Origin of the sequence: Collinsella aerofaciens (assembly GCF_039836695.1) — a bacterium.
Classification (GTDB): domain Bacteria; phylum Actinomycetota; class Coriobacteriia; order Coriobacteriales; family Coriobacteriaceae; genus Collinsella; species Collinsella aerofaciens_BD.
This window is the reverse complement of the sequence record NZ_JBDPAC010000002.1, coordinates 57,672-115,342: the sequence shown is the minus strand read 5'-3', so window position 1 is coordinate 115,342 and position 57,671 is coordinate 57,672. Positions and strand designations below refer to the sequence as shown.

Below are 57,671 nucleotides of genomic sequence, written 5' to 3'. Positions count from 1 at the left end.
CGGTCTTATAGACAGCGCGCAGGCTCTCCTGCTGGCCGTCGCAGCGATCGAGCGTGACCTCAGAGAACGTCTGGATCGGCGCCGGAATGGTCTGGCGTGCGACCTGGCCCTCCCCCTCAAGCGCCTTGACGAACTTAAAATGCTCGACGAACGGGTGGTTCTCGCCGCTAATGAGACCGGTTACCACGGCGGTGTCGGCCGTCGTCTCCTCGTCATGGAACATATAACCCGTGCGTGAGGTGCGGCGCTCAATGCCGTTAAGGCCCCACATAAAATCGAGGTGCCAGTAGCTGCGGCGGAACTCGCCATCGGTGATCACCTGCAGGCCGGCGGCCTTCTGCTTGGCCACCAAATCGCGAATGGCATCGTCCTCGACGGCCTTAAGACCGGCGGCGTCGAGTTTGCCCGCAGCGTAGTCGGTACGGGCGTCCTTCACGGCCTGCGGACGAAGAAAGCTGCCAACGATATCGGCGCGAAACGGCGCGTTTGGTTGAATCGAAGTGCTCATAGATATCTCCCTTTGCATTGGTTGCTTTACTGGGACAGAGTATGAGCGCTCATATGACCATCGTAAAATATACGTTTATAACAGTTTGATATAGATGCTTCCTATATCAGTCTGGACTGCCATAAAGAGAATTGAACCGTGCGGAGCACAGCAGTCTAGATGTGCTGACGAATTGCGTCGATATAGGCCTGCCCATAGCGCGTGAGCGTCGTATTTTTGCGCGTGATAATGCCAATCTCCATGTACTCGTCCACGTCGAGCGGAATCGAGATAATGCCGGGGCCGTTGAGCTCGTGGCTGATCACGCCCGAGCATACCGTGTAGCCGTTGAGGCCCATGACCAAATTGAACAACGTCGCACGGTCGCGCACGCGGATATTCTTGCGACGCTCGAACGTCGAGGTCAGCTCCTCGGAATAGTAAAACGAGTTGTAGCTGCCCTGCTCGTAGGACAGGAACGGGTAGTCTTCCAGATCCTCGAGCGTCACGCTGGAGCGGTCCGCCAGCGGATGGTCGGCGCAGACGAAGACATGCGGCGTGGCGCAGAAGAGCCCTTCGAACACAAGCTCGTTGGCCACCAGCATGCGCTCGATGACCTCGCGGTTGTGCTCGGACAGATATAGGATGCCCAGCTCGCTTTTCATGTGCGCGACATCCTCGATAATCTCGTGGGTCTGTTCCTCGCGTAGGGTAAAGTCGTAACGCGCGGCATCGAACTCGCGGATCACGTCGACAAACGCGTTAACGGCAAAGGAATAATGCTGGCAGCTCACACTAAAGTGCGGCACCTGCTCGGATGCGCCCTTGTACTTGCCCTCGAGTAGGTCGGCCTGGTCGAGCACCTGACGCGCGTAGCCCAAGAAGGTCTCGCCTTCCTCGGACACAATGACGCCCTTGTTGGTGCGCTCAAAGATGTGCACACCCATCTCGTTTTCGAGATCGCGGATCGACGCGGTAATCGAAGGCTGCGACACAAAGAGTCGGCGCGAGGCCTCGGTAATGCTGCCGCATTCGGCAACTTTGACGACATACCTGAGCTGCTGAAGCTTCATGGCTTTCTCCCTAGACGTTCGTGATGCCAAGACCCGCCGTGTCCATCTGACGCATAAACGGCGGCATTTCCCCCGTCGCGGCGCAGAAGGCAATCTGATGCAGAGCCCCGGCGACCGCATCGTCTGCCGCAGCGCCGATATGCCAGCGCGCGGCAGCCGTGACAGCCTCGTTGGCATTGGCGACTGCAACGGAGTTGGGAACGGCATCGATCATGGGCAGATCGTTATCGGAATCGCCAAATACGGCCACCTCGTCGGGCGTCAGGCCCAAAGCGCGCGCCAGCTCCAGCGCAGCGCAACCCTTGTCCCAACCTGCTGGAAGGATGTCAAACAGGCGCACTCGGTTGTTGGGAAACACAAGCGAGAGTTCCGGCACCTCAGCGGCAACGCGCTCGCGTAGCTCCGCGAGTCCCTCACGTGAGCGGGCACTCCAGATATTCGCCTTAAAGACCGGCGCGTCATCGACGACGGGACGGCACGGGGCCTCTTCGCCTTTGAGCCACGCGTTGCCGCCCGACCCCATGGCGCGACGAACGCGCTCGGGATCGCTCGTCACACAATAGGCATCGTTGCCCCAAAAGTCATCGCCCAGGCTATAGACTTTTAGAAATGTATCGTCGGTCTCTTGCTCCAGATAGTCGGCCAAACGCATCAGAGCATCGTTGTCGATTGCACGCGAAGCGACTACTTCGCCGTCGACAAACATCACCTGGCCGTTACAGAACGCACCGGTCGAAAAACACTCGGAACGGTTTTTGAACATCCAGCCCATCGCGGACGGCTGACGGCCCGAAACCGGGCCAAAGTGCAGACCCGCCGCCTGCATGGCATGAATGCCCTCGATGGCGTAGTCGCTAGCGCCGTCATGCCCGGCTGGAATCAGCGTATCGTCCATATCGGTCAGCACAAGTTTAATCATAAGGCCCCCATTCGTATCGGTCCTACCTATTGTAACGACCTGCCAAAATAAACCTGTCCCTTTTTGGCAGGTGCGCTAGTATAGGGAACAACAGATTCGATGCGGGAGTGCCGGCGGTGCAAACCACAAGGCTGAGAGGGCGTGGGGCCCAATCCTTTGAACCTGTCAGTTAATGCTGGCGTAGGGAGCATGCCGCCTTTACAGGGGCGCTGTCTATGCACAGCGCCCCTTTTCTATGCCAAGGAGGCATGTGCAGTGATTGATTCGGAACTGCTTAAGCAACATATGGTCAAGGCCGTAGAGGAAATTCGCGCCACCAATCCGATGGCCGGCTCCATCACCAACACGGTGACGATCGACTTTGTCGCCAACGCGCAGCTCGCCGTGGGCGGTTCGGCCGCCATGGTCTATCTGCCCGACGAGGGCGAGGCACTCGTTGCCGGCGGCGGCGCCATCTATCTCAACATGGGCACGCTCTTCCCCATCTACGAGCAGACGATTCCCCGCGCGGCGAAGGCGGCACACGACGCCGGCAAGCCCTGGGTGCTCGATCCGGTGGGTCTGGGCATCGGTAGCCTGCGCACCAAGCTGGTAAACGAGCTCAAGCAGTACAAGCCCGCCATCGTGCGCGGCAACGCCTCCGAGATTATCGCACTCGCCGGCCTGTGGGGTCTTGAGGGCGAGGCGGCTGATCTGAGCCGCGTGCGTGGTGTCGATACCACCGACACGGTCGACGCCGCCCGCGATGCCGCCGTGGCGCTCGCTCGCCACACCGGTGGCGCCGTTGTGGTCTCGGGCGAAGTCGACCTGATCACCGACGGCACGACGGTGGCCAAGTCCCACGGTGGCAGCCCGCTCATGTCCAAGATCACCGGTTGCGGCTGCTCGCAAGGCGGCGTGCTGGCTGTGTACGCCTGCGCTGCCGACCCGTTTACGGCCGCCGTCTGCGGCACCGCCGTCTACAACGTTGCCGGCTCGCGTGCCGCCGCTGTCGCCGACGCCCCGGCAAGCTTTAAGGTCGCCTTTATCGACGAGCTCTACCGTGCGAGCGCCCGGGACATCGCCAACAACCAGCTCGACCTCGAGGAGGCATAGGCCATGTCCGAGCCCGCAACCAATGCCGGCATGAACACGCTCATCGCTGTGGCCATCGCCCCGTGCGGCACCGGCGATGAGCTGTCCGCCGAGGTCGCCGAGGTCGTGCGCGTCATTCGCGAGAGCGGCCTTCCCAACCGCACCACCTCGATGTTCACCGAGATCGAGGGCGACTGGGACGAGGTCATGCAGGTCGTGCGCGACGCAACCTTTGTGTTGGCGAGCAAGGGCATCCGCACCGAAGTCGTGCTCAAAGCCGATATTCGGCCCGGATTTACCGACACCATGACCGGCAAGCTCGAGCGCATGGAAGCGCAGATCAAAAAGCAGGAGGAAGCACGATGAGCATCCGCGACAACCTTGATATCTCGGCCTATCTGGTACTCGGCCCCGAAAATACGCTGGGACGCCCCGTGGGCGATGTGGTGGCCCAGGCGCTCGACGCCGGCTTTACCTGCATCCAGGTGCGCTCCAAGGTGGCAAGCGCCCGCGAGATCATCGCGCTGACCGGCGACGCCGCGCAGGCAATCGCACAGGCTGGCAAGACCGGTCAGGTCGCCCTGTTAATCGACGACCGTCTGGACTGTGTACTCGCCGCGCGCGAGCAGGGTATTGCCGTCGACGGCGTGCACGTGGGCCAAAGCGATATTCCCGTCGAGGTCTGTCGCAAGCTGCTGGGCCCCGACGCCATCGTGGGCCTTTCGGCCCGTTGTGAGGAGATGCTCGAGTACGTCAAGACCGCCGACATGAGCCTGGTCGACTACCTGGGCATCGGCCCGCTCCACGAGACCGAGACCAAGCGCGACTGCGGACGCGCGGCCGACGGCTCTATCATCACCAAGAGCTTTGAGGACCTGGCCGCACTCCACGCGGCAAGCCCCGTGCCCATCGTGGTGGGCGGCGGCGTTAAGACAGCCGACCTGCCGCAGCTTAAGGCCACCGGCGTCAACGGCTTCTTTGTGGTGAGCGCCGTCTGCAGCGCCGATGACCCCTACGCCGCGGCCAAGGAGCTTGTCGACACCTGGCAGCAGGCATAGCCATAAGCCGAGCAGCCGATTCGCAGCCTCACATCTTCAGCAATGGAAAGCGCATCCCAGTTTGGACCTCCATTCCGGGATGCGCTTTCCACATGCGACCCTTACCCCGCCAGATACGCTTCCAACGCCGGCAAAGTCGCCTCCGCATCGCGGCGACCAATCTGGTAGATGCGCTCAAGTTCATCGGGCTCACGACACAGCGACGGCACCTTCACCGATTCGCTCGGACGCACCACAAAGATATCGCCGGCGGCCTCACGACGCGCCAAATCATCGAGCGTGGCATTGTAGACCTCATGCCGATGCTCAAGCGCTGCGACAAACTCCGGATAGTGACGGAACACGCGACGCAGCATGGGCATCACGCTGTTGGGCTGCTTCACAAAGCCCGCCGGCTGCGTGAGCACCACGATATTGCGATCATACCCCTGCGCAAACAACCATGCGCTGGGAATAGAATCGGCCACGCCGCCATCCAGGTACTTGCGGCCCTCAATGGCGACAGGACGCGTCGCCACAGGAATCGCCGACGACGCCCGGATCCACTCGATATCGCGCTCATCGCCATAGGGCAGGTCGTGGTAGACGGCCTTGCCCGTCTCGATATCGGTACACACGCACGTAAACCGCATGGGGCAGGCGCGATATATCTCCAAATCGATGGGATCGCGCTCGATGGGCACCTCGTGATAGGCAAAATCGGCATTGAACATATCGCCGGTCCGCAGCCAGCTTGCTACACCCGCATAGCGCTTATCGGCACAATAGGCCTTGTTATAGCGAATGGCGCGGCCGATCTGGCGCGATTTAAAGTTGTAGCCAAACGCCGCGCCCGCCGAGACACCCACCATATGGTCGCAAGTTAAGCCGTGCTCCATCCAAACGTCGAGCACGCCCGCCGTATACATACCGCGGTAGCCGCCTCCCTCGAGTGCCAGCCCCACCGTGCGCGTCGTATTTGACTGTGCCATGCGACCATCTCCGTCCCCACAAATTCAAACGGGACAAGTATACCCGTCAACATATATCGTCCCAGTCGCATTTTTATCGAACATCGCATCGTCGCGCTACCGCTTGTCGAACAATAGCCGCCCACAGCATGTGCACCCATATATAATTGTGCACTATTGTTTACACTACTCAGCTGTTATCAACAGCGAACATTAGCCGGCAAATTAACTCAACAACGCGGCAAGGCGGGGGCCTGGATACATGCAAAGCGCTGAGCAACGACGCGTGTACACAACGAGCTCGCCCGACGCAATCCGCCCCGACCTCAGAAAGCCACTTAGAACATGGAAACTGTCAGCAATTACACCGAAACGCTCGAAAAGACCGTCCGCGACCTTCTCGAGCGGCAGGAGGATCTGATCAGGACCGCCTTTACCGACCAGCTTACCGGGCTTGGCAACCGTGGCGGCTTTGCCCGTTCCCTCGAGGAGCTCTGGGAGCAGGACGCCCCCGTTACCATGGCGTTCATCGATATCGACAATCTCAAGCACTGCAACGACGTCTTTGGACATGACGAGGGCAACCGCTATATCTTGCAGGTAAGTCTCTATCTTAATCTGTATATGAAGGTGGGCGAAGCGGCGTTTCGCATAGGCGGCGACGAGTTTGCCATCCTATCTACGATTGCAACCGAGGACGACCTCGCCGAACGTCTGAAACACTGCCGAACGGTTCTGCTCAAAAACAACGATTCCGAGATGCCCCACTCGTTTAGCTACGGAGTGTCACATGCCGACCCCGCCCTGGGCGAAGCTTCCAATCGCATGACGCTCGATGCCGACCATCGCATGTACGACTACAAGCTACGTCATGCCATGCACCTCGATCGACGCAATATCACGCAAGTTCACGCCGACGACTTCGAAATAAGCGATCGAATTTTTGACGCCTTTTCGATGCTCAATGAGGGCCGATATTTCTTTATCGAGAACTTGGACAAACATCGCACCCTTTGGTCACAAGGTGCCTTGCGCGATCTTGGCCTTCCCTCGGAGCACATAGACAACTGTCGCGATTACTGGAAAACGCGCGTCCATCCCGACGACCTTGAGGCCTGCATCAACGACATCGACCAAGTCTACAACGGCACCAAGCACCGTCGCGTCATGCAGTATCGTGTGCGCAACGCCGTCGGCGACTGCGTCCTTTGCCGTGCTCGCGGGTTTCGTATCGACGGCGACGGAAATGTCCCCTCGCTCTATGTCGGCGAGCTCGTCAACCACTCACTTGCCGAAACCGTCGACGCCGCCACAGGCCTCGGAACGCAGCGCATGCTGGCCAACGCCATCGACGCCTGCCGCCGCGATCGTTGCGAGACAGGGCTTATAGCGGTGCGCGTTCGTGGCACGACAAAGCTCAACGAGCTCTACGGGGCCGAGGCCGTCGACAACATGCTTGCCGAATACGCAGGCCGTATGCTGTCGATCACTCGCGGCAGGAGCCGGGTCTACCGTTCACGAAGCGTTCAGTTCGTCGTGCTCAGCAACGACCTAGACCACGAGGCATTCGAGCAACTGACCCGCCACCTTAAAGAGGCCGTTTTCGCTCCTGTTCGAATCGCAGGCGACACCATTACTCCCGTCTGCCTTGTCGTCCCGGCCTTTTACGAGCACTTAACCCATCAAGCGACCGCCGTTTTAGGCGAACTCAACCGTCGCCTTCGCACGGCCGGCGGGCTTGTTCCCAACGACAGCCTCCCCATACCCGAGGCTGAGCGCAAAAGCGCCATCGCCGAACGTATCGACTCGCTCACGGGTCTCTATCGACCCAGCGAGTTTATGCGGCGCGCCAACGCTTTTCTCGAGGCAAGACGCGACGGCGCCTGGTGCATCGCCACGGTCGACATGGGCCACATGCGCCTGTTTAACGAATGGTATGGACAGGCCGAAGGCGACCGCCTGCTTGCCGATGTGGGCACGGTCCTCAAGGACATCGAGAATGCCGACATGGGCGTCGCAGGGTACTGGGGCCAAGATGACTTTTGCGTACTCATCCCCTTTAAGCACATCGCCGTCCATCAAATCTACAACCGCGTTCGCGAGGCAGTAGCCAGGTATGATGGCGGCGTAGGTTTTTGGCCGTCCATGGGCGTTTACCCCATCGACTCCAATGAGGAGATCACCATCGATGCGCAGGCAAAGGCCATGTTTACCAATCGGCGCGCAAAAAACGACTTTAAGGAGCGCATTGCCATTTTCTGCCCCGCGGAGTACGAGCGCGAAGTCGCGTTCCACCACACGCTGACCGAATTCCAGTACGCGCTCTCAGATGGTCGTATTACCTACCACTTGCAGCCCCAGGTCGATATGGAAACCGGTGAGATTATTGGCGCCGAAGCACTCACCCGCTGGATTGACAAGGACGGCTCTCTCATTTCGCCCGCAACGTTTATCCCCGCACTCGAGGAAAGCGGCTTTGTGGTGACGCTCGACAAGTACATTTGGCAGGGTGTCGCCTCGTGGCTGCGCGAGCGCATCGATCGAGGGCTTCGTGTGGTTCCGGTTTCGCTTAATGTGTCGCGCGTGGATATCCTTGCCTGCGACGTTGCCGAGCATATGGGGGCGCTCGCCGCCCAATACAACCTACCGCCCGAGCTCATGCGTATCGAGATCACTGAGACGGCTTATACGGGAGAGTCCGAGGCCGTGGACAAACTGACGGCCGACCTGCACACCCGCGGCTTCTCGACCTATATGGACGATTTTGGCACCGGTCAGTCCACGCTCGCGATGCTCAAGAACGTCAACGTCGACGTCATCAAGCTCGACCGCGCCTTTGTACCCACCGATCGCGATCAAGGCCGCAGCACGCAAATCATTTCATCGATGCTCGAAATGGCGCAGTCGCTCCATCTGCCCGTCGAGGTCGAAGGCGTCGAGACAAATGAGCAGGCGAACATGCTACGACAAATGGGCGCCCGCTACGCTCAGGGCTTCCTCTACTACCGCCCCATGCCGGCGAAGGATTTTGAGGCATTGCTCGATGGTGGCAATAACAACTGATACGCTCGCGCGCAAAACGCCACCGCCGAAGGGGGAATTTGCCTCCATTAGCTGACTTATATCCCCAATTCAAACCGAATTGGGGATATGATACAAACCATTGTTCCGCCCAAGGAGGTTATCCATCATGAACGAGTCATATCGCCTGGGTGAGCAATTGATTATTGCCTATCTCCAACGACTTGCGAATGGCATCTCGACCGCCGAACTCGATGTTGCCGCGCTGCCTGCTGAGCTACGCGCCGTTGGTGAGCAACTGCAAAAGACACATGCCATCCTGCAACAAGAGCGCCAGCTGCTTGAGCGCAACGCCTATATCGATCCGCTCACCAACTTGGGCAACCGCAGCGGACTCGACCGTCACGTCGAGCAACTCTGGCGCAAAGGCGACCCCTTCACCTGCGCCTATATTGACATCGACCATCTCAAGCATTGCAATGATAGGTTTGGCCACGCCGAAGGCAATCGCTATATTCTGAGCATCTGCCGCACGCTCTCCGAAACCATGGAGCACGATGAGATGCTGTTCCGTATCGGTGGAGACGAGTTTGTGCTTATCTCGCTCTCCGCAAACGAGACTGAACTCGAGCAGCGCTTGGAGCAGGTACGTGCCGGGCTGATCGAGGCGAACTCAGATGGCAAGGCGCCCATGATCGCCAGCTTTAGCTTTGGCTGCTCGCGCGTCGATCCACTTGCCGGCGACACGCGTCGCCAGATGACGATGGATGCCGATCGCAAGATGTATCGCTATAAGCTTATGCATCGTGTACAGCAACCGGAAAACAATGACGCGCCGCAACGCCCAATCGTCGATCAGCTTCCCTGCAACGACCGGGTGTTCCAAGCGATCTCCATGAGCTCCGAGACGCGCTATCCGTTCATCCTTAACCTCGATACTGGAGAATCGCAATGGTCGGTTAACGCCGTGCGCGATTTTGACCTGCCTTCCCAGCACCCTTTTAACTCACTCGACATGTGGCTCGCCCGCGTTCATCCCGAGGACCGCGACAACGTACGCGCCGAGCTCGACATGGTGATAAACGGCACGTGGCACTTCCACTACATGCAGTATCGCGTAATGGATGCCACCGGAAAATACGCGCTTTGCGACTGCACGGGCTACCGCTTGGACGGCACCGATACCGAGCCCAGCATGTATGTGGGCATTATCGTCAACCGAAGCCTAGCGGATACGACCGACTCGGTAACGGGCCTGGGCGATGTCCACGCGCTGGTCAACGCTATTGGAGAGATGCGCCGCGTGCCGCACGAGGCAGGCTTTATTGCCATTAAGGTCGACGATATCGCCGAGGTCAATGCCCGCTTTGGATTCGATGCAGGCGACCGCGTGCTCGCCGAAAGCGCCGCCTGCCTCATGGATTGTTCGCGCGGCAAGGGCCGCCTGTTCCGCTCGACGGGGCCGACATTCGTGGCACTCTTCGATGAGCTCGGCCCCGAGGCGATCGACGAGATCGCAAGCGACATCGAACGGTTCCTGGGTTCCCCCGTACTCATCGGCTCGCTTGAATATCAGCCGCCCATTCGCGTGGCCACGCTTCATCTGGACGCTGTCGATCGACAGCCCGTTTCCATTTTGAACGAGCTCAAAGCGTTGCTTAAAGAGGCACCGCAAGTACCAGGCACCAAGCTGGACTAGCGTCATGGGGCGCGATGTGAAACACAAGCCGTTTCGCATCGCGCCCCATGCCATCTACCCTCTCGTGCGATAATCCTCCGCAGAAGTCACCGACAGCAGAGGGAGTTTGTGATGAAGGTTCTTTTGGTCAATGGCAGCCCCAAGGCAAACGGCAACACCGCCCGCGCACTCGCCGAGGTCGCCGAGCAGCTCAATGCCGAAGGCATTGATACCGAGGTGTTTCAGCTGGGCGCCAAGCCCATTCGCGATTGCATCGGTTGCGGCCAGTGCGGCAAACTTGGCGGTCGCTGCACCTTTGACGATGACGTGGTGAACGAGCTCATCGCTGCCGCCGAGCAAGCAGATGGTTTTGTCTTTGGCTCACCCGTCTACTATGCGCACCCCAGCGGACGCATCCTTTCGGCCCTCGATCGCGCCTTCTATGCCGGAGGCAAAGCCTTTGAGCACAAACCCGGCGCCGCGGTCGCCGTCGCCCGTCGCGGCGGCACGTCAACCACGTTCGATGTGCTCAACAAGTACTTCACCATTAAGCAAATGCCCGTAGTTGCTTCCACCTACTGGAACAACGTGTTTGGCCGCGTGCCCGGCGACGCCGATGGGGACGCCGAAGGCCTTGCCACCATGCGAAATATCGGCAAAAACATGGCGTGGCTCCTGCGCTGCATCGAGGCAGGACAGGCCGCCGGCATCAACGCACCCGAGGCAGATCACGCAACGACCAACTTCATTCGATAGAGCGGCGGAACCATGAATATTCAAATCTTCGGGACTAAGAAGTCCTTCGACACCAAGAAGGCACAGCGTTATTTTAAGGAGCGCCGCATTAAGGTGCAGTTTATTGACCTTAAGGAAAAGGAGATGAGCAAGGGCGAGCTCACGAGCGTGATGCAGGCGGTCGGCGGTATCGACAAGCTGCTCAACCCCAAGGCCAAGGACGAGGAGACGCTCGCGCTCATCCAGCACCTCACCCCTAGCCAGCGCTTCGACAAGCTGCTCGAGAACCAGCAGGTCTTGGCCGAGCCCATCGTGCGCAACGGCAAAAAGGCCACCGTCGGTTATTGCCCCGATGTATGGGGAGCCTGGGAGTAGCCTGTGTTATTTGCCGGCGCGTGGGTATAAGAGCAGGCGTTTGGCATATGATTCAACTGTAAGCCATGTCTAACAAAGGAGGGCACATGCCCAACAAACCCGTGAAAATCATCATGCTTACCGGATACCTCGGTGCCGGCAAGACCACGCTGCTCAACCACATCCTCGCTAACGACGGCGGTATCCGCGCCGCCGTGATCGTCAACGATATTGGCGAGATCAATGTGGACGCCAGCCTCATCGCCGACGGCGGCCTTTCCGAGACCGACGACCTCATCCCGCTCACCAACGGCTGCATTTGCTGCACGCTTTCGGACGACCTTGCTAACCAGCTGCAGGGCATCGCCGATTCGGGCAACTTCGATTACATCATCATCGAGGCCTCGGGCATTTGCGAGCCCATCCCCATCGCCTACACCATCTCGAGCTTCTGCGACGAGGCCAAGGTGGGCGGCGAGCCTAAGCTCGCGCTCGACAACATCGTGGCCGTGGTCGACTGTGCCCGCATGTACGACGAGTTCAACGGCGGTCGCGACCTGCTGGCTGAGGATATCGACGAGGACGACATCGAGAGCCTGCTCATCCAGCAGATCGAATTCTGCTCCACGCTGATCCTCAACAAGACCGATACCGTGACGCCCGAGCAGATCGCCGAGCTCAAGGCCATCGTGCGCAGCCTGCAGAAGGACGCCGTGATTGTCGAGGCCCAAAACGGCGAGGTCCCCATGGAGGAGCTGCTCGACACCGACCGCTTCGACTTTATGCGCGCCTACAACTCCGCCGCCTGGATCGAGGCCATGGAGCATCCCGAGGAGCACGACGACCCCGAGGTGCTCGAGTACGACATCGAGACCTTTGTGTACTCGCGCCGCAAGCCGTTTGACCTGCAGAAGTTCACCAATTTTGTTGAGCAGGAGTGGCCCGACGAGGTCATCCGCGTCAAGGGTCCGCTGTGGCAGACCGGCGATCCGGACATGTGCTACATGTTTGAGCAGGCCGGCCACCAGATGCGCCTGATGGAGAACGGCCTGTTTGTCGATTCGGCGCCCGAGGGCGAGAAGCAGAAGATCATCGACGAGAACCCCGAGATCATGCAGATTTGGGACGACGAGACGGGCGACCGCATGACGAGCCTGTGCATCATCGGCCGTCACATGGACAAGGATGCGCTCATCGCCTCCCTCGATGCCTGCCTGACCGACTGGCACCGCGCCTAGGTTTATCCAAGCGGGCATTTTTCCGCCTATGTAACCGCCAAACCACCACGAAGGTGCTCTTCGTGGTGGTTTTTCGTTCTGAGCCAAGGAGATTCATGTTCAACATTGTGCTGTATGCGCCCGAGATTCCGGCCAATACGGGCAATATCGGCCGTACCTGCGTGGTCACCGGCGCCCGCCTGCATCTGGTGGAGCCGCTGGGCTTCTCGCTCGACGACAAAACGGTACGTCGCGCCGGCCTGGGCTACTGGCAAAACTTGGACGTGACGACCTATGCCGGCTGGGAGGATTTCCTTGCACGCAACGGTCTCTCCCCTGCCGACGAGCGCCTACATCTGCTGACCAAAAAGGCACGCCGCACCTATGCGCAGAGTACCTACCGCGACGGCGACTACTTGGTCTTTGGCAGCGAGAGCTCGGGCATTCCCGAGCCACTGCTTGCCGCGGCGCCCGAGCGCTGCGAGCGCATCCCGATGCTGCGCGATTGCGACTCGCTCGATAACGCCGAGGCTTGGGAAGCCCACGAGGAATCGCTCGGGCATACCGAGAACGGCCATGAGGCCATCCTTCAGCAGGATATCTGCGGCAACTTCGTCAACCCGGACGACTACCGCATCAGCGCACTCAACCTCTCCAACAGCGCCGCCATCGTCCTCTACGAAGCCCTGCGCCAAACAGCCTTTCCAGGAATGTGACAAAGGAACTGTCCCTTTGTCACATTCAAGCGCCACGCCGATAGCACACACGCCTAATTGATGCTCAAGATAAAGAGCCCTCACTTTTAATCAGAATTAACTAAAGTAAAATGAATTTAAACGGCGGTGTGAAAGGAGAGCCTTGTGGAATATCTCGAGAACCCGTTTACCCCCAGTTTTGGTGAGGTTCCTGCCCATCTCGCTGGCAGACAACAGATTATTCGGGATTTGGACCGTGCCTTCTTGAGCCAGCGCAGGCGCCCAGAATTGACATCGATCTTCTCAGGCGCACGTGGAACCGGTAAAACCGCTCTCATGTCGTCGCTCGCGACAAGGGCGGAATCCCACGGCTGGATAGCCGTAAAGACGACCGCGCTCCCGGGAATGCTTGAGGAAATCGAGTTCGGGGCGAAACGTGCCGCAGCCCATCTCATCGACCCGTCCAGCCACTTCGAAGTCACCGGTCTCGGAATTGCACCGCTCGGCAGCATCGAGGTCAATCGCGTTCACGATGCCTCAACCTGGCGTTATCGCATGAGCGACATCATCGACCAGCTGAACGAGGCTGGCACCGGTCTGCTCGTTACGGTTGACGAGGTGGACCCGACACTCGACGAGATGATTCAGCTCGCAGCGTCGTATCAGCACTTTGTGACCGATGGGAAACGCGTCGCCCTGCTCATGGCGGGACTTCCCAACAACGTATCGACGCTACTGAACCACAAGACGGTCTCGTTCCTTCGCCGCGCCCAACAATATCATCTGGGTCGCATTGCCGACTATGACGTGCGCGAGGCCTTGATTCGCACAATTCAGGAAAACGATCGCCTGGCAGATGCTGAGGGAATCGATAGAGCCGTTCGCTCGATCTCTGGTTTTCCCTTCCTATTGCAACTCGTAGGCTACCGCGCCTGGGATCTCACAAGCGATTCGAAGGAAATCTCGTCACGCGACTTTGACCTGGGAATCAAAATCGCGCGCGACGAGATGGACGACCGAATCCTCGCGGCAACCTATCGGGAACTCACTGCAGAGGACAAGCGATTCCTCATCGCTATGCTCGATGACGAGGAAGAGACCACCACTGCTGACCTTGTCGAGCGCCTTAAGCGTTCGCCGCAGCAGGTCTCCCGCTACCGACGCCGCATGATAGATGCCGGCATCATTGGAGAACGCGGGCGCGGAATCGTCGCTTTTGAATTGCCATTCTTCCGCGACTATCTCGCCGCTCAATGCGTGAAATAGGCATCAATGAGGCAAAGGGGCTGTCCCTTTGCCTCATTGTCTATAGGTAGCGGCCGGTAATGCTTGCGGGGCAGGCCGCGATGTCGCCCGGCGTACCGGAGCAGACGATTTGCCCGCCCGCATCGCCACCGCCCGGGCCCATGTCGACCACGTAATCGGCATTGCGGATAAGGTCGAGATCGTGTTCGATCACGATAACCGTGGCGCCCTTGGCAACGAGGCCGTCAAACACACTCAGCAACACCTGAACATCGAGCGGATGCAGGCCAATCGTAGGCTCGTCGAATACGAATACGGCATCGTCCTGCACGCGGCCCATCTCGCTCGCAAGCTTAAGACGCTGCGCCTCGCCGCCCGAGAGCGCCGGGGTGGGCTCACCGAGTGTGAGATAGCCCAGGCCCAGGTCGTGCAAGGTCTGCAAGCACGCCTGAACCTTCTTGAGTCCCACCGTGGCGTCGAGGGCCTCGTCCACACTCATGTCCATGAGCTGCGGCAACGTAAGCAGACTCCCGTCCTTGCCCTCGCGATGGATATGCGAAGCCGCGTCTGCATAACGCGAACCGCGACATGCCGGGCAGACGATCTCGACATCGGGCAAAAACTGCACGTCGAGCGATATCGAGCCCGTGCCGTCGCACGTAGGGCAGCGCAACGCGCCGGTGTTATAGCTAAAGGCACCCGCCTTGTAGCCAGCTGCCTTGGCCTCGGGCGTACGGGCAAAGGCACGACGCAGCTCGTCATGGATGTCGGCATAAGTCGCCACCGTCGAGCGCACGTTGGCGCCGATGGGCGTGGCGTCAATCAGGTTGGCGCGGGCAATGCCTTCGGCGTCGACCCAGCGCACATGGCTTGGCAGGCGCTCGCCAGCTGCCTGGGCCCTAAGCGCCGGAATGAGCGTCTCGAGCACCAACGTCGTCTTACCCGAACCCGAAACGCCCGTAACCGCAACAAGGCGGCCGCGCGGGATATCGACTTCAAGCGGCTTGACGGTATGGATGGCCTCGGTTGCCATGCGGATATGTCCCTGATTGAACATTTCGTCGTCAGTCACCTGCGGACGCAAGCGCTTGGACTCTGCGCGCAAAAACGGGGCGATGCGGCTGCCCCGCGATTGCTCGACCTCGTCTACCGTACCGGCAGCGATCACGTTACCGCCGCCTGCTCCGGCAACGGGGCCCATCTCGACCAGATAGTCGGCTTCCGCCAGTACGCGCGTATCGTGGTCGACAACAACCACGGTGTTGCCGTCATCCACCAGATCGCGCATCACGCCTACCAAGCCGTCGACATTGGCAGGATGCAAGCCGATCGAGGGCTCATCTAACACATAAAGCACGCCCGTCGATCGGTTGCGCACCACGCGAGCGAGCTGAACGCGCTGACGCTCGCCCGTGGAAAGCGTGGCACCGGCGCGATCGAGCGAAAGGTAATCGAGACCCAGATCGACCAGACGACGGGCCGCGCCCAAAAATGAATCGCAGATATCCGCTGCCATGGGCTGCATCTCGGCCGGCAAGGATGCGGGCACCCCGCGCACCCACTCAATCGCCTCGCCTAACGTCATGGCCGCCGCCTGTGCCAGATTGATACCGCGCACCTGGGGCTGGCGCGCAGCCTCGGAAAGACGCGTGCCGGCGCAGTCACGGCATGGTCCCTCGCGCAAAAAGCGAGCCACACGCTTAAGCCCCTTATCGTCCTTAACCTTGGCGAGCGCATTCTCAACGGTATAGACGGCGTTGTAATAGGTAAAGTCGAGCGGCGTGGCGCCCTCGCCGTTTTTGGGAACGTAGAGAATGTGCTTCTTAACCGCCGGGCCGTGGAACACGATATCGCGCTCTTGAGGCGTGAGCTGGTTAAACGGCACATCGGTGCGCACGCCCATCTCGCCTGCCACCTGCTTCATCAGATCCCACATGAGCGTGCCCCAAGGAAGCACTGCGCCTTCATTGATGGTCTTTGACTCGTCGGGCACCAGGCTCGCTTCGTCCACCTCGCGCATGACACCGGTGCCGCCGCAGGTAGGGCACGCACCGCCGCTATTGAAAGCCAAATCCTCGGCACTCGGCGCGTAGAACTCGCGGCCGCATGTCAGACACGCGAGCGACAGGCCCGCAGCCACGTTAAGGCTCGGCTCCACACGCGCCCCGCAGTGCGGACACACGTGATGGGCGCAACGGCTAAAGAGCAGACGTAGGCTATTGTTGAGCTCGGTCATGGTGCCAAAAGTCGAGCGCACGCCCGGTACGCTCGGACGCTGGTGTAGTGCGAGCGCCGCCGGTACGTGCAATACCTCATCCACCTGAGCGTGCTCGGCCTGCGTCAGGCGACGGCGAGTATAGGTGCTGAGCGCTTCCAAGTAGCGGCGCGAGCCCTCGGCATAAAGAACCCCCAGTGCAAGCGAGCTCTTGCCCGAGCCCGACACGCCGGCAATACCCACGAGCCTTCCCAGCAGGATATCGATATCGATGTCCTTGAGGTTATGGACACGTGCGCCACGCACCTCGATAGCACTTGGTTGTTGCGACACCGCCATCGCTCCCCTTCCTGTTAGCCGAACGTGGCAAAGGAACTGTCCCTTTGTCACATTACTTGCACTGTGCCTGCCTGCGCCAGTCTTCGCGGGTCAAATACGTAAAGTACTCGGTACGCACATCGCCCATAAGCTCGCAGGGCACGTCGCGTTCAACGTGATGAGGCATGAAGCCGCATTTTTGCTGAACGCGTAGCGACTTGTTATTGCCCTCGTAGTATCCGCACCAAAATGCCTTGCAGCCAAGTGTTTCGAACGCATAGCGCTGCATGGCTTGCACCGCCTCGGGAGCAAAGCCTCGGCGCCAGAACGGCTTGGCGATCCAATAGCCCACCTCGAACTCGAGTCCGCCTCTTTGGCTGTTCGACTCACAGCGAGGCGGCATGAGCCCGATGCTGCCCACGGGCTCGTCTGTCTCAGGCAGGCAAATGGCAAAGGTATGGGGCGCCGCAAAGACTGTCCGAATGATCTCCCTGCTTTCCTCAATGCTTCGATGGGGTGGCCAGCCCGCAGCCGGCCCCACGTCCGGATCGCTCGCATATGTAAACAAGCTCGCCGCATCCGCCTCGCGCCACGGACGAAGCGTCAAGCGCTCAGTATGAATCGCCATTATTTAGCCTCTCAACTATCGACGTGACAAAGGGGCTGTCCCTTTGTCACGTCACTCATGCCATAAAACGCGGTCGCGGATGTACTCGCCCAGCATGGGCACGGTAAACCGGACGAGACCGTATCCGGCAGCCTCGATGACGCGCTCGCGAATCAGGCTTGCGCGATATTTACTCGCCCAGCTCTGGGTACGATCGCAGCGCTCAATGATATCCGCCATGCGCGTCGGCTTGTCCTCGTCAACCGCCATGGCCTCGATAAAAAGGCGCTGTGGACTGCGCAGCCCGTAATACAGGGGCGCGTCAACCGCTTCATAGAACTCGAAGACGGCATCCGCATGGCCATCCTCGACATCGCGCCTTTCGATGACCTGTGAGCCACGTCGGACAGCAGAGCGCCACATGTAATAGCCCACCAGCTGAACCATATAGGGATGCCCCATGCTCTTGCGTGCCGCAAGGTCCGCCGTCTCCGCGTCAACGTAAAGACCAGCGTCTTTGACCGTCTGGATATATGAATCGCGCACTTTGGGCAAAGAAATCGTCCCCAGCGTACGCTGCTGGGCGCGGCGCAAAAACGTTACGCTCGGCTCTTCGAGCAAGTCATCAACCATACTGGGCAAGCCGGCGAACACCAGCGCAAGACCACGCTGGTCGTTATCGGACAAGCCCGTGGCATCCTGATCTCCGAGCACTTGCTGATAGAGGACGGCAAGAGCCGCCAGCTCCTCGATAGACGCAGACTGCGCCTCATCAATCGCAAACAGTATGCCCTTGCCTGGACCGAGCTTCTTGAGGCGCTCGTTGACCAGCCCTCGTAGCGTCTCGCCCTTTGCCCGCGCCGCCTCGACCGACATCCGGCCAAACGACGGCCCGAACTCCATTGACGTCACAACGGGTTTATTCGAGCGAAGTGCGTCGGCCAGGCGGTCGCACAAGCCAAGCGAAGCGGAATCGGAGACAACCGCCCATCCGCGCTCGCTGGCTAGACGTTGCAGCTCCCGCAGGAGAACCGTTTTGCCGCAGCCGCGGTTTCCCGTAATGAGCATGAGCCTACCCGGCGCTCCGGCACCGTTATCGAGCCCTTCCTCGAAATCTTCGATGACCGACTCGCGGCCGATGAGTATCGGAGGCCGCTTACCAGCCGTGGGCTTAAAGGGATTTGGATTCATATCGGCCTCCTCGGATTGGCAAACCCTGGTAATAGTTATACCAACTTATACCGAGTTATACCAATAGGATGTGACAAAGGAACTGGCCCTTTGTCACATGTGGCCGAAAAACTCGGCGTCTGCTGCTCGCCAGGGGCGGAAGGTGGCGGGATCGACCTTTACGTGCGCCGCGGCAGGTACGTCGTACCATTTGACGGTGTAACCGGCGCCGTGAGAGCAAAAGACCGAGTCAGGCGTGTTGGGCAGATCGGCCTCGGGCTCATAGGCCGCCGTCTCGATTACGCACTCGGCGTCGTGGGAGGGCGCATAACCAGCAAACTCTAGGTACAGATGTCCGCGTCCGCTCGTGTAGGCAGCCACCTCCAGCGCGTAATCCTGCACCTCGGATGCCGGTACGCGACCCACAAGCTTCGCCCGGTCGCCCGCCATTGCCGGAGGCTCGTACTCGGCACCCATGCGCGTGACGTCTGACAACGCCCGGCCCACGCACTCCCCCGGCACCTCGAGCTCAAAGCGGTACCACGGCTCCAACAGCACCGCCGCGCCGGCCTCACGTGCCTGCATGAGTCCCTGTCGAATCGCGCGGTACGTGGCCTGGCGAAAGTCGCCGCCCTCGGTGTGCTTGGCATGCGCGCGGCCGCCCGTGAGCGTAATGCGCACATCGGTGATGGGCGAGCCGGTCAGCACGCCCAGGTGATCGCGCTCCATGGCGTTGGTGAGTGCCAAACGCTGCCAGTTAAGATCGAGCTCGTCGGTCGAGGTCACGGTACCAAACTGCACGCCCGAACCCGCCGGCAACGGCTCCAGGCGTAGATGCACCTCGGCATAGTGGCGCAGTGGCTCAAAGTGGCCCACGCCCTCGACCGGCTGCGAAATAGTCTCCTTATAGAGAATGCCGCCAGACTCAAACTCAACCGAAAGGCCAAAGCGATCGGCCAACACCCGCTGCACGACCTCAAGTTGCACGGCGCCCATCAACTGCAAATGAATCTGCTCTAGATGCGTATTCCAGCTTACGCCGAGCATGGGGTCTTCGTCCGCCAACTCGGTCAGCGCTTTAAACACCGCATGGACATCGTGTTCGCCCGGAAGCACCGTATAGGTGAGAACTGGCGCAATGAGGGGCGCATCGCCCGCAGGCTCCGCGCCCAAGGCGTCCCCTGGGCGAACGTGCACAAGACCCGTCACGGCACAAATACCGCCAGCAGCAACTTCTTGGGCAAGCTCATACTTCTCGCCGTTATAGATGCGGACCTGATCGACCTTCTGCTCCCATGCCTCGGCACCGGAACGTCCGTCAATCATCTGCTTGGCATGCAGCGTGCCGCCGGTCACTTTAACCCAAGCCAAGCGCTCACCGCGATCCCCACGGCTGACACGATAGACGCGCGCGGCAAACTCCGGGCGCCATGCCTGTTCGCGCATCAGCACGCATATGCCATCTAGCAGCTCGTCCACGCCTTGGTCCTTGAGCGCCGAGCCGGCAAAGCAGGGAAAGAGCTTGCGCTCGGCAACCATGCGCGACAGCGTCGCGGCGGAAAGCTCACCCGCCTCAAGAAACTCCTCGAGCGCCGCCTCGTCCAACGCAGCAGCGTCCTCCTGAACAGCCCCGCCCACCAGCAGTTCGCTGGCATCCAGGCAGCCCTCGGAGAGACGTTGCCCAAGTTGTGCCAGCAAAACATCGCGGCCGGGATTCTCCAAATCGATTTTGTTGATAAAGATGAACGTCGGAATGTCATAGCGCGCAAGCAGACGCCACAGGGTTTCGGTGTGCCCCTGCACGCCGTCGTTGGCGCTCACAACCAAAATCGCATAGTCGAGCGCGCGCAGTGTGCGCTCCGCCTCGGCCGAAAAATCGACGTGGCCGGGCGCATCCACAAGCATGACGCGGGTATCGCCGTGGTCGAGCACGGCCTGCGACGAGAAGATCGTAATGCCGCGCTCACGCTCGATCGCGTTAGTGTCCAGATGCGAATCGCCATCGTCCACGCGGCCGCGCTTGCGAATGCGGCCCGCGTTGAACAGCATGGCCTCGGCCAACGTGGTCTTGCCGGCATCGACATGCGCCAAGATTCCAACGACTGCCTGCTTCGACATGGCTCTCCTCTTATTACAAGCCCATCGCACGCGGCAACGGGCGTCCTCGTTCCACACTGGATGATACAATTTACGGGCCGGCGGGCGAAGCGGGCCCTATCCCCCGACCGAGCTCATCGCCCCGCGTTGCCGCGCGGCGATTTTCGTAGGTTCGCGCCTTGCGAAAGCCGGCATCTCCCCTTTTTGTCTGCCCGGGCCCATCTAGGGCAGTAACAACGCGAGCCCCACAACTGCGAGGAGCCACCATGAAGGCATTGCTCAACGTGTTCAAGGAATTCATCAATCGCGGCAACGTGATGGACATGGCCGTCGGCGTGATTATCGGCGGCGCATTTACCTCTATCGTGACCTCGCTTACCGATAACATCATCAATCCGCTTATCTCCGTGATTGCCGGCGGCAGCGCCACCGAGATCTCGGGGTTGGTGGTGCCGGGCACCAATATCGACTTTGGCGCGTTTATCGGCGCATGCATCAACTTTTTGATTGTGGCGGCGATCGTCTTTGCCATCATCAAGGCCTTCAACAAGGCGCAGGAGATTGGCGACAGGCTCGCCGGTGCCACCACCGAGGAAGCCGCACCTGCGCCCGTCTGCCCGTATTGTCTGGAAGAGGTGCACGAAGGCGCGACCAAGTGTTGCCACTGCGGAAGCGAGCTACCCAAAGCGTAGTTGCGAAGCTATAGCGTCCTCCCGAGAGCGACGAACACCCAACTCACCCCAATCAACCAAAAATGGCCCCACCCGGGGCCATTTTTCATTCGAATCAAGGACTGGTACGCATCCCGCTCTTATGCCTCACGCAGCCAGTCAAACGCAACACGCGGCGTGCCGTCCGACACATGCACGACACCGGCACGCTCAAACCCCGCTTTAATACTCGCGCCCTGCATGGGCAGGTTGTCCCGATGTGTATCGATACGCAGGTGGTCGGCACGCTCTTTGGCAAAGGCAAACATCGCAGCCGCGATACCGTGCACGGTGCCGTCGGATGCCACACGGTGCAACACGGCGTACGGAGTATCGCTGCGCCATTGCCCGTCCTCAATTACGTCATAGCACTCGTCCGGACCCGGCAAAAAGGCAAACGTCGCCACCACGCGACCGTCGACTTCGCACACATAGCTGCCACCGGCGGCAATATCGGCAGCCAGCTGCTCGGCCGAAGGCGTGCCCTCGGGCCACTGCGTGGCGTTGCCATGCGCGCGCATAAAGGCGCGGGCCGTGTCATAGATAGCCATAACAGCGGGAATGTCGGTATCGAGGGTTTTTCTGATCATCACGCGGCGACCTCACGTTAATTGGTATCACTTTGATTGAGCAATGATACCAACGTTTGGAGAGGGGCGCGATGCAGATGGGGAGCAAAAAGCGAGCCGCCTGGTCAAAGGCCAAAAGCGAGTTTTTGGGCGCTGCCACCGGCGGCGATATGAGCGACCTGTTTGCGCGCGAAGACGAGCGCCGCGATGCCCTGAACGCCGAGCGCGATGAAGCCTGGCGCTACAAGTCGTGCGAACGCAAAAACCGTTACGACACGCGCGCCGAGGCCGAGGCCGTTATGGCCGACTGCGAAAACCGCGGGCGGCGCGGCTTAGCCTGCTACAAATGCGAATACTGCGGCGGCTGGCACCTGACGTCGCACCCTTGGAAATAGGCTCCCCATTGGCGCAATGCCGGCCATTGCGCACGGGCTATGGACGCGGCGGCACCAACACATCGTAACGAACGGCCTTGCCCGCAAGCTGATAGCTCGGCTTAACGCCGGCAAGCAGTGGCCCCTTCACCGGCCGCTTGATAACGACCTTGCGCGGGTGCACCGCAAGCGCGGCTTCGACCAGCGTCTCCTCATCGGCGCACGGCTGTTCCAGATGATGCAAGAGTTGGAACTTCTTTTTCACCGCCGCGCTCTTGGTGCGCCCGGGAAACATGGGGTCCAGATATACCACGTCGGGAGCGGTGAGCTCGCCCTGCCCGATCAGCTCAGCTGTATGGCGAAGGCCGGCAATGCTGTCCTCGCCCGCATGTAAGCGCATGCGCGACACGGCAGCCGCAAGCGCCGGATCATCTGCCGCGCGATCCAAAGCATCCTTGAGGAGCGCCGCAATCACACAATCCTGTTCATATAGATCGACGGTAAAGCCCGCGGCAGCCAGCAGCAGCGAATCCTCGCCAAAGCCTGCCGTGGCGTCAATCGCCCATGGGCTCTCGATGCCTTTTGCGCGCGCAGCCTTTACCAGCAGCTCTTGCTGCAGACGGCCCTGTTTGAGCCGTGGAAGCATGCGGCCAAAATCGGCACGCAGCTCCATTGTGCCGTCGGTGAGCGTGAGGCCCTCGGACTTCCCGGTCAGCTCAAGCCCCGCGGCCCGAGCAACAAAAAAGGGATCGGCGACGCCCATGGACACTCCTTAACAAGCAAAACGAATACGCGAGCGCCGTTCATGACGACACCCAACCGTCCGCTATTGTCCCACATGCGACATGGCCCACAGCATCCCAATGCAAAGCACCGCCATCAATCCCGTGCACACGGCAGCGATCACAGAATCACCCATGCGCCTTCCCAACGACCGCGGCTCATGCACTTGCCCTGTTCCGTACATCATGGCTCCTCCTTGAGACCAGCTCTTACCATGGACCCATCATCGCAGCGCCGCGCATACGCTGCCATCGATTTGACTTACGCCCAGCTTTCCTTTTTGAAAGGTTGGGTTTGGCTGCGCGGGCTCAATGCGCTTTCAAACGCATGCATCGCCGCGTTGAACTACAATGTGCTTCACCATATGTGCAGTACATTGGGTACGCCAAGTTGGCGTACTCGTATCGAAAGGACCAGCCATGAGCTTCACTCGCAAGACTCTCAAAATCCTTGCTCTCATCTACTTTGTTTTGGGCATCGCCAGCCTCGTCACCGCCGGCGTCGGTATCGCCACGGGCGGTCTCGATTCCACGTACGGTTCGTACGCCACGCTCGCAGCGGTCGTGCTTATCGCCAAGGGTCTCGTCGACCTTGCCGCAGGCGTCGCCGGTATCAAGGGCGCCAACAAGCCTTCGCAGGTGGACGGCGCGTTTAAGCTCGGTATTGTTGCCGCGGTCGCCACGCTTGCCCAAGCGGTGCTCACGCTTCCCGCGTTTGGCGGCGACGCCATCAACTTTGGCGCCTTTGTCATCGTGGTGTACGACCTGTTCTTTGTTCAGCAGGCACACGCCGTTAAGGCCGAGAACAAGGACCGCCTATAAGCGCTCGCTTCTCATAACCTCTGCAGCCAAGCAACTAAAAAGGGCCGATCGCGCATCTCCGCGGTCGGCCCTTTACGTTTGCCCAGATAAAACCTACCAAAATAAACCTGTCCCTATTTGGCAGGTTGTTAGCTGTGGCGGTACTCGGCGATGATGAAGTCGATGTCAGTCTGAAGGGTATCGAGGTTTGCCAGGCGCTCTTTGTCGGCGGGGCGCGTGCGGTAGTAGTACGGCGTCATCTGGAACACCGCCTCGATGTCCGCCTGGGTCTGAAGCGTAATATTCGCAGACACCCGCTGCGTTCCGACCAACTCGAGCTCGGTGGTCTGCGGCAGCTTCTCGTCATTAAGATATGGCGTGTCGTAGAGCACCTCCTTGAGCCCAAACAAATGACGGGCACCCGGTACCACGGTATAGAGTGAGCCCTCTGGCGCCAGCACGCGGGCAAACTCACGCTCGTTAAAGGGAGCGAAGAGCTCGGTCACCATATCGAAGGCGCCGTCCGCCACGGGGATGTCCTTCATGTTGGCCACGAAATAGGTCGCATCGCCGCGCTTGGCGGCCAGGCGCACCATCTCTTTGCCCAAGTCGAACCCGTAAGCGCCCACGCCCGGCACCGCGCCCATGGCGCTGGTGTAGTAGCCCTCGCCGCAGCAAATATCGAGCAGCGTCATGGGGCCGTTCGCAGATGCTGCACGCCCAGACACCCGCTCGCGCACGAGCTCGACCATCGCATCGCGCAACGGCGCATAGTAACCACGGTTCAAAAAGTCACGACGGCTGCGTGCCTGCGACTTGGGATCGCCCATGGAGTCGCCGCTCTTGGACGAGCGCAGTAGATATAGATAGCCCTCGCGAGCACGGTCAAACCGGTGTCCGCCCGCGCATGCAGCACCGCGCTCATTGCCCACCAAAGGCTCATGGCAAACGGGACACAACAACATGGCAACTCCTTAGCGCGAACAACACAACGCCCACCATTGTCGCATGCCTTCCCCACCTAGTCATTGGGTGTTCCTATAGTTTTGTCAACCGTCGGGGCTACTCCCGGTAGGGCACCCGGTCGCGCATCACGGCGTATATCGCCCTGAGCCGCTTCCTCGCGACGGCCTTGAGCGCCCGCCCGTGCCCCATGCCCCGCGCCCTGCAGGCCCGGTAGTACTCGCCGTAGCGCCCCGAGGACCTCACCAGGCTGTTGCACGAGAAGATCAGCAGGGACTTGAGCCTCGCGTCGCCGCGCCTGGACGCCCTGACCGACCTCACCGACGTGCCGGAGCTCCTCACCCTCGGGGCTATGCCGCAGTACGAGGCCAGGTGGTCGTGGTCCGGGAACCTCCCGATGTCGACCGACACCGCGAGCTGCGCCGCGGTCCTCGGGCCGATGCCGGGCACGGTGAGCAGACACGCGTGGGTCTCGTCGCCCTCGAGCAGCGCCGCCGTCTCGGCCTCGAGGGCCCCGGCCTCGTCGAGGGCCTCCGATATCCGGGCGGCCAGGAACCTGACCTGCCTGTTCTCGGCCTCGACGAGCGCCGGCGGGGGCGCGGTGGAGGCGGCCGCGGCCTCCCCGGCGGCCTCGGCCCGCGGGCCCTCGGCCCCGGAGCGGGCGATCCCCCACGCCCCGCCGAACCCGGCGAGCAGCTCCAGCCACCGCCGGTCCGACAGGTCGACCGCGGCCTCGAGGGCCGGGCAGGACTCGAGCAGCACCGCGCGCAGGCGGTTCTTGTCCCTGGTCGCGCAGGCGACGACGTGGTCGCGCTGCGACGAGAGGGCGCGGGCGGCCTCGAGGGCCTCGCCGCGGCCCGGGACCCCCGACAGGGAGTCCGGCACGCCCAGGGCGGTCCGCGCGATCACCGCGGCGTCGCGCTCATCGGTCTTGGCCTCGCCGGCGAACAGGCCCGCGGCGCGGCTGGCGGCGAGCCCGGGCAGGTGGGCGACCCCGAGCCCTGCGGCGCGGGCCCGCCTCACGGCGAGGGACCCTATGTTGCGGAACTGGTCGACGACGACGAGCGTGCCGGCGGGCGCGGAGGCGAACAGCGCGTCGAGCTCGGCCTCCCTGTTGCGGACGGGGGCGCTGGCCAGCACCTCCCCGTCGCGGTCGATCAGGCAGGCCCAGTGCGATGACTTGCCGACGTCCAGGCCGAGCACGGCCGCGGGTCTGGTGGATGGCGCTTTCACGGTGGTATCCTTCCGGTAGTCGTTCGACCGGATGGCCTCCCCCTCGGCACTCACATTACCAGCCGCGGCGCCTGCCCGGCACTTTCCTATCAGCCGTCGGGGGCGGCGCGTCCCGCGCCGGCAGCACCCAACAGGCCCTCTCGGGGGCAGGGACGTTCGGCCGTGCGCGGGCGCCCGGTCGGCGGCCCGTTCTGGGCGCGCCTCAATCGTAGCCCGAGACAGTCCCGGGCTGACAATTTCGACTGTAATGGACGTTCTTGAATGACTAGTTAGAAGAGACGTTCTTGAATGACTAGTTAGAAGAGATAAGGAGTGTCCCCAGCTGCCGACAGAAAAGGAACGTCCCTAAGTGCCGACTGGTTGCATTAGGAGTATCATCGTCTGCGCAAATAAGCACGATATAGCATGTTAGAGATTGAGAGCGTATGGCTGATACTGCATCTAAGCACATTGACATGACCACCGGCTCGTTGTGGCGCAATATTCCCCTGTTCGCCTTCCCCGTGGCCGCCACGAGCATCTTGGAGCAGCTGTCGAACCTCATCGCCACGGTCATTATCGGTAACTTCTCGGGCGACCAGGGAACCCTCGCCATGGCGGCGGTCGGCTCCAATGTTCCGCTTACCAGTCTTATGCTCAACCTGTTTATCGGCATGTCGCTTGGCTCCAACGTGGTCATCGCCAATGCTATCGGCCGCAACGATCAGAACATGGTCAAACGCGCCGTCCATACCTCGATTCTTATGGCACTTGTGGGCTTTGTCGTCATCGCTCTGGGCGAGATCTTTGCCGAGCCCATGCTCGCCGCGCTCAACGTTCCCGCCGAGACTATGCCCCTCGCCTCGCTCTACCTGCGCGTCTTTTTGCTCAGCATGCCCTCGATCTTGCTCTACAACTTTGAGGCCGCGATCTTCCGCTCCGTCGGCATCACCCGCATGCCGCTGCAGGCGCTTGCCGTATCCACCGTCCTCAACATTGGTCTGGACCTCATCTTTGTCCCCGTACTCCACTGGGGCGTCGCGGGTGTCGCCATCGCCACCGCCATCGCCTACACCGTCAGCGCCACTACGCTCTTTATTCGCCTGCTCAAGACCGACTCCGTCGTCCGCGTCACCCTTCGCGACCTGGCTATCGACCCCGTCGCCCTCAAGCGCATCGTCAAGATCGGCCTGCCCGCCGGCATCCAAAGCGCCGTGTTTGCCGTCGCCAACATCATCATCCAGTCCGCCATCAACAGCTTGGGCACCGAGGTCATGGCGGCATCGAGCGCCGCCATGAGCCTGGAGTACGTGTGCTACAACCTGCTCAACAGCTTTAGCCAGGCTTGCACTACCTTTGTGGGACAAAACCACGGTGCCCGCCAGATCGGCCGCTGCACTAAAACGCTCAAGGTCTGCCTGGTCGAAGGCGGTATCGTTGCACTCACCACGATTATCGTTATTGTCGGCCTGGGGCGCGAGATCTTGTCGCTCTTTAACAGCGATCCCAACATCGTCTCGATCGGCTATATCCGCGTGTGTTCGATCTTCCCGGCGTATGCCTTTAGCATGTTCTACGAAAACATGTCAGGCTACCTGCGCGGCTTTGGTATCTCGCTCACGCCCGCCCTCATCACCATGATCTGCGTCTGCGGCATCCGCTTCTATTGGGTATTCTGCGTGTTCCCGCACTTCCGCACCTTTGCGAACATTATGATGGTCTACCCCATCAGCCTGGGCACCACGGCGTTCTTTATGGTCGTGGCGGTACTACTTTGCCACCCGGCACGCACCTATCGCGCCACCCAAGCCAAAGCGACAGCCCGCTAAACACCGCACTCAACACCACGCCAGTCATTAATTGACAATATGCGAGCTCATATAGTCGATAAAACGCCTCGTGGCGATAGGCATGGTATCCCAGCTACGCCAAGCTGCCACCACGTCGCGCGAGGGAGCATGCACGATGGGACGTACACGAATATCGGCCCGCATGCCCTCAACGGTACGACGATACAGCATACTCACGCCTAGGCCCTCCTCCACCATCGCCATGATGGTGTAGTCGTCGGTTACCTCACTCGTCACGTGTGGCGACAGCCCATGCGCCGCGAATGCATCGAGCACCAAGCTCTGTTCGCCCTCATCCAGCAGCACAAACGGCTCGGACGCCAGGTCGGCAAGTGTCACCTTTTCCTTTGCCGTCAGCGGATGCGCGGTCGGCAACAATGCCACCAACTCGTCGTGATAGACCACGCGCTTCTCGAGCCCAGCGGTAAATCCGCGTGCCGTAAAGCAAAAATCAACCACGCCATCGTGCACCCACTGGGCGTTGCGCGTGTAATCGCCCTGCTTGAGGGTAAAGCGTACGCCCGGGTGCAGGGCTCCAAAATCGCGGATCACGCGCGGCAATACGGTACGACTCACGTTGGTAAACGTCGCGATACGAATATCAGTCGAGGAGAGTCCCAGCAACTCCTGACGTTTGCCCTCAAGCTCGGCCTCGGCAGTTACGATCTGTCGCAGATACGGCAGATACTGCTTGCCATCGCGCGTAAGCGACACACCCTGCTTACCGCGCTCGATAAGCGTGGTACCCAGCTCGCGCTCGAGCGCCTTGACGGCCTGGCTCACCGCACTTTGCGTATAGCCCAGCTCGTCCGCCGCACGTTTCAGACTGCCGCAATCGACCACCATACATACAATCTGATACCGCGATGCCATCGTGCCTCCCCATCGATGTTGCCGTAAAACGTTTTGCCAGGGCTTTTTCTGTCAACATTAGCATTTCTTAATCATACTGATGATACATTCGCTTTACTACATCCACATCTGGGAGCAGAATCCTTTTTGCGAAACCGTTCTGTAACAAAAGGAGTCCCATGGATCGCAAAAAAGCAATCGCGCTCTCATTTTCCGTTCCCGTCGCATGGGGCTTTTCGTATCCCCTTATGAAGATCGGCATGGACAGCATGAACGCCACGAGCATCGTCGCGCTGCGCTGCATCATCGCCTTTGCGGCTTGCCTGCTGCTCTTCCACAAGCACGCGTTGCGCATCAACCGTAACCTTATGGTCCGCGCCGCCATCATCGGCGCCATTATGGCAACCGAGCTCACCTGCATGTGCCTGGGCTCCAGCCTCACCTCCGCCTCCACCGCCGGCTTTTTGCAGAGCCTGACGGTCGTGATCGTGCCGTTTGCCAACGCCGCCCTGCTGCGTCGCGCCCCCGAGCGCAAGGTGCTCATCGGCACGGCCATCGTCACCTGCGGCATGCTGCTGCTCTCGGGCGCCGACTTTACCAGTCTGAATCCCGGCGCGCTCATCATGCTGCTCTCCGCCTTTATCTACGCTGGACACATCATTGTCGCCAAGCGGTTTGTCGAAGAAGTCGATCCGCTTGCTCTGGGCGTTTGGCAGCTGGGCTTTGGCGGCTTGTTCTCGGGCATCGCCGCATTCACCTTTGGCGGCTTCACGCTTCCCAGTACGCCCAGCGAGATCGTGGTCGTCGTTGCCCTCGCACTCATCTGCTCTGCCTACGGCTTTATCACCCAGACGCTCGTGCAGCCCCACGTGCCCGCCGAGACTACCGGCTTCGCCTTCTCGCTCGAGCCGGTCTGCTCCGCCGTCTTCTCGTTCTTCCTGGTCGGCGAGGTCCTGAGTCCCATCGCCTTCTTTGGCGCCGCCCTCATCCTCACCGGCGTCATGGTGGCAACCGTCGAGCTTCCGCGCCTTCGTGCACATGGACAGGCCCGCATGGCAGGAGCGCCCGAGCACGTCTCGTAGACCCCACTCCTTATGCAGCCGCGGCATAAAGATCTCCAGACGCCTTTACAATAGATGTCAACAGAGCATCTGCCATAAAGGAGCCCCATGGACACCGCAACCCGCGACCGCAACATAGCAACTTGGTTGAGCAATGCGCCGCGGCCGGTACGTGAAACTACGAACCAGCTGCTCGAGCGCATCGCCCTTTTGCGTGCCAAGCAAACCATCTACCCGGCACAAGACGACATCCTCAATGCCCTCGCCTACACGCCGGCCGACCAGGTCAAAGTTGTCATCTTGGGTCAAGACCCTTATCACGGACCCAACCAGGCCATGGGGTTGTCGTTCTCGGTCCCCGCGACGCAAACCAAGTTGCCGCCGAGTCTGCGCAACATCTATAAGGAACTCAAAGCCGATCTGGGCTGCCCCATTCCCGCCACGGGAGACCTAACCCCCTGGGCACAACAGGGCGTCCTGCTCCTCAACACTACGCTCACCGTGCGCGAGCATGCCGCGAACTCGCACGCCAAACTGGGCTGGAGCACGCTCACCGACTACATTATCGAACGCTGCTGTCAGCTGCCCCAACCGGTCGTCTTTTTGGCATGGGGCCGCTTTGCCCAGCAGATGGTCGATGGTAAGCTCGCCGCGACCGGCGCGGGCAAGGCAACCGGCAAGTTCTGCCTGGCATCCACGCACCCCTCGCCGCTTTCGGCCAACCGTGCCACGGCAGAACTCCCCGCCTTTATGGGGTCGCGCCCCTTCTCTGCTGCCAATCGGCTACTCGAACAGCACGGCTCGACCCCCGTCAACTGGGCTTGCCTCGGCTAAAAATCGATACATCAAAAACGCGCCCGACGGCTTTCCATCGGGCGCGTTTCCTATTCGGGCCAAATAAATTGCGTGCGGCCGGCCTCGCCGCCATCGATCAACAGGCTCTGCCCGGTCATAAACCGGTTGGTCACGCCCACAAAGTAGATCCACTCGGCGATCTCTTGGGCGGTGGCCCAGCGTTTAAGCGGCGTGAGCTCCATAATCTGGTTCCACAGGTGTTCGTCTTCCATCACGCAACGGTTGAGCGGCGTTATAACGCCGCCCGGGTCCACACTGTTGGCGATGGCCTGCGGTGCCAGGCGGTTTGCAAGGTTCTTGGTGTAGGCGATAACACCGCCCTTGCTGGCGGCATAGGCGGGAAACTCCGATCCCGTATGTCCGCTCGCCGACCCCACATTGACCACGGATCTAATCGCCGGCGCCGGCTTGGCGGCAAGCCCCTCCCCCACAAAGGCGTAGCGCTCGGTCACGTTGATGGTGCCACACAGGTTGGCGGCGATGTCGTCGGCCGAATCCTGCGTACCGGCAACGTTCACGATTACCTGAGGCTCAAGGTCGCTTGGAAACGAGTCCGGCTCGCGGACATCAACGATCAGATGGCGGTAGCGCTCGTGTTCGATCGCCGGCGACAGCAGATCAAAGCCCACGACCTCGTGGCCCTCATCCAAAAAGCGCTGCACGCACGCGGCTCCGATACCGCCCGAAGTGCCCGTGATCAAAACCCGCATACTTGCTCCTTAGGCGGTTGCGTGGCGCTCGAGGTACTCGGAGCCCACATTCTCGCGCTCCCAGCCGCGCACGACCTTGTAGCCCACGGGGCTCAAGAAGACCTCGCACAGCAGCTCGGCAACAGCACCGGTCAGCGAGCACATAAGGACCTGCACCCAGGTCCAACCAAAGAACGTGTGGCTCACCACAATGGCAAAGACCAAGTTGTCGATAAACTGGCCAATGCCCGTGGACACATAGGAGCGAAAGGCAAAGCTCGCAAAATTATTCTTTTTGAGCATGCGGCCGAGCGACTGGTTGAGCGTGGAGTTAACCACGGCAGAGACGAGCATTGCCAGCGAAGAGCCCAGTACCACGTACCAGGTGCCACCGATGGTGGCGTTAAGGGCAGTGTTAACCTCGATCATGCCCGTGTCGTAGTAGGCGCCCCACATACCGGGCGTGAGCGAGCATGCCCAAAAGCACAGGCTCACGGCCAGGTTGACCAGCAGCGCGAGGATAGAGATTTTGATGGATGCCTTGGCGCCAAAGCGCTTGCAGATCATGTCCTGGCACAAAAACGAAACCCAGCTCACCACAAAGCCGCAATCGAGTGCCAGATACGGCAGGCTGATGAGCTCTTTGTTGGCCAGCAGGTTCATCATGATGACGCTCACGAAAAACAGCGAAACCGTTGCCGCGGGAATGCTCCGCAACAGGACCTTATAGTCCTCCATGACCTTCTTGATCATTATGTACTCCTTTGGTTTTAGGTTTAACGAGCAGGATATCGGACCCGAACTGCTCGGACGCCCCGGTCTTGAGACGACGGTGGGTATGATAGCCGCTCGCGCGGCATAAGGCAAACAAACGGCGCGGCAGCCCCACAGGACCACCGCGCCAATGCGTTAAAAGGCTACGTTGCCAAACTCCGACAGGATCAGGTCGGGGTTGTGGTCGGTTGCCCAATCCACGTTCCACGGGCTCGTGAACAGCAGTAGCTTACCGCCGCGCATGTCCTCGACACGCAGCGTGTCGCGCGTGAGCGAAAGGCCCGGGATATCGATGGTGTCGGGGTCGTTCTGGATCCAGCGGATGTCCGTATAGGGCAGTGGCTGGCGACGAACCTCAACACGGTACTCGGCCTTGAGGCGGCGCTCGAGTACCTCAAACTGCAGCACGCCGACCACGCCCACGATGACGCTCTCCATGCCGGCGCCCAGCTCGCGGAAGATCTGGATGGCACCCTCCTGGGCAAGCTCCTCCATGCCCTTGACGAACTGCTTGCGCTTGAGCGTGTCGACCTGCGTAATGCGAGCGAACATCTCGGGGGCGAACGTCGGGATCTGCGGATACTGCACGTGGCGCTTGCCGGAGCACACGGTGTCGCCGATGCTAAAGATACCCGGGTCGAACAGGCCCACGATATCGCCCGCGTACGCCTCGTCCACGATGGCGCGATCGTCGGCCATCATCGACGTGCCCGTGGCGAGCTTGAGCTTGCGGTTTCCCTGCACGTGGAAGGCGTCCATGCCGCGCTCGAACTTGCCCGAGCAAATGCGCACAAAGGCGATGCGGTCGCGGTGGTTCTTGTCCATGTTGGCCTGGATCTTAAACACAAAGCCGCTAAAGTCGTCGCGGCAGGGATCGACCGGCTCGCTGGTGAGCGTATCGGTATAGGCGCGCGGCGTCGGGGCCAGACGCAGGAACTCCTTGAGGAAGGGCTCCACGCCAAAGTTGGTAAGCGCCGAGCCAAAGAACGCCGGGCTCAGCTTGCCGCAGGCCACGGCATCCAAATCGAGCTCGTCGCCGGCACCATCGAGCAGCTCGATATCGTCCATCAGGTTCTTATGGTTCTCTTCGCCAATAAGCTCGTCCATGGCGGGGTCGCCCAGCTCGGCCTCGACCTCGGCGACCTTCTTGGTGGCGTTGGCGTGGCCGTCGCCCTCAAAGGCAATGACGCGACGGGTCTGACGATCGAACACGCCGCGGAAATTGCGGCCGCTGCCGATCGGCCAGTTCATGGGATACGTATTGATGCCCAGAACGTTCTCGATCTCTTCCATGAGCTCAAACGGATCGCGAGCCTCGTGGTCGAGCTTGTTCACAAAGGTGAAGATGGGAATGTGGCGCAGCGTACAGACCTTAAAGAGCTTTTTGGTCTGGGCCTCGACGCCCTTGGCGCCGTCGATGACCATAACCGCGGCGTCGGCGGCCATAAGGGTACGGTAGGTATCCTCCGAGAAGTCCTGGTGGCCGGGGGTATCGAGGATGTTGACGCAGGCGCCGTTATAGGTGAACTGCAGCACCGAGGAGGTAACGGAAATACCGCGCTCCTTCTCGATGTCCATCCAGTCCGAGACGGCATGCTTGGCCGAGCTCTTGCCCTTGACCGAGCCGGCGGTCTGAATGCTGCCGGTATAGAGCAGCAGCTTCTCGGTAAGCGTAGTCTTACCGGCGTCCGGGTGGCTGATGATCGCGAATGTGCGGCGCGACGAGATTTCATCCGACAGGCTTGCCATGCGGATCCTTTCTTGCATTGAGTGCATTACGTCGTTGTAACCGCACTATTGTAGCCGCGAAATCCCGCTCTAGGGCACCTATCAGGACAAATTCATCAGTTGTGGCCTAGGGCAGCAGTCGATGGCGGCACTCCGCAGCAGTTCGTCTCAATCTGTAACGGTAAGACGGGTTTCGAGCCTCTACCTGTTACAGATTTAGACAAACAGGTGGATGTCCCAGAAAGATCTCAATCTGTAACATCTAGCCACTCAAAACGGGTCCATCTGTTACAGATTGAGATATAAGGATAGACGGTTGGCCAATGTCTCGATCTGTAACATCTAGCAGCCAAAATCTTCTCCAGTTGTTACAGATTGAGACAACCAGGTGGGGCCCGCCAGCAAGATCTCGATCTGTAACAGGTAGACGTCCAAATCGGTTCCAGATGTTACAGATTGAGATGAATGAACGAGCGGACAATCCCTATTTGCCTCTTGCGTAACTGTGCATAGTGTATATATACTGTGCTTACCGGTTATATACACGTGTAGTTCAACAGCTAAGGAGCCGCTGTGGATATCATCCTATCCAATTCGAGCGATAAGCCCATCTACGAGCAAATAGCCTCGCAGGTCAAAGCTCAGATCCTTTCGGGCACGCTCGCTGCGGGAGCCAAACTCCCCAGCATCCGTGCGCTCGCGAGCGATCTTGGCGTGAGCGTCATCACCACCAAGCGCGCCTACGCCGACCTGGAGCAGCTCGGGTTTATCTGCACCGTGCAGGGCAAGGGCTGTTTTGTCGCCGAGGGCAACCAAGAGCTCTTGCGCGAAAACCAGCTCTGCCATATCGAAGATCTGCTTGCGAAAGCGGCAAGCCAAGCCGAAGCCCTGGGCGTCACGCGCGACAAGCTGCACGAAATGCTCGACCTTGTAGCCCCCGAAACCATGCAGTAGTCATCTGCAAGAAAGGCTATACCATGCAAAACTTGCTAGAACTCAAAGGTGCATCGCGCCGTGTGAGCGACCGCTTTTCGCTGCGCAACGTCACGTTTGCCGTGGAGCCCGGCCAGATCGTTGGCTTTGTGGGGGCAAACGGTGCTGGCAAAACAACGACGATTCGAGCTGCTCTCGAGCTTATAAAGCTCGATGCCGGCGAGGTGCACCTGTTTGGGCAGCGCTGTGGCGCCGACGCACCCGGTGAAGCGCAGCGTTGCCTGCGCACCCGTGTCGGTCTCGTGCTGGACACGTGTCCTTTCCCTTCCACACTCAAGGTGACCGAAGTTGAGGCACTCGTAAGACCGGCGTACCCCGCCTGGAGCCATGGCACCTTCGCCGACCTCATCAGCCAATTTGGCCTCGATCCTAAGACAAAGGTCAAGGACCTCTCCCGCGGCATGGGCATGAAACTGCAGCTTGCCTGTGCACTCAGCCACAATGCCAAGCTGCTCGTTTTGGACGAAGCCACCGCGGGCCTCGATCCCATGGCACGCGAGAAACTGCTTGATGAGCTGCTTGCCTTTGTCGCCGACGGCCAGCGCAGCGTGCTGTTCTCGAGCCACATTACGTCCGACCTCGATCGCACCGCTGATCGCGTCATCTGCATCGATGCTGGCTCGATTATGTTTGACCTGCCGCGCGAGGATATTACCGACCGCGCTGGCATCGCCCACTGTACCCAAGCACAGGCCGCCGAGCTAATGACTTGCGTCGAAGGCGCCCGTGCCGCCCACCACGCCTATAGCGTGGACGTGCTCGTGCCCAACCGTCGCGAAACGCTCGAGGCCTTCCCCGAGATTCCCTGCGATCGGGCAACCATTGATGACTATCTGCGCCTCATGCTGAAAGGGGCTTCGAAATGAAACGCGCCTTTATGTCCGAGCTCGCCATCGTTCGCACGCTCACCCCGAGCATCGCGGGCGTCGGCCTGTTCATCTTCGTCGTGCTAACCCTTGCCAACGCGTCGGATGGCGATTCCGGCATGAGCGCCGGCGCCTGCGCGGTCAGCGCCATGTCGCCCATCATGGTCATGAACTCGCTGGCCGGCTTCGACAATCAAAACGGATGGGAGCGTTATCGGGCAACGCTGCCTCTCACGCGCAAAGACATTATTTGCGCACGCTACCTGAGCATCATTGTCTTCTCGGCTGTCATGGCGTGCGCCGCCGCGCTTCTGAGCATCGTCTCCATCCCGCTATTCAACAGCGTGGGCATCCCCTCGACGGGACAGACGGTCTTTGAGATCGCTATAGCCTCGGCAGCATCGATGCTCATCTCCCTCATGATGGTGTTTTTGGCACAGCCGCTGTTCTTCCGATTTGGACACATGGAGGCACTGCGCCTATCCGTCGGCCTGTTTGCCCTGCTCTGGTGCCTTGCCATTGCCACGTTGAGCTCCTCCAACCCCATCAGCAACTGGCTCATGTCGATTGCCGGAGCGAATCCCGATCCCGCCGTCCTCGGCTGTCTGTGTGCAGGAATTGCAGTACTGGCGCTCGCACTATGTGCAATCAGCTGCGCTGTCAGCACCAAGGTTTATCGAGTACGCGATCTGTAATCGACAGCTAAAAAAGCTTAGGTGGTACCCCGCTTATTTTTTCAATGAAACAAGGCGGCATAGCGTCGCCACCGCCCCTCACGGCAGGCCGTCTAGTTCTTGGCAACCAAAAAGACACCGTCAGCATATCGAAGGTGAATACTTTTCCGAGAAGTGAACGAGTAAAAACAGTGCCCTGTAGCATCGACATTTTTAAGGACTCAATTCCTGCGGTTTTTGTCTAGGATCCTGCAGTTTTGTTCGAAAAAAGTGTGCATGTTCCAGGGGTCCAGATTTACTCGTTCGCTTCGCGGAAAACCATTCACCTTCGATTCGAGCCTTAACCAAATGCCCTCTCGAACTATTGCCCCTGTCTCACCACAGCGATATCAAAGCTTCATGGCGGGACGGTATCATCGGACGAGCGCCGTAAATCTGGCGCGGTCGTTCTTTGGGGAGGCATTTCACCCGTGTCGTGGGTCGCAGCAGCATTTGTGTCGGCTTTCTTTGCCGGCGTCACATCTGTCCTGGCCAAATGCGGCATCAAGCAGACCGACTCCGATGTCGCGACGGCCATTCGCACCTGCGTGGTGCTCGTTTTCGCCTGGGCAATGGCGGGCATTTCTGGATCCATTGGAACCATCGGCAGCATCGAACCCAGATCCTGGCTCTTTCTCGTCCTCTCGGGACTCGCTACCGGTGCTTCGTGGATCTGTTACTTTAAGGCGTTGGGCATCGGAGACGTCAATAAGGTCGTACCGGTCGACAAGATGAGCACCGTACTCGCCGCACTGATCGCCATCGTACTTTTTGGCGAGACGAGCAACCTTGCGGTTAAGCTCGTGGGAACCGCTGTCATCACCCTTGGCACGTTTTTAATGATCGAGAAGAAGCAGCCTGCCGGACCCGAGCAGCAGCAAGACCGGACCTGGCTCGCTTACGCCCTCGGCGCCGCCGTGTTCGCGGCGCTCACGTCCATCCTTGCCAAGGCTGGCATCGAAGGCGTCGAATCCAACCTGGCCACGGCAATCCGTACCTGTGTGGTACTGGTTATGGCATGGGCAATCGTGGCAGCTAAAGGCAAGATGGGCCAAGCCGTGCACGTAGACCGCTACGAACTCGTATTTCTCGCGGCATCGGGCATTGCGACTGGCGCATCGTGGCTGCTGTGCTACTACGCCATCGCCACAGGCCAGGTGAGCGTCGTGGTGCAGATCGACAAACTATCGATTGTCGTATCAGTACTATTTGCGCGCCTGGCATTCAACGAAAAACTCTCACGACGCAGCGCCATCGGTCTCGCCCTCATCGTACTGGGCACCGCCGCGCTCGCAGTTTGGAAGTAGCGCGGCCAGCAGCCGCTACATCCTCACACCTGGCTTGGGATGCCTGTACTGACCGTGGGATGCCGTGCGCTTACCGTGCGAGATGGCAAATTTGGGACAACAGTGCAGGCAACGAAGGCAGGCGGCGCACTCCGGCTTTGTCCAGACGGGAAGGCCGTCGCGCATCTCAATCGCCGCCATGGGGCAGCGCTTGGCACACAGGCCGCAGCCGATGCAGCGATCGGCATCGACGGCAAACTTGCTCGTCTGTTGCATGCGCGGCAGCCCAATTGCGTGATACGCGCACGATGCAAACAAAGGCACGCGATGGCGCATCATGTTGCCCGTGCGGCGTGCCCGCACCGCCTCGATCACGGCATCAATCTGCGCCTCGGCAGCTCTATTGATACCCTCAACCTTTTGAGGGTCAGACAGGTCGAAAACAGGCGTCCAGGTATCGGGCATCTTGACGCTCATCGCCGCATCTAACTCGAGCCCACGCTCGTGTAGCAGATCGCGGGCAAACTTGGCCGATTGGCCGGTCGTCGAACCGTACGTCGAAACATAGAACGTATAGGGGCGCTCGCCGCCCTTTGTACCGGCAACAATCGACAGGTCGGCAGTCTTCAAAAACTCGATCATCGGTGTCGGCAGACCCCAGGCATACACCGGAGCAACAAATCCCAGTTGGCGGGGACCTTCCGCCAAGGCAAGGCGAAAGGCCTCGGCATCAAAACGCTCAATCGACATAACCCTGTCGTCCGTCGCCGCCGCAATGCGACGCGCCACATGCTCGCTGTTCCCTGTCGCGCTAAAGTACAGGATCATCTCGTACCCCTGGAGTTGACTCGCGATTAACCGCGCTATTTGCGCAGCGGCTTGGGCAGTGGAATGCCGGCGGCGATGACGGCGGCGATGATCATGCAGACGATACCCTTGAGTGGGAAGCACATGAGCAGCAGGCCCACGACCATGACCGGCTGACGCATGACCGCACCCATCGTCGATGCCGTGCAGACGGCGACGCAAAAGACCGGATCTGCGCCGGTGAGGATGGCAAGGCCATAGCCCAAGCTTACGCCTGAGAAGATAACCGGGAAGAAGTGGCCGCCGCGCCAACCAAGGTTGATGAGGGCGGGCGTCAGCATGGCCTTAACAAGACCGGTCGCGATAAGCACGCCGGCGGGAATGGTGAGGTAGGTCTCCATAAGTACATCGGCCTGGGTCTCGCCGGCAAACATGGTGTAGGGCAAAACCGTGCCGCAGATGGCGAGCGCCAGACCGGCCAGCATGGCTTTGACGACAGGGCGCTCCCCTATGGCATGGGCAAACGCTTCGCTCGCGTGCTCAGAGACAAAGTACAGCCAGCCGCAAACGGTGCCAACCAACGCCAGCGGGATGAGCCAGGCAAGCTCCAGGTTGCCCACCTCGGCGGCCTCGAACCTGGGCATGCCCATGCCGCCGCCCATAACCTGGCCGAGCAGCAGGTAGGTGCCCAGACCGCCAGCGATCGCGATACCGTAGACCACAGTCTTCTGTGCCTTGGGCAGCTTGATGGTGATCTCGCCGGACGCGGACCCATCGTCGGCGTCTTCGCCCTGGCCGTCGGCGCTACCGGCGAGCGGCGCCACAAAGCCAAAGACGGGCGCGGTAAAGAGCGCCGTCAGCGCGGCCTGGGTGCCCAACAGCGTGAGCTCCCTGAACTCGGCGCCAAAGCGGCGCATGCGGTCGCCGACCCAGCTGCACAGACCCGCGATAACGCCAGTCAGGCCGGCCTCCGGTCCAATACTTCCGCCAAACAGCAGCGGCAGCAATGCCGCGAGCGAAAGTTTGCCCAGGTTGTCGTACGGGTAGCGCCCGTCTTGCTTAACCTTAGCCATCACCTGGTTGAGGTCGTCGGTCTTGGTGCCCGTAAGCTTTTCGTACAGGCCGATCAGCAGGCCGCCCAGCAGGCAGACGAAAAACGGATACGGCAGAAAACCGAACGGGCCGCTGGCGAGTTCGGGCGACGCCGCGCCCAGCATGTGGGGGATCTTGGTCCACAGATAGTCGATACCGTGCTCCATCGCAAAAAAGAACAGCCAGACCGCGGCACCTGCGAACGCACCGGTCACGGCAACGCTAACTAAAAACAGCGCGCGGTTTGTGGGTTTGGCAAGGTTGTCCATCGGGTCCTCCCGCGGTCAAAGTCGACATAGCTACGTTTTATTGTAGAGCGAGCGTTGCCCAGACAAGCCAACCATCTGCGCCACAAACGGCACCATTGGGAGTCATAGTGGGGCAGGCTCAAGACTTATCCGTTGATAATCGAGACAATCTCGCGCAAATCGCCGGCAAAGTAGATGCCGTGCTGGCGCCTCGGGCTCGAAAGCCCTTTATCAATCATGCGCCCGAGCAGCGCCTTGAGGTCGTTGTAGTAACCGTCAAGGTTATACAGGATGCACGGAGCACTCAGGTGCTCCAACGACACCGCGGACATGACCTCGGCAATCTCCTCGAGCGTGCCCGTCCCACCGGGAAAGGCGATGAACGCATCGCCGAGCTCAATCATCTTGGCTTTGCGCTCGGCCATATCGCTCGTCACGATGAGGTCATCGATGCCGTCGTGCTGAAACTCGGCCTCGATAAAAAAGCTCGGCTCCACGCCCGTCACATGTCCGCCAGCATCGAGCACGCTATCGGCGAGCGCGCCCATCAGGCCCGATTTGGACCCGCCGTATACCAGCGCGTGGCCGTTGGTGCCAATCCAGTTGCCCAGCTCCTGTACCGCAGGCAGAAACGCCGGGTCATTACCGACGCTGGCACCCAGATACACGGTGATATTCATTTCAGTCCCCCTCGTCGTGACGCGCGGCGCCCGTTCTAGCGTTGGCGCCGGCGATATTCGCGCACGCGGCGCGACAGGTCGGCGAGCTCGTCACGATCGAGCTCTTCCAAATGCTCAAGATCGTCCATAAAGCGCGCCATGGTGTCCTTTTGGCGCAGCTTGATGAGCGTATTGCAGTAGTTCACCGCCACGCCCGTAAGCATGGCGATATAGAAGATACTGATGACGCTTAGGATAACGGTAATGCCGCGGGCAACCGGCGTTTCGGCGGGGATATCGCCAAAGCCGATCGTCGAGACCGTCTCAAAGCTAAACCAAAGTCCATCGCCAAACGTAAGGGTCGTGGGCTCGGACAGCCAGACGGCAGTCGAGCACAGCAGGTAAAAGATTAGAAACAGGCCCGTGATGCGCGCAAAGCCAGCCTGTCGCAGCACATCGGCAAGCGTCCTCAACCTGTTCATCGCGACCCCTTTCCCAGACGCCCAATCTCGTTCGCTCGGTATTGTCCCACGCCTCCCCCGCAAACGAAACTAGTCATTGGGAACTAGTCATTGGGGACGTTCTTAAATGACTAGTCAAACAAGAACGTCCCCAATGACTAGTCGTTTAAGAACGTCCCCGATGACTGCCGGGCGGGAGCGTTTAGCGGTGCAGCTGCCGACTGGGCAGGTTGAGCTGGTATCCTTATGCGGTAATGTCTCGATTCGTTAGGATTACATGTGAGAGCTGCCACTGTCCTTCGTTCAGTTATATATCGCGCTCTGGCCATTGTGCTTGCCGCGCTTGCCGTACTAAGTTCTATTGCGCCTGTCCAGGCTTTTGCCGATGACTCTAGTCAGCAAGTCAAAACGGTCCGCGTCGGCTGGCTCGTCAACAACGAGGGCTTCCAGAACGGCACCCCCGGCGAGCGTCTCTCGGGATGGGGTTACGAGTACCTCCAGACCCTGTCGTACTACACGCCCGGCTGGCGGTACGAATACGTCTCCGGCACCTTCACCGAGCTTATGGACATGCTCGAGGCAGGCGAAATCGACCTCATGCCCAACATCTCCTACTCCGAGGAACGCGCCCAAAAGCTGCTCTTTTCCTCGAACCCCGAGGGCACCGAGCGCTACTACATCTACGCCAAGCCCGATCGCGACGACCTCGCAAAGGGTGACCCTCAAGCACTCCAGGGTCTCACTATCGGCTGCAACCCCGGCGTTATGCAAACCTTCGTTGGCCAGCAATGGCTCGCCAACGAAGGAATCGCCTGCGCATACAGGGAGTATGACGGAGGATCCGATCTCTTTAACGCGCTCGCAGACGACGAAGTCGATGCCGCAATCATGAACGACACCATTTCGTCGCCCGAGGCGTCGCCCATGTTCTACGTTGGTTCAAGCGACTACTACCTTGCCGTCCCCAAAAGTCGTTCCGACCTGATGAACGACATCAATGCTGCCATGACGGCAATCGCCCGCGTCAACCCACGCTATAACGACGAAGTCAAATCTAACTACTCGACCCAAAACAGCGGTTCATCATCGCTCAACAGCCCCGAACGCTCCTGGCTCAAAGCAAATGGCAACACCATCACGCTCGGATACATTACGGGCAAACTCCCCTACTGCAACGAAGACGAAGACGGCGAAATGGAAGGCTCGCTCGCATCGCTTGCAACGACGCTGCACGATCAATTTGGCATTACGGTCAAAACCGTCGCCTTTGATAGCTACAAGATGATGTCGAAGGCCCTGTCAAAGGGAAGCATAGACGTTGCGCTGCCGGTATACCGAGATTACTGGTTTGCCGAGCAATCGGGCGTTGTGCAGTCGGTATCGTTGGGGACTATATCCCTCACCGCCATCCACACCGGAAGCAACCTGAACAAAGACCTTCAGAACATCGCCTGTACCAAATCATCGATTATCAACCGAAATGTACTTGAAAGTCTGTTCCCCACAGCGACCGTGACCGAATACCAATCCGACGATGAAGCGTTCGACGCCCTCAGGAAGGGAACGGCGCACTGCATCGTCGCTCCCAGTTCACGCGTAAAAACCATCGGTGACCGTTATGATCTCGAGGACTGCGAGACGGCCGAACTCCCTGACACCCGTGAGCTCTCGTGCTGGATTTCGCGCGGAAAACCCGAGCTGTCGGGAATCATCAACAAGGGCATCATCAATGCCGGAGAATCGCTCTCCGCAAGCAATTACTCCTCAACGTCGTACACGGCGCAAGAATCGGACACGTTCCAGTTTCTCCACCGCAACCGCACCGCCATTGCAGCTACCCTCATCGGTATGTTGTCGGTCGGCATCGTCCTGCTCATCTGGGCGCTCGTGCGCGCTCGAACCGAGCGCAAAAAAGCCGATGCTGCCAACGCTGCTAAGACGGCATTCCTCACGCGCATGAGCCACGACATCCGTACGCCGCTCAACGGTATCCTGGGCCTTATCGAGATCGAGGAATTGAAGGAAGGCGATATGCAAGTCGCCCGCGAGAGCCGTGCCAAGGCGCGCGTTGCCGCCAATCACCTGCTCTCGCTGATCAACGACATCCTCGAGATGGGCAAAATCGAAGACCGCAAGCTAACACTGGAGCATGCGCCTTTTAACCTCAAAGAGCTCTGTGACAATACGCTGGTTCTGTGCAAGCTCCGCGCATCCGATAACGGCATCACCATGCAGGACAATAGTCTGCCGTACGCCACGGGGCCATACATGGTCGGCAGTCCCATCCATATCCGACAGATCATGATCAACCTGTTAGACAACAGCATTAAGTACAACAGGCACGGCGGCTCCGTCACCTTTAGCTCAAAGACCAAGCCACTCGATAACGGGCGCGCGCTCTTTTGCTTTAGCGTTTCGGATACCGGCATTGGCATGGCTCCCGAGTTTTTAAAGCATATCTATGAGCCGTTTGCCCAAGAAGGTGACGATGCGCGCAGCAAGTTCCAAGGAACCGGCATGGGCATGCCAATCGTCAAGTCGCTTATTGAACTGATGGGTGGCACCATCGAAGTCACCAGCGAACTCCATGTGGGCACCACGTTCTACGTGGAAATTCCGCTCGATATCGACAAGAACCCCCAGACGCGGGCGAATACGGTCGAGAGGGCGCTCGACTGCTCGCTCGCCGACATGAACGTGCTGCTCGCCGAAGACAACGAATTGAATGCCGAGATTGCCCAGACGCTGCTAGAATCCGAGGGCGTTGTGGTCACCCGCGCCGCCAACGGCAACGAAGTTGTCGATCTGTACCTATCGCATCCCGCCGGCAGCTTCGATGCGATCCTGATGGACATTATGATGCCGGACATGGACGGCTACGAGGCAACCCGCGCGATTCGTCTGAGCGAGAAGGTCGATGCAGCCGATATCCCCATCATCGCGCTCACCGCCAATGCCTTTGCCGAGGACGCCAAGGCGGCACACGACGCCGGCATGAACGCCCATCTGTCCAAACCGCTCGACTTTAACAAGCTCAAAAACATACTCGCCCGCATCAAGAAAAACGGAGCTGTTTCGCTATAGTTTGTGCTCAACAACCATACGCAGCAGAAAGGACGCCAACGATGTTTAGGCCCTTACGTCGAAAGAAACGAGCCATCACCGACGAGGAAGCGCGCGAACTGCTCGCTACATGCAAGCGCGGCGTCTTTGCCGTCAACGGCGACGATGGCTACCCGTACGCCATTCCCGTCAACTACTTCTTCGACGCCGAGCACGACAAGATTTATTTCCATGGCGCCAAGGCTGGCCACAAGGTCGACGCACTCAAGCGCGATGACAAGGTCTGCTTTACCGTTTACGGCAACGAGTGGTACCAGGACGGTGACTGGGCTCCCTACGTTATGAGCACCGTGGTCTTTGGCCGCTGTCGCCTGGCGAATGACACCCCCGCGTTTATCGAGGATAAAGTCCGCCAGCTCGCGCTTAAGTACTACCCTTCTGCCGAAGAAGTCGAAGAGGAAATCGCCAAGGACATTAAGGGCGTCCAGCTCTACGAGATTACGATTGAGCATCTTTGCGGTAAGCAGATTCAGGAAAAATAGGCCTCAAGAGCAGACCTCACAAATAGCAATAGGGCCCGGTTCCAACCCACCTTGGAACCGGGCCCTATGCTTATGAAGCGTCGGCGGCGATGTGCGCTAACACCTCAACGAGCTCCTGCGAACTCACGGGTTTACTCAGGTGCGCGTCCATGCCCGCCTCACGCGAAAGCCTGCGGTCGTCGGCAAAGGCGTTGGCACTCACGGCGATAATCGGCGTAGTCGCGGCATCCTCGCGATCGAGTGTTCGAATTCGACGCGTGGCCTCAAGGCCGTCGATACCGGGCATCATGATGTCCATCAACACCACGTCGTACTCGTACGGCACGCTCGCGGCAAACATCTCGACGGCAGACTCGCCATCCTTAGCATGCGTCACGACGGCACCGGCACGGCTGAGCGTAAACTGCGCGATCCCGGCATTCAGATCGTTATCCTCTACGAGCAAAACGCGCAGGCCCTGGAACGCATCGCCGTCGCCCGCATCTACGCGAACTGCCTGAGGAATCTCGGAGCGGTCGCACTTCTCGAACGGCAGGCGGATGGTAAACGTCGTCCCCTGCCCCAAGACGCTCGTAAAGCTTATGGTTCCGCCCATAAGCTCGACCAACTGTTTTGCGATAGGCGCGCCCAGGCCAGTTCCCGATGAAGCGCCTTCCACCTGTTGCTCCTCACGGCAAAACGGCTCGTAGAGGCGCTGTTGGAACTCCTCGCTCATGCCAATACCGTTGTCGGCGATCGTGTATTCATAGACGGGGACGCCATCCGCTGGCTCCACCTCGCGGCACACCAGGCGAACATAGCCGCCCCGGCGGTTGTACTTGACGGCATTGCCGGCAATATTGAGCAACAAGCGCTTGAGGTGCGTCACGCTCACCCGCACATAGGGATGATCAAGCGTCAGCTGGTCGCAGATAATTGTCACCAGACGCTCCTCGGCCTGGCGCTCCAGAATATCGCGCACCTCGTGGTTGAGGGTCACCAAGTTTGTGGGAACAAGCTCCAGATCGACCTGCCCGCTCTCCAGGCGACTCATATCCAGGGCCTCGTTGGCAAGGTCGAGCAGCAGTCCCGATGCCGTCCAGATCTTTGAGCGGCACTCGGTCTGCTTTTGAAGATCGTCCGCATTGGCATCGCCGACCTCAACCATACCGCGAATGCCGTTGATGGGCGTGCGCAAATCGTGGCTCATGCGACGCAAAAACTCCGTCTTTGCCGAGTTGGCAGACGAGGCCTCACGCGCTGCCTTTGCCAGCTTGTCGCCATAGTCGCGCTCCTGCTGCAGCAAGTCCGTCAAACGTCGACGATCAGCGCGGCGACGCACCATCACAACAACGGCTATAACACCGCTGTAGAGCACCAGCACGCCGGCAGCAACAGCCGCGACGACCTCAAAGTAGCGCCGCGCCGAGGCATAGGTGTACACGTAGAACCCGCGCGCTTTTCCAAATGTGCCCAAATACCACTCGCCGCTGGCGTTGACCAGTCGGGCTTTGCCGGGCAGGCATCGATCCTTAATACCGTCGACAATAAAGACATCCGTTGCAGGCAGATTGAATACGCCCAATATGGTGGGTTCAACGGCATTGGTCGCAACGACTTTGCCATCGCTTTCGATCACGATATTGCCACTGTCGATGGTCTCATAACCACCGAGCAGGCTCTGCAGTTTGAGCGTATTGCTTGCAACTGCCTTCGCGCTCTGATGCCTGACCGCGATAACGATGCCCTCGCCATCTTGCCGGGTCACGCAACCAATGTCTGCAACCGAATCATCCGAAAGCGTAATGCGGGCGGTATAGGACTTAAGCGGATGGGCTGCCACCTCCAGCACGGGTGCTTCCTTGAGATACGTAGCGAGCGACTCGTAGCCCACGCCATCCGTCGAGGATTCGGACACCAAATTGCCCGATGCGTCCGTCACGATCAGTGCGCTCACGTTGAACTGGTCGGCATATTGCTCCAGCATGGCGTTATCCACCGAACCGTCGCGCTCAATATCGCGCGCTGTCTCTCCGGCGATCTCCATAACGCGAATCAGGTTTTTGGTCGTATAGGCGCTATTGAATGCATCGTAGGAAAGGCTCTGCGTCGCCACGTAATCGACAACGTCGGCAAAGCGCTGCTCGGCTTGGGCCGTCGTGTAGCCGTAGCTCATCATGCCGGCAACAACCGAGAGCGCTATCCCCAGCAGGGCGACAAGGAGCCATACCCCTGTCGAACGATTGCCCCGCCCCTGAGCGGCGTGGTCGGGCGCATCGATCATGACAGGCCCTCCATATTCAAAAATGGCGAAGGGTCATCAAAGTACTTTGACACCAGACGTTCCATGGTGCCATCGACAAGCATTTCTTGGTAGGCATGAGTGAGCTTAACGTCGATGCCACGCGTATCGTTGATATCGAAAGCGGTGCCCAAACCAACCTCTAGCAGCGGCTCATCCAAAATGCGATACGTTACGCCATAGTCTTTTTCGTAGGTGAGCAGCGAGGACTCATGCGCGGCGATGGCGTCGACCAGACCCTCGACGAGCGCCGGGTTCAGATACGAACGGTCCGAAAAGCAGTAGAGCTCTTTGATCTGCGGAACGTTTTCATTTGTATGATTGAGCAAAATGTCCTCGGGCTTGGTGGTGGACTGGACCGCCACGACCTTATCCTCAAGATCGGCAAGCGTGTAGATATCGCTCTGGGGATCGACCGCGACCACCCGGCGGCTCGCAAGGTACGGGCCGGCCCAACGATACTCGTTTTCGCGACCCGTCATGCTAAAGCTGCCCATGACGCAATCGAGCTCGCCGCTCGCCAGTAGCTCGTTCTTCTTTTCCCAATCGATCAGCTGGTACTTTGGCTTGTAACCAATGCGGGCCAAAGCCTCGGTCAATATCTCGACATCCAGGCCAACGATATCGCCGTACTCGTCGGTATACACAAACGGTGGATAGAGGTCGCTGCCGACGTTGAGCGTCTTAAGGTTGTCGTCTTTGACTTGCGAGGCGTCCAAACCTTCTAATGCAGACGTCGAGGCTTCGTCATTACGCCCAGAACAGCCAGCTATCGCTACGACAAAGGCGCACGCTACCGCAAGCGCAACAAACAACGATATGGCAACCGAGCGACGGGGTCTTTTCATCGAGCTCCAGACGATCCTGTTTACAGACTGAAATGGTTAAAGATAATAGCAAACGAAACCACGCGAGTGCCCAATGGTTACAGACGTTCTACCATGCGGGGCCTTCCAGCCGACTTGGCAGAAGGTCCCGCATGCAGCGCACGCCTACCGTGCATTAAAAACGTAGCGGTCCAGGCGGTCGCACGCTTCCCTCACGCGCGAAAGCGGCAGCGCCAGATTCACGCGAATGTGGCAGGGCCCGTGGAACGGACGGCCATCCTGGTAGCCAACGCCCACGCGCGCCCCCTCGTCGAGCAACCACTGAATATCGCGGCCATGCTCGCGGCACCACTCGGTGCAGTCCAGAAACACCATGTACGTGCCCTGCGGACGCGAAAACGCGACGCCCTTCCAATGTTTTTCTGCATACGTGCAGAAGTACTCGATATTGCCGGCAAGCACCTGGTTGAGCTCGTCCACCCACTCGTAGCCTTGCGGCTGGTAGGCACCGATAAGCGCATGCATGGAGAGGACGTTCATCTCGTTGTAGTGAGTCTTGTTGGACACGGCGCACACGCGGTCGCGCAGCGTCTCGTTATAGATAATGTGGTAGCTGCCGACCAGGCCCGCCAGATTAAACGTCTTGCTGGGCGCGTAGAGGGCAACCGTGCGCATGCGGGCATCCTCGCTCACCGACTGCGTCGGGATATGCTTGTGTCCCGGCAGGATGATATCGGACCAAATCTCATCCGAGATCACCACGCAATCGTGCTGGCGATAGATGTCCATGGCGCGCTCGATTTCGTCGCGCTCCCATACGCGGCCGCAGGGGTTGTGCGGCGAGCAGAACACCGCAGCATGAATGTGGTTTTGGGCGAGCTTGTGCTCCATGTCCTCAAAGTCCATGCGCCACACGCCCTGGTCGTCGAACTTAAGCGGGCTGTGGACAATACGATAGCCCGCGGCCTCGATGGACTTGGTAAAGCCGATGTAGGTAGGGCTGTGGACCAGCACCGCATCGCCTGGCTGAACATACGCACGCAGCGTCGACACGACACCGCCCAGCACGCCGTTTTCGTAACCGATATGTTCAGGGCGCAGGCCCTCGACGCCATTGCGGCGGCTCTGCCATTCGATGATGCGGTCGAAATACTCGGCGCGCGGGTTAAAGTAGCCAAACATGGGATGCTGGGCGCGCTGAATGATGTGTTCCTGGACCGTGGGCACCGTGGCGAAGTTCATGTCCGCCACCCACATGGGAATGCGATCGAAGCCCTCGTCGGGTGCGTTTGGAGCCATGCCGGGGATCTCACCCCAAGAATCAACGGCGATGGAGTCCATGCCGTGGCGGTCGATAAGCGAGCTAAAGTCGTATTTCATGCTGAGCTCCCGTGCAAAGTGATTGTTTTGGTAGGCGTTATTGTCCACCAGCGTGGGCGGTTTTGGCGCGGAGTTTGGCGCTTAATTTGACGGGTGCGGACGAATGGCTGGTTAGTCGTGCGCGTCGTTGACGGCGACTACGGTTAGCTGGGTTTCGTCGACCGTAAACGATATGTCGAGCCCGGCGTAGGCCAGATGGTAGACGCGGTTTGGCTCGTGCTTGCTGCCCGCGCGGCGCGGATCTTGGCGAAGGACCTCGACCAAGCCGGGGAGCTTTGCGGGCGGGACCATATCCTGCAGTGCTTGCGGAAACTTAACATCGAGCTCTTGCCACGGAGCATCCTCGATCCAGCCGCCGGTCGCATCCGAGTGGCAGTCCGCAAACGGAATGTAGGGCTTAATGTCGTAGATGGGCGTGCCGTCACGCAGGTCGGCCCCCAGCACATGGATGATGGGGCCATCGTCGGTGAACTCGACGCGATCGAGCTTGACGCAGGTGAGACCGATGGGATTAGGGCGAAACGGGCTGCGCGTGGCAAAGACGCCCACACGCTCGGCTCCACCCAGGCGCGGCGGACGCACGGTCTTCGACCATTTTGCGTTGGTACCGGACCTGTCCTGCGTTTTGGCATCGGCGGCTATGTCCTTAGCCGTGCCGCCGGGCGTTCCGTTTTCGAAGCGCCACAACAGCCACAGGTGAGAGAAGGAGTCCAGACCCTCAACCGCTGCATTGGAGGCAAATTCCGGCTCAAAAACGATGCGTCCCTGCAGATGGGGCGCCAAAAAGCTGTTGCGCGGAATGCCGAACTTCTGCGGCAGGTCGGTATGTATGTGTGCAATAGGTTCCATGCCGGTCATTGTACGGCATGGAGGCGTGGGGCGTTGCGCGCAATTCTTCGCCGCGGACTCCTGTCATGCAACCAACGGTTGCTTGGAAGGGCGCCTGCCGCCGCGTATGCTTAAGCCATCAACCAGCAGAAAGGAGCCGCTATGGCCTTTGCAGAAAAGCTCATTGCCATCCGTCGCGCCCATCACCTTACCCAAGAGCAGCTCGCCGCCAAACTCTTTGTCACGCGCCAAGCCGTCAGCCGTTGGGAGCGCGACGAGGTCACCCCGGGCATCGACATGATGAAGCTCATTGCAGCCGTAACCGGAGAGCCGTTGTCCCACCTGCTCGAAATGCCCGAGCATTATTGTCAGAGCTGCGGCATGATACTCACGCCCAACGACTGCGGCACCGATGCCACGGGCGCCACGACCGACCATTACTGCAAGTGGTGCTACGACCACGGCAAGTACACCTACGGCACCACCATGGAGGCGATGATCGAGGATTGCGCCCCGCGGCTGGCGCAAAACACCGGCATGTCGCTCGACGAAGCCGTCTCGCTCATGGGCGCCGTCCTGCCGCAACTGGAGCGCTGGCGCACCGTGCAGGAAAACGAGGAGCGCTACGGCGCCGAAGCGCGGGCGCGCTATGGCGATGAGGCTATCGATGCAGCAAACGAAGCACTGCTGGATATGGACCCCGAGACATGGAACGACATGAAGGAACTTGAACGCGCTATTCTGGGCCAGCTTTCGATTGCCATGGGCATTGGCGACCCAGAGAGCAACGAAGCCCAAAAACTGGTTACAATGCACCGTCGATGGATTGCTCTCAACTGGGGATGCGAGCCCCAAGACGAGGCGTACCTGGGCCTCGCCCACGGCTATCTTGCCGACCAGCGCTTTGTTGACTACTACGACAAGCCCTGCGGCACCGGAGCCACGGCGTTTCTGGTCCAGGCCATCGAGTCGTCGTTGACGTGCGCATAGACCGCGGCGGCTTTGGGTATTTCAATCGAAACCTCAACCGATTGGAGACCCATGGCTACTAATCATGAGCTCACGCTGTACGTTATGACCGGCTGCCCGTATTGCATAAAGGTCAAGCGCTTTCTGGCCGATAACGGCGTGACCATTCCCGAGCGCAACATCTCAACCGACTCCGATGCCGAACAGACACTCATCGCCGTCGGCGGAAAGCGCCAGGTTCCCTGCCTGTTCATCGACGGCAAGCCACTCTACGAATCGAGCGACATCATCGCGTGGGCGCAAGAGAACCTGCTCTAGTACGCGCATCCCGTCCGTCCAAGGCCCCACCCCATACGGCCTAAACATGTACACCAGCATCCAAAGTCGACATTTTTCGACATCTTTGGATGCTGGTGTACAGCTTTTGCAACATAGTCATTGGGTGTTCTTAAATGACTAGTCGCTAAAGAACGTCCCCGATGTCTAACTAGCCGCGGAAGCGAGCTATGGGTGCGAGTGGCTGCTCGCGAAAGACCCGCTCGACGGCGGCGCGGTATTCGTCGACCTTTTTGGTCTTACGTACGAGCTTGTGAACGGTAGTGGGGTCGACGAAAGCGCACTTGGCGTAGAACCACCACTCCTTCATGCGAAAGACCGCATTGCCGCCAATCTCTTCTGCATAGGCAGCAAACAGCGTGTCATGGAAACGCTGCAGCTCGGCTACCGTGGCAGCAGGGCCACCCTTAACCATGCGAGCCAGAGCGGGATTCGCAAGCAAGCCACGCCCCAGCATCACATGGCGTGTCCCGGAATAGGCCTCCACCAGCGCATCCATATCCTCAAGATCAAAAATATCGCCGTTGTAGGCGACCGGAAACGGCGCGCGCTCCAGCGTCTCGCCATAAAACTCCTTGCGCGGCGAGCCCGTATAGCGGTCCTTTTGCACACGCGGATGCACGATTAGCTCTGCCAGCGGCATGCGGCAATACAGATCGAGCACGCGCTCATACTCGTCGTCGTCCTCGAGCCCCAGCCTAGTTTTGACCGATACCGGCAGCGGAGAGCGCTCACACACGTCACTCAAAAACACCTCGAGCTCGTCGAGATTGCGCAAGAAACCCGAGCCCTTGCCCTTGGCGACAACCGTTCCCGAAGGGCAACCCAAGTTGAGATTGACCTCGCGGTAGCCCATGTCGGCGAGCACCTGTGCCGCCCACACAAACTCGTCCGCGTTCTTGGACATCAGCTGAGGCACTACGTTGAGCCCCTGGTTATTGGCAGGATCGATCTCCTTAAACGCCTTGCCGCCAAAGCGATTTCCCACCCGCGGCGGCGGCAAAAACGGCGTGTAATAGCAATCGAGCGCGCCGAAGCACTCCGCATGCACGCGACGGAACACATGCCCGGTTATCCCCTCCATAGGGGCCAACGATAGAATCATCTACTCTTCTCTCATATCAACGAACGTGACAAAGGGACTGCCCCTTTGTCACATTATTCGGAGCGCAGGGCTTCGACGGGGTCCTTCTTGGATGCGCTGCGGGCAGGCAGCAGGCCGGCAACGACCGTCAACAGCACCGAAATTGCAATGAGTACCAGCGCATCCTGCACGGGCAGGCTCATCAGATTGGGTACCTGTTTGGCAGCAAGCGCCCAGGCATTGACCGGGAAGCTCACGAGTACCACGACGACAATAGCAAAGACGCCGGCAATGAGGCCCTCGATAAAGGTCTCGGCATTGAATACGTTGGCCACGTTGCGCTTCGATGCGCCGATCGCGCGTAGAATGCCAATCTCCTTTTTGCGCTCCAGCACGCTGATGTAGGTGATGATGCCGATCATGATGGAACTCACCACCAGGCTGATACTCACGAATGCGATGAGCACCAAGCTGATGGTGTTCACGATGTCGGTCACTGAGCCCATGATGATGCCCATGTAGTCGGTGTACGAGATTGCCCGATCATCGTGGCCAGCGGCTTTGACCTGCTTGTTGTACGCATCGATGTGATCAAGCACGCGCTCCTTGGCCTCAAAGTCGCGCGGGAAAATCTTAACCGAGATGGGGTCTGCCTCATCCGCATAGCCCAACGTGGTCAGATTGTTGTCGTAGGTGAGCTTCGAAGCCTTGGCATAGCTCATCATGAGCGAGCTCAGGTCCTCGGCGTCCATGTTGAAGTGAATGGCATGAGCAAAGGCACTCGCATCCACGCGCATGGCGCTCGCCAGGTTAGCAAAACTCGAAGACATCTGCGTCGCCATCTGGTCCATAAGCCCCGCTGCGCCCGCCTTGAGCTGGGACGATACCGTCGACGCTATCTGCTCGCTGATTGCCTTCATCACCTGATCCATAGCCTGCTGCAGATACGGAGCCAGCTGCTTTTGCACATAGTCGCTCATCACCTGCTGCAGACGCTCGGCCAGGGCATCGCCGCCGAGCGCTTTGAGCTGGGCCAAGATTTGCTGAGCTGTGTCATCATTCTCAAGATACGTCGAGAATGCGGCAGAGAGCTTTGACGCGTCCTTAAGATCTTCGGGCGACAGCGCCTTAAACTGATCAGACTGCAAAAAGCCCTCAAACAGCTGGTTGGCTAGTGTTCCCACCTGCTGCATTTGCTCGGGCGTAAGTTCCAGACCGTCAAAGATACCCGAGAAATCTGGGGTTGGCGCTCTTGCCATGATGTCGCTGAAGTCGATGTCCTTGCCAACGCCCGAAAGGTCAATGTCCAGCCCCGACAGATCGATGCCAGAAAGGTCCATACCGCCGGCCGAACCCGAGAGCGCAGACGCATCAAACGAGAACGCGCTCTTGAGCGCCGCCTCGTCCACACTGAACATGCTACCCAGATCCACGCCTTGCTTGGCCTCGCCTTGCAGTTCGTCGAAGGTTTTGCCCGTAAAGACATCCGTCTCGGGGTGAGCAAGCTGCTCTTGCACAATCTGCGAATTTGCGGCGCGCTCCATAAGCTGGCGAGTCAGCGCATGCGTATAGGCAATGCCCGGAGACAATGCGCTCGCGTTGGCCGTCTCGTTAGGTCGCACCACGCCCACAATGTGCACGTCGATACCGTCGGCAACCTTGGCGGCCATAAAGTCGGCATCACCAGACATGTCGGTCCATATGCCGGTCTCTTCGTTTTTGCGATACGCATCGGCCGGCGACAGCACCTTAAACGTCGTGGACAGCGCATCGTCGTAGGTAAAGTCGGTACCGGTCTCGGGCGTCTCAATCTTACCGTCAGCCGTCATGGCGCTGTTTACCAGATCGTTGAGCTCATCGATATCCAGCGCACCGATGCTATAGAGCGTGTAGTCGCCCACCGTACCGCGGCTCGAAAGCACCATCACGGCTTCGTTGGCAGACGTGGGCCAATGACCGGCGACGACATCGTACTGGCTGTCGAGCAGGCTCTGGTCGTCAATCATCTCGTTAAAGACCGAGGTTCCCATGGATTCCATGTTCACCGTTGCCGCCGAGCTCGCGCCTCCGCTCATGGCCTCGGTCATGGCGTTGGGAACAAGCCGAACGGGCTTCTCGTCACCCTTACCCGCACGATAGACAACCGGCGTCACACCGTAGCCGTACTGAATGGCGTTGACCTCTTTATCGATGCCGTCGCCACCGGCATCGAGCCATGCCTTAAAGCTCGTCATGTCGTTGGACTTAACGCTTGCAAACATGTCCTTTACGGCCGTAACCACGGGGATCTTATCGGTTCCCTTAGCCTTGCCGCCGGCGCTGTCGTCGGACGAATCCTCGCCGTTGGACGTTTCGTCATCCGTGGCCCCCTGCCCGCCCATCATGGACGACAGGTCGTAATCCTGCTTGGAAATGGTGAGCGGGTAGCTCGAGAGCGTATCCTCCTCGACCTTTTTGATGTAGCCGTTTACGCCATTGGACAGCGCCAGAATCGCCGCGATACCGATAATGCCAATCGAGCCCGCAAAGGCCGTCATGGCCGTGCGGCCCTTCTTGGTCATGAGGTTTCGGGCAGAAAGGCCCAACGCCGTCACAAAGCTCATCGAGGTTTTGCGCGTAGGCTTGGCCTCGCGGCGCGTGGCCTTGGCAACATCGAAAGGATCGGAATCGTCGGTGATCTTACCGTCCGCCAGGTTGACGATGCGCGTAGCGTACTGGTACGCCAGCTCGGGATTGTGCGTGACCATGATGACCAGGCGGTCGCGTGCAACATCCTTGAGCAAGTCCATGACCTGCACGGACGTCGTAGAGTCCAAGGCGCCGGTTGGCTCGTCTGCCAGCACGATCTCGGGGTCGTTGATCAGGGCGCGGGCGATGGCCACGCGCTGCATCTGCCCACCCGAAAGCTGGCTCGGGCGCTTGTTAACGTGCTCGCCCAGGCCAACCGCCTCGAGCGCCTCGCGCGCACGCTGGCGGCGCTCGGCATGCCCCACACCCGTGAGCGTGAGCGCCAGCTCAACGTTTTCCAAGATGGTCTGATGTGGGATAAGGTTATAGCTCTGGAACACAAAGCCGATGCGGTTGTTACGATAGGCATCCCAATCGCGGTCACGGAAGTCCTTGGTCGAGATGCCGTCAATCAGCAGGTCACCAGAATCAAAGTGATCCAGTCCGCCGATAACGTTGAGCATCGTAGTTTTACCTGAGCCCGAGGGGCCCAGAATGGCCACGAACTCGTTATCGCGAAAAGACAGGCTTACGTTGTCGAGCGCCACCTGCGTAAACGACTGCGTAACGTACCTTTTGCAAATACCTTTGAGCTCCAGCATGGACGGCAACCTCTCCTGCGCAGGCACCCTGCCCGCTCTCCTCCGCCGTTCGTATTCGACGCGTTTGTCCTACTCTATCCCCATTTTTTGCCGGCGCCAGTGAGGAATGTAACGAACCGCGCCAAAAAACGAACGGGGCAGTGCCAAAAAAAGAGGTCCCGAGCGGGACCTCTATATGGTGGAGTTTATCTTGAAAGGTAGCGGACTACTTTGCACAGCGACACACGATCCTCGCGATGCTTTACGCGTTTTCTACTGCTCGCTATTTGCAATCGCCTGGTCGATAAGCTTGTTGAGTGCTGCGCGCTGCTCAGCGGAGCTGATGGCTCCCACGATTGGATCCCCTACGATGTTGCCATTCTGATCGATGACATACGTTGTCGGGAACGAGAACAAATTTGACGTAAACTTACCGGCCTCGCTATCCGACTTGAACCAGATGTTCTTATATGTCACGCCCTTCTTGCTCAGCACGTCCTTGGCATCTGCAATCTCGCCCTTGTTGCCATCGAGCGTAAAGGAATTGACGCCCACGACCTGGCCGCCCTTCTTGGCAAGCTCCTGATTCAGTTTCTCAAGATCGCCCAGCTCGCCCACGCACGGCTTGCAAGTAGTGAACCAGAAGTTCATGACGGTGACCTTGTTCTTAGAGAACAGCTCGTCGCTGTTCACGTCGTTGCCATCCAGGTCCTTGCCCGTAAAGCTGGGGAACTTCGTCGCCTCGCTCGAAGCATTGGCACCAGCCGTCATGCCAGCGGTCGAAGCGTCGACGCTCTCGCCTGAGCTCGGCGTGCTTCCACAGCCGGGGAACTCCTTCTCCAAGCTCTCGAGCTTGTCCTCGATCTCCTTGATCTGCTGTGCACCGGCCTTGAGCGTCTTAAGCTCATCCGCCGTGAACTCATCCTTGGCGCCGTCGATGGTCTTGAGCAGGAAATCGCCGTAATTGCTGCCGTCCTCAATCATTGTCGAGTCTTTATTTGCCGCGTTGAATACCTTTTCCCACAGCGCGTTATCACTCGAAAAGATCTCGTTCTCCTTCTGCATGAGTTTTGCATACAACTCGGCGGCCTCGTCGGCATTGGTCGGCTTCTGCGCAGTGAGTTCTGCGATCTTAGGATCGGAGCCCGCAGATTCACTCGCATTGCCACCGGGTGCCGAGCACGCCACAAGGCACAAGGCCAATACCGGCACCATAAACAGGGCCGCAATCTTAGAAAGCTTCATGGTCATTCCTCCGTTTTGTCGAAGCTTGTTTACTTTTTATCGGCGGTCAAGGGGAGCTTTTCCGCCGACACATCCAGGCCATAGCGATAGCTGATGGCATCGACGGGACAGGCCCCAATGCACTTTCCGCACCGGATACATTCGGCATGATTGGGCGCGCGGACCACATCAACGTCCATCTGACAAACCTTTGAGCACTTGCCGCACGAGACGCATTTGCACGCGTCGACCCGTATCCCCAGTAAGGACACCTTGTTCATGAGCGCATAGAATGCGCCGAGCGGGCAAATCCATTTGCAGAAGGGGCGATAGAACAAAACGCTCAGCACTGCCACGACAATGAGAACGACAAGTTTCCAAGTAAAGAGCTGTCCCAACGCAGATCGAATGCCGGCATTGGCAATGGCCAGAGGAATGGCGCCCTCGAGCACACCCTGTGGACAGATGTACTTGCAAAAGAACGGATCGCCCATCCCCAGATCGTTGACCAACAGCACAGGCAGCAATACCACGGCAAATAGCAGCACAACGTATTTGATATACGTAAGCG

Annotated in this window: 52 protein-coding genes and 1 riboswitch (2 of these 53 cut by a window edge); of the genes, 24 read left to right on the top strand and 28 right to left on the bottom strand. The window is 59.5% G+C overall.

All coding sequences use genetic code 11. The features are described 5' to 3' along the window. The 3 genes from ABG996_RS01780 to ABG996_RS01770 form a co-directional block, all read right to left on the bottom strand. A protein-coding gene (locus ABG996_RS01780; protein ID WP_347478218.1) for a 5-methyltetrahydropteroyltriglutamate--homocysteine S-methyltransferase crosses the window boundary here: on the bottom strand, positions 1-508 show its beginning. It extends 626 nt beyond the left edge of the window; only the first 508 of its 1,134 coding nucleotides appear in the window; it begins with the start codon at positions 506-508; its stop codon lies beyond the left edge, outside the window. 155 nt (positions 509-663) lie between these two features. Further along, on the bottom strand, positions 664-1,560 hold the full coding sequence (locus ABG996_RS01775; protein ID WP_347478217.1) for a LysR family transcriptional regulator: 897 nt from the start codon (positions 1,558-1,560) through the stop codon (positions 664-666). A 10-nt stretch (positions 1,561-1,570) separates the two neighbouring features. Further along, on the bottom strand, positions 1,571-2,479 hold the full coding sequence (locus tag ABG996_RS01770) for an HAD-IIB family hydrolase (protein WP_347478216.1): 909 nt from the start codon (positions 2,477-2,479) through the stop codon (positions 1,571-1,573). 93 nt (positions 2,480-2,572) lie between these two features. Next, positions 2,573-2,683, top strand: a riboswitch (TPP riboswitch). A 51-nt stretch (positions 2,684-2,734) separates the two neighbouring features. On the opposite strand from ABG996_RS01770, the gene thiM reads away from it, so the two are divergent. The 3 genes from thiM to ABG996_RS01755 are packed head-to-tail and all read left to right on the top strand — an operon-like array spanning position 2,735 to position 4,611. Further along, positions 2,735-3,574 (top strand): hydroxyethylthiazole kinase, encoded by an 840-nt coding sequence (gene thiM, locus ABG996_RS01765; protein WP_347478215.1) that lies wholly within the window; start codon positions 2,735-2,737, stop codon positions 3,572-3,574. A 3-nt stretch (positions 3,575-3,577) separates the two neighbouring features. After that, the gene (locus ABG996_RS01760) at positions 3,578-3,919 is read left to right on the top strand and encodes a thiamine-binding protein (protein ID WP_006234516.1); all 342 of its coding nucleotides are present in this window, start codon (positions 3,578-3,580) and stop codon (positions 3,917-3,919) included. After that, positions 3,916-4,611 carry a thiamine phosphate synthase gene (locus ABG996_RS01755; protein WP_195544247.1) on the top strand — a complete coding sequence of 232 codons (696 nt, stop codon included), beginning with the start codon at positions 3,916-3,918 and terminating at the stop codon, positions 4,609-4,611. Before ABG996_RS01760 ends, ABG996_RS01755 begins: the two co-directional genes overlap by 4 nt. A 101-nt stretch (positions 4,612-4,712) precedes the next feature. On the opposite strand, the gene ABG996_RS01750 is transcribed toward ABG996_RS01755, so the two are convergent. Beyond that, a complete protein-coding gene (locus ABG996_RS01750) occupies positions 4,713-5,582 on the bottom strand; it encodes a patatin-like phospholipase family protein (RefSeq protein WP_347478214.1) in 870 nt (289 codons plus the stop codon). A 324-nt stretch (positions 5,583-5,906) separates the two neighbouring features. On the opposite strand from ABG996_RS01750, the gene ABG996_RS01745 reads away from it, so the two are divergent. From ABG996_RS01745 to ABG996_RS01715, 7 genes are all read left to right on the top strand, one after another. Next, complete coding sequence (locus tag ABG996_RS01745; RefSeq protein WP_347478213.1) at positions 5,907-8,624, top strand: bifunctional diguanylate cyclase/phosphodiesterase; 2,718 nt, start codon at positions 5,907-5,909, stop codon at positions 8,622-8,624. Positions 8,625-8,751: 127 nt separating this feature from the next. Next, positions 8,752-10,281, top strand: a complete 1,530-nt coding sequence (locus tag ABG996_RS01740; RefSeq protein ID WP_347478212.1) for a diguanylate cyclase domain-containing protein — start codon at positions 8,752-8,754, stop codon at positions 10,279-10,281. Between the two features lie 111 nt (positions 10,282-10,392). Then, on the top strand, positions 10,393-11,016 hold the full coding sequence (locus ABG996_RS01735) for a flavodoxin family protein (protein WP_347478211.1): 624 nt from the start codon (positions 10,393-10,395) through the stop codon (positions 11,014-11,016). A 12-nt stretch (positions 11,017-11,028) separates the two neighbouring features. After that, entirely contained in the window at positions 11,029-11,370 is a 342-nt protein-coding gene (locus tag ABG996_RS01730; protein WP_022093957.1) for an arsenate reductase family protein, read from the top strand. 86 nt (positions 11,371-11,456) lie between these two features. Further along, on the top strand, positions 11,457-12,587 hold the full coding sequence (locus ABG996_RS01725; protein ID WP_138341106.1) for a GTP-binding protein: 1,131 nt from the start codon (positions 11,457-11,459) through the stop codon (positions 12,585-12,587). A gap of 95 nt (positions 12,588-12,682) precedes the next feature. Next, positions 12,683-13,282 (top strand): tRNA (cytidine(34)-2'-O)-methyltransferase, encoded by a 600-nt coding sequence (locus tag ABG996_RS01720; RefSeq protein ID WP_347478210.1) that lies wholly within the window; start codon positions 12,683-12,685, stop codon positions 13,280-13,282. A gap of 144 nt (positions 13,283-13,426) precedes the next feature. Then, positions 13,427-14,527, top strand: a complete 1,101-nt coding sequence (locus ABG996_RS01715) for an ATP-binding protein (protein ID WP_347478209.1) — start codon at positions 13,427-13,429, stop codon at positions 14,525-14,527. A gap of 40 nt (positions 14,528-14,567) precedes the next feature. On the opposite strand, the gene ABG996_RS01710 is transcribed toward ABG996_RS01715, so the two are convergent. From ABG996_RS01710 to ABG996_RS01695, 4 genes are all read right to left on the bottom strand, one after another. Beyond that, the gene (locus ABG996_RS01710; protein WP_347478208.1) at positions 14,568-17,060 is read right to left on the bottom strand and encodes an excinuclease ABC subunit UvrA; all 2,493 of its coding nucleotides are present in this window, start codon (positions 17,058-17,060) and stop codon (positions 14,568-14,570) included. A 52-nt stretch (positions 17,061-17,112) separates the two neighbouring features. Beyond that, positions 17,113-17,667 carry a GNAT family N-acetyltransferase gene (locus tag ABG996_RS01705; RefSeq protein ID WP_347478207.1) on the bottom strand — a complete coding sequence of 185 codons (555 nt, stop codon included), beginning with the start codon at positions 17,665-17,667 and terminating at the stop codon, positions 17,113-17,115. A 51-nt stretch (positions 17,668-17,718) separates the two neighbouring features. Then, complete coding sequence (locus tag ABG996_RS01700) at positions 17,719-18,837, bottom strand: AAA family ATPase (RefSeq protein ID WP_347478206.1); 1,119 nt, start codon at positions 18,835-18,837, stop codon at positions 17,719-17,721. Positions 18,838-18,930: 93 nt separating this feature from the next. After that, positions 18,931-20,934 (bottom strand): GTP-binding protein, encoded by a 2,004-nt coding sequence (locus ABG996_RS01695; RefSeq protein WP_347478205.1) that lies wholly within the window; start codon positions 20,932-20,934, stop codon positions 18,931-18,933. 245 nt (positions 20,935-21,179) lie between these two features. Here ABG996_RS01695 and mscL point away from each other — a divergent pair, with 245 nt between their 5' ends. After that, positions 21,180-21,605, top strand: coding sequence for a large conductance mechanosensitive channel protein MscL (gene mscL / locus ABG996_RS01690; RefSeq protein WP_347478204.1), 426 nt, complete (start codon positions 21,180-21,182; stop codon positions 21,603-21,605). A gap of 119 nt (positions 21,606-21,724) precedes the next feature. Here mscL and ABG996_RS01685 read toward each other — a convergent pair whose 3' ends face one another. Further along, on the bottom strand, positions 21,725-22,213 hold the full coding sequence (locus ABG996_RS01685) for an N-acetyltransferase (RefSeq protein ID WP_347478203.1): 489 nt from the start codon (positions 22,211-22,213) through the stop codon (positions 21,725-21,727). A gap of 77 nt (positions 22,214-22,290) precedes the next feature. Between ABG996_RS01685 and ABG996_RS01680 the strand changes: the two genes are divergently transcribed. Beyond that, positions 22,291-22,587 (top strand): hypothetical protein, encoded by a 297-nt coding sequence (locus ABG996_RS01680; protein WP_006234539.1) that lies wholly within the window; start codon positions 22,291-22,293, stop codon positions 22,585-22,587. Positions 22,588-22,624: 37 nt separating this feature from the next. On the opposite strand, the gene ABG996_RS01675 is transcribed toward ABG996_RS01680, so the two are convergent. Further along, a complete protein-coding gene (locus tag ABG996_RS01675; protein ID WP_347478202.1) occupies positions 22,625-23,329 on the bottom strand; it encodes a class I SAM-dependent methyltransferase in 705 nt (234 codons plus the stop codon). A gap of 439 nt (positions 23,330-23,768) precedes the next feature. Between ABG996_RS01675 and ABG996_RS01670 the strand changes: the two genes are divergently transcribed. After that, positions 23,769-24,170 carry a hypothetical protein gene (locus ABG996_RS01670; RefSeq protein WP_055286664.1) on the top strand — a complete coding sequence of 134 codons (402 nt, stop codon included), beginning with the start codon at positions 23,769-23,771 and terminating at the stop codon, positions 24,168-24,170. Between the two features lie 128 nt (positions 24,171-24,298). Here ABG996_RS01670 and ABG996_RS01665 read toward each other — a convergent pair whose 3' ends face one another. Continuing rightward, positions 24,299-25,114, bottom strand: a complete 816-nt coding sequence (locus ABG996_RS01665; RefSeq protein WP_347478201.1) for a putative RNA methyltransferase — start codon at positions 25,112-25,114, stop codon at positions 24,299-24,301. Between the two features lie 97 nt (positions 25,115-25,211). After that, positions 25,212-26,345, bottom strand: coding sequence for an IS110 family RNA-guided transposase (locus ABG996_RS01660; RefSeq protein WP_347478200.1), 1,134 nt, complete (start codon positions 26,343-26,345; stop codon positions 25,212-25,214). 425 nt (positions 26,346-26,770) lie between these two features. On the opposite strand from ABG996_RS01660, the gene ABG996_RS01655 reads away from it, so the two are divergent. Further along, a complete protein-coding gene (locus tag ABG996_RS01655) occupies positions 26,771-28,153 on the top strand; it encodes an MATE family efflux transporter (protein ID WP_347478199.1) in 1,383 nt (460 codons plus the stop codon). Between the two features lie 27 nt (positions 28,154-28,180). On the opposite strand, the gene ABG996_RS01650 is transcribed toward ABG996_RS01655, so the two are convergent. After that, the gene (locus ABG996_RS01650; RefSeq protein ID WP_117769855.1) at positions 28,181-29,047 is read right to left on the bottom strand and encodes a LysR family transcriptional regulator; all 867 of its coding nucleotides are present in this window, start codon (positions 29,045-29,047) and stop codon (positions 28,181-28,183) included. Positions 29,048-29,205: 158 nt separating this feature from the next. On the opposite strand from ABG996_RS01650, the gene ABG996_RS01645 reads away from it, so the two are divergent. After that, positions 29,206-30,108 carry a DMT family transporter gene (locus ABG996_RS01645; RefSeq protein ID WP_117769856.1) on the top strand — a complete coding sequence of 301 codons (903 nt, stop codon included), beginning with the start codon at positions 29,206-29,208 and terminating at the stop codon, positions 30,106-30,108. Positions 30,109-30,195: 87 nt separating this feature from the next. Continuing rightward, on the top strand, positions 30,196-30,921 hold the full coding sequence (locus ABG996_RS01640) for a uracil-DNA glycosylase (RefSeq protein WP_347478198.1): 726 nt from the start codon (positions 30,196-30,198) through the stop codon (positions 30,919-30,921). Between the two features lie 50 nt (positions 30,922-30,971). Here ABG996_RS01640 and ABG996_RS01635 read toward each other — a convergent pair whose 3' ends face one another. The 3 genes from ABG996_RS01635 to ABG996_RS01625 form a co-directional block, all read right to left on the bottom strand. Beyond that, positions 30,972-31,652, bottom strand: coding sequence for an SDR family NAD(P)-dependent oxidoreductase (locus tag ABG996_RS01635; RefSeq protein WP_347478197.1), 681 nt, complete (start codon positions 31,650-31,652; stop codon positions 30,972-30,974). A 9-nt stretch (positions 31,653-31,661) separates the two neighbouring features. After that, a complete protein-coding gene (locus tag ABG996_RS01630; protein ID WP_229028244.1) occupies positions 31,662-32,384 on the bottom strand; it encodes a VUT family protein in 723 nt (240 codons plus the stop codon). A 156-nt stretch (positions 32,385-32,540) separates the two neighbouring features. Continuing rightward, the gene (locus tag ABG996_RS01625) at positions 32,541-34,154 is read right to left on the bottom strand and encodes a peptide chain release factor 3 (protein ID WP_055252215.1); all 1,614 of its coding nucleotides are present in this window, start codon (positions 34,152-34,154) and stop codon (positions 32,541-32,543) included. Between the two features lie 552 nt (positions 34,155-34,706). Between ABG996_RS01625 and ABG996_RS01620 the strand changes: the two genes are divergently transcribed. The 4 genes from ABG996_RS01620 (at position 34,707) to ABG996_RS01605 (ending at position 38,012) form a co-directional block, all read left to right on the top strand. After that, on the top strand, positions 34,707-35,087 hold the full coding sequence (locus tag ABG996_RS01620; RefSeq protein ID WP_347478196.1) for a GntR family transcriptional regulator: 381 nt from the start codon (positions 34,707-34,709) through the stop codon (positions 35,085-35,087). Positions 35,088-35,110: 23 nt separating this feature from the next. Continuing rightward, a complete protein-coding gene (locus ABG996_RS01615; RefSeq protein WP_347478195.1) occupies positions 35,111-35,992 on the top strand; it encodes an ABC transporter ATP-binding protein in 882 nt (293 codons plus the stop codon). Beyond that, the gene (locus ABG996_RS01610) at positions 35,989-36,687 is read left to right on the top strand and encodes an ABC-2 transporter permease (protein ID WP_347478194.1); all 699 of its coding nucleotides are present in this window, start codon (positions 35,989-35,991) and stop codon (positions 36,685-36,687) included. Before ABG996_RS01615 ends, ABG996_RS01610 begins: the two co-directional genes overlap by 4 nt. Positions 36,688-37,136: 449 nt before the next feature. Continuing rightward, entirely contained in the window at positions 37,137-38,012 is an 876-nt protein-coding gene (locus ABG996_RS01605; protein ID WP_347478193.1) for an EamA family transporter, read from the top strand. Positions 38,013-38,027: 15 nt separating this feature from the next. Here ABG996_RS01605 and ABG996_RS01600 read toward each other — a convergent pair whose 3' ends face one another. The 4 genes from ABG996_RS01600 to ABG996_RS01585 all read right to left on the bottom strand — a co-directional run bounded on the left by ABG996_RS01600 (position 38,028) and on the right by ABG996_RS01585 (position 41,279). After that, complete coding sequence (locus tag ABG996_RS01600) at positions 38,028-38,819, bottom strand: EFR1 family ferrodoxin (RefSeq protein ID WP_240125888.1); 792 nt, start codon at positions 38,817-38,819, stop codon at positions 38,028-38,030. A gap of 35 nt (positions 38,820-38,854) precedes the next feature. After that, entirely contained in the window at positions 38,855-40,159 is a 1,305-nt protein-coding gene (locus ABG996_RS01595; protein ID WP_347483847.1) for a chloride channel protein, read from the bottom strand. Between the two features lie 125 nt (positions 40,160-40,284). After that, positions 40,285-40,818 carry an LOG family protein gene (locus ABG996_RS01590; protein WP_347478191.1) on the bottom strand — a complete coding sequence of 178 codons (534 nt, stop codon included), beginning with the start codon at positions 40,816-40,818 and terminating at the stop codon, positions 40,285-40,287. Positions 40,819-40,853: 35 nt separating this feature from the next. Further along, the gene (locus ABG996_RS01585) at positions 40,854-41,279 is read right to left on the bottom strand and encodes a potassium channel family protein (RefSeq protein WP_225093282.1); all 426 of its coding nucleotides are present in this window, start codon (positions 41,277-41,279) and stop codon (positions 40,854-40,856) included. A 258-nt stretch (positions 41,280-41,537) separates the two neighbouring features. Here ABG996_RS01585 and ABG996_RS01580 point away from each other — a divergent pair, with 258 nt between their 5' ends. Both ABG996_RS01580 and ABG996_RS01575 read left to right on the top strand, forming a co-directional pair. Next, complete coding sequence (locus ABG996_RS01580) at positions 41,538-44,342, top strand: ATP-binding protein (RefSeq protein ID WP_347478190.1); 2,805 nt, start codon at positions 41,538-41,540, stop codon at positions 44,340-44,342. Positions 44,343-44,383: 41 nt separating this feature from the next. Further along, on the top strand, positions 44,384-44,863 hold the full coding sequence (locus ABG996_RS01575) for a pyridoxamine 5'-phosphate oxidase family protein (RefSeq protein WP_055309987.1): 480 nt from the start codon (positions 44,384-44,386) through the stop codon (positions 44,861-44,863). Between the two features lie 70 nt (positions 44,864-44,933). Here the strand turns inward: ABG996_RS01575 and ABG996_RS01570 are convergent, their stop codons facing one another. The 4 genes from ABG996_RS01570 to ABG996_RS01555 form a co-directional block, all read right to left on the bottom strand. Then, entirely contained in the window at positions 44,934-47,126 is a 2,193-nt protein-coding gene (locus ABG996_RS01570; protein ID WP_347478189.1) for a hybrid sensor histidine kinase/response regulator, read from the bottom strand. After that, positions 47,123-47,863, bottom strand: a complete 741-nt coding sequence (locus ABG996_RS01565) for a substrate-binding periplasmic protein (protein ID WP_347478188.1) — start codon at positions 47,861-47,863, stop codon at positions 47,123-47,125. Before ABG996_RS01565 ends, ABG996_RS01570 begins: the two co-directional genes overlap by 4 nt. A 273-nt stretch (positions 47,864-48,136) precedes the next feature. Beyond that, a complete protein-coding gene (locus tag ABG996_RS01560; RefSeq protein ID WP_347478187.1) occupies positions 48,137-49,351 on the bottom strand; it encodes a MalY/PatB family protein in 1,215 nt (404 codons plus the stop codon). Positions 49,352-49,462: 111 nt separating this feature from the next. Beyond that, complete coding sequence (locus tag ABG996_RS01555; protein WP_347478186.1) at positions 49,463-50,200, bottom strand: tRNA (N6-threonylcarbamoyladenosine(37)-N6)-methyltransferase TrmO; 738 nt, start codon at positions 50,198-50,200, stop codon at positions 49,463-49,465. A gap of 141 nt (positions 50,201-50,341) precedes the next feature. Here ABG996_RS01555 and ABG996_RS01550 point away from each other — a divergent pair, with 141 nt between their 5' ends. After that, on the top strand, positions 50,342-51,169 hold the full coding sequence (locus tag ABG996_RS01550; protein WP_347478185.1) for a TipAS antibiotic-recognition domain-containing protein: 828 nt from the start codon (positions 50,342-50,344) through the stop codon (positions 51,167-51,169). A 51-nt stretch (positions 51,170-51,220) separates the two neighbouring features. Further along, on the top strand, positions 51,221-51,466 hold the full coding sequence (locus ABG996_RS01545; RefSeq protein WP_347478184.1) for a glutaredoxin family protein: 246 nt from the start codon (positions 51,221-51,223) through the stop codon (positions 51,464-51,466). Positions 51,467-51,635: 169 nt separating this feature from the next. On the opposite strand, the gene ABG996_RS01540 is transcribed toward ABG996_RS01545, so the two are convergent. From ABG996_RS01540 to ABG996_RS01525, 4 genes are all read right to left on the bottom strand, one after another. Then, entirely contained in the window at positions 51,636-52,589 is a 954-nt protein-coding gene (locus tag ABG996_RS01540; RefSeq protein ID WP_347478183.1) for a tRNA dihydrouridine synthase, read from the bottom strand. 53 nt (positions 52,590-52,642) lie between these two features. Next, the gene (locus ABG996_RS01535) at positions 52,643-55,897 is read right to left on the bottom strand and encodes an ATP-binding cassette domain-containing protein (RefSeq protein ID WP_347478182.1); all 3,255 of its coding nucleotides are present in this window, start codon (positions 55,895-55,897) and stop codon (positions 52,643-52,645) included. 252 nt (positions 55,898-56,149) lie between these two features. Next, complete coding sequence (locus ABG996_RS01530; RefSeq protein WP_347478181.1) at positions 56,150-57,121, bottom strand: TlpA family protein disulfide reductase; 972 nt, start codon at positions 57,119-57,121, stop codon at positions 56,150-56,152. Positions 57,122-57,150: 29 nt separating this feature from the next. Then, positions 57,151-57,671: the 3' portion of a 4Fe-4S binding protein gene (locus ABG996_RS01525; RefSeq protein WP_347478180.1), read on the bottom strand. 382 nt of this gene lie beyond the right edge of the window; only the last 521 of its 903 coding nucleotides appear in the window; its start codon lies off the right edge, out of view; the stop codon is at positions 57,151-57,153.

Coding starts and splice junctions, on each gene's coding strand:
- ABG996_RS01570 (WP_347478189.1), bottom strand. CDS start 47,126: ATGATCGATGCGCCCGACCACGCCGCTCAGGGGCGGGGCAATCGTTCG.
- ABG996_RS01670 (WP_055286664.1), top strand. CDS start 23,769: ATGAGCTTCACTCGCAAGACTCTCAAAATCCTTGCTCTCATCTACTTT.
- ABG996_RS01590 (WP_347478191.1), bottom strand. CDS start 40,818: ATGAATATCACCGTGTATCTGGGTGCCAGCGTCGGTAATGACCCGGCG.
- ABG996_RS01655 (WP_347478199.1), top strand. CDS start 26,771: ATGGCTGATACTGCATCTAAGCACATTGACATGACCACCGGCTCGTTG.
- ABG996_RS01735 (WP_347478211.1), top strand. CDS start 10,393: ATGAAGGTTCTTTTGGTCAATGGCAGCCCCAAGGCAAACGGCAACACC.
- ABG996_RS01615 (WP_347478195.1), top strand. CDS start 35,111: ATGCAAAACTTGCTAGAACTCAAAGGTGCATCGCGCCGTGTGAGCGAC.
- ABG996_RS01700 (WP_347478206.1), bottom strand. CDS start 18,837: ATGAATCCAAATCCCTTTAAGCCCACGGCTGGTAAGCGGCCTCCGATA.
- ABG996_RS01610 (WP_347478194.1), top strand. CDS start 35,989: ATGAAACGCGCCTTTATGTCCGAGCTCGCCATCGTTCGCACGCTCACC.
- ABG996_RS01770 (WP_347478216.1), bottom strand. CDS start 2,479: ATGATTAAACTTGTGCTGACCGATATGGACGATACGCTGATTCCAGCC.
- ABG996_RS01530 (WP_347478181.1), bottom strand. CDS start 57,121: ATGAAGCTTTCTAAGATTGCGGCCCTGTTTATGGTGCCGGTATTGGCC.
- ABG996_RS01730 (WP_022093957.1), top strand. CDS start 11,029: ATGAATATTCAAATCTTCGGGACTAAGAAGTCCTTCGACACCAAGAAG.
- ABG996_RS01705 (WP_347478207.1), bottom strand. CDS start 17,667: ATGGCGATTCATACTGAGCGCTTGACGCTTCGTCCGTGGCGCGAGGCG.
- ABG996_RS01755 (WP_195544247.1), top strand. CDS start 3,916: ATGAGCATCCGCGACAACCTTGATATCTCGGCCTATCTGGTACTCGGC.
- ABG996_RS01575 (WP_055309987.1), top strand. CDS start 44,384: ATGTTTAGGCCCTTACGTCGAAAGAAACGAGCCATCACCGACGAGGAA.
- ABG996_RS01750 (WP_347478214.1), bottom strand. CDS start 5,582: ATGGCACAGTCAAATACGACGCGCACGGTGGGGCTGGCACTCGAGGGA.
- ABG996_RS01555 (WP_347478186.1), bottom strand. CDS start 50,200: ATGGAACCTATTGCACACATACATACCGACCTGCCGCAGAAGTTCGGC.
- ABG996_RS01720 (WP_347478210.1), top strand. CDS start 12,683: ATGTTCAACATTGTGCTGTATGCGCCCGAGATTCCGGCCAATACGGGC.
- ABG996_RS01625 (WP_055252215.1), bottom strand. CDS start 34,154: ATGGCAAGCCTGTCGGATGAAATCTCGTCGCGCCGCACATTCGCGATC.
- ABG996_RS01680 (WP_006234539.1), top strand. CDS start 22,291: ATGGGGAGCAAAAAGCGAGCCGCCTGGTCAAAGGCCAAAAGCGAGTTT.
- ABG996_RS01760 (WP_006234516.1), top strand. CDS start 3,578: ATGTCCGAGCCCGCAACCAATGCCGGCATGAACACGCTCATCGCTGTG.
- mscL (WP_347478204.1), top strand. CDS start 21,180: ATGAAGGCATTGCTCAACGTGTTCAAGGAATTCATCAATCGCGGCAAC.
- ABG996_RS01710 (WP_347478208.1), bottom strand. CDS start 17,060: ATGGCGGTGTCGCAACAACCAAGTGCTATCGAGGTGCGTGGCGCACGT.
- ABG996_RS01560 (WP_347478187.1), bottom strand. CDS start 49,351: ATGAAATACGACTTTAGCTCGCTTATCGACCGCCACGGCATGGACTCC.
- ABG996_RS01635 (WP_347478197.1), bottom strand. CDS start 31,652: ATGCGGGTTTTGATCACGGGCACTTCGGGCGGTATCGGAGCCGCGTGC.
- ABG996_RS01550 (WP_347478185.1), top strand. CDS start 50,342: ATGGCCTTTGCAGAAAAGCTCATTGCCATCCGTCGCGCCCATCACCTT.
- ABG996_RS01585 (WP_225093282.1), bottom strand. CDS start 41,279: ATGAACAGGTTGAGGACGCTTGCCGATGTGCTGCGACAGGCTGGCTTT.
- ABG996_RS01695 (WP_347478205.1), bottom strand. CDS start 20,934: ATGTCGAAGCAGGCAGTCGTTGGAATCTTGGCGCATGTCGATGCCGGC.
- ABG996_RS01685 (WP_347478203.1), bottom strand. CDS start 22,213: ATGATCAGAAAAACCCTCGATACCGACATTCCCGCTGTTATGGCTATC.
- ABG996_RS01650 (WP_117769855.1), bottom strand. CDS start 29,047: ATGGCATCGCGGTATCAGATTGTATGTATGGTGGTCGATTGCGGCAGT.
- ABG996_RS01665 (WP_347478201.1), bottom strand. CDS start 25,114: ATGTTGTTGTGTCCCGTTTGCCATGAGCCTTTGGTGGGCAATGAGCGC.
- ABG996_RS01595 (WP_347483847.1), bottom strand. CDS start 40,159: ATGGACAACCTTGCCAAACCCACAAACCGCGCGCTGTTTTTAGTTAGC.
- ABG996_RS01600 (WP_240125888.1), bottom strand. CDS start 38,819: ATGATCCTGTACTTTAGCGCGACAGGGAACAGCGAGCATGTGGCGCGT.
- ABG996_RS01725 (WP_138341106.1), top strand. CDS start 11,457: ATGCCCAACAAACCCGTGAAAATCATCATGCTTACCGGATACCTCGGT.
- ABG996_RS01640 (WP_347478198.1), top strand. CDS start 30,196: ATGGACACCGCAACCCGCGACCGCAACATAGCAACTTGGTTGAGCAAT.
- ABG996_RS01740 (WP_347478212.1), top strand. CDS start 8,752: ATGAACGAGTCATATCGCCTGGGTGAGCAATTGATTATTGCCTATCTC.
- ABG996_RS01645 (WP_117769856.1), top strand. CDS start 29,206: ATGGATCGCAAAAAAGCAATCGCGCTCTCATTTTCCGTTCCCGTCGCA.
- ABG996_RS01540 (WP_347478183.1), bottom strand. CDS start 52,589: ATGATTCTATCGTTGGCCCCTATGGAGGGGATAACCGGGCATGTGTTC.
- ABG996_RS01545 (WP_347478184.1), top strand. CDS start 51,221: ATGGCTACTAATCATGAGCTCACGCTGTACGTTATGACCGGCTGCCCG.
- ABG996_RS01745 (WP_347478213.1), top strand. CDS start 5,907: ATGGAAACTGTCAGCAATTACACCGAAACGCTCGAAAAGACCGTCCGC.
- ABG996_RS01630 (WP_229028244.1), bottom strand. CDS start 32,384: ATGATCAAGAAGGTCATGGAGGACTATAAGGTCCTGTTGCGGAGCATT.
- ABG996_RS01775 (WP_347478217.1), bottom strand. CDS start 1,560: ATGAAGCTTCAGCAGCTCAGGTATGTCGTCAAAGTTGCCGAATGCGGC.
- ABG996_RS01675 (WP_347478202.1), bottom strand. CDS start 23,329: ATGGGCGTCGCCGATCCCTTTTTTGTTGCTCGGGCCGCGGGGCTTGAG.
- ABG996_RS01535 (WP_347478182.1), bottom strand. CDS start 55,897: ATGCTGGAGCTCAAAGGTATTTGCAAAAGGTACGTTACGCAGTCGTTT.